Source organism: Gaoshiqia sediminis (assembly GCF_025907915.1).
GTDB lineage: Bacteria > Bacteroidota > Bacteroidia > Bacteroidales > Prolixibacteraceae > Gaoshiqia > Gaoshiqia sediminis.
In genome coordinates this window covers 1-52221 of record NZ_JAPAAF010000031.1, presented here as the reverse complement: position 1 = coordinate 52221, position 52221 = coordinate 1, and the positions used below count along the sequence as shown (strand labels likewise).

At 47.3% G+C, this 52221-nt stretch carries 39 protein-coding genes; 21 read left to right on the top strand and 18 right to left on the bottom strand.

Features of this window, described 5'->3' with window-relative positions:
• Nucleotides 1-553: 553 nt before the first annotated feature.
• The 6 genes from N2K84_RS15980 to nagB form a co-directional block, all read right to left on the bottom strand.
• Nucleotides 554-1933, bottom strand: coding sequence for a SpoIID/LytB domain-containing protein (locus N2K84_RS15980; protein ID WP_282592833.1), 1380 nt, complete (start codon nucleotides 1931-1933; stop codon nucleotides 554-556).
• Nucleotides 1926-2945 (bottom strand): DUF4922 domain-containing protein, encoded by a 1020-nt coding sequence (locus N2K84_RS15975; RefSeq protein WP_282592832.1) that lies wholly within the window; start codon nucleotides 2943-2945, stop codon nucleotides 1926-1928. The genes N2K84_RS15980 and N2K84_RS15975 overlap by 8 nt, the downstream gene beginning before the upstream one ends.
• Before the next feature lie 67 nt (nucleotides 2946-3012).
• Nucleotides 3013-4467 carry a glycosyltransferase family 2 protein gene (locus N2K84_RS15970; protein ID WP_282592831.1) on the bottom strand — a complete coding sequence of 485 codons (1455 nt, stop codon included), beginning with the start codon at nucleotides 4465-4467 and terminating at the stop codon, nucleotides 3013-3015.
• Nucleotides 4468-4471: 4 nt separating this feature from the next.
• Nucleotides 4472-5974, bottom strand: coding sequence for a glycoside hydrolase family 10-like protein (locus tag N2K84_RS15965; RefSeq protein ID WP_282592830.1), 1503 nt, complete (start codon nucleotides 5972-5974; stop codon nucleotides 4472-4474).
• Between the two features lie 2 nt (nucleotides 5975-5976).
• A complete protein-coding gene (locus N2K84_RS15960; RefSeq protein ID WP_282592829.1) occupies nucleotides 5977-7089 on the bottom strand; it encodes an acyltransferase family protein in 1113 nt (370 codons plus the stop codon).
• A gap of 74 nt (nucleotides 7090-7163) precedes the next feature.
• Nucleotides 7164-9149, bottom strand: a complete 1986-nt coding sequence (gene nagB / locus N2K84_RS15955; RefSeq protein WP_282592828.1) for a glucosamine-6-phosphate deaminase — start codon at nucleotides 9147-9149, stop codon at nucleotides 7164-7166.
• A 184-nt stretch (nucleotides 9150-9333) separates the two neighbouring features.
• On the opposite strand from nagB, the gene N2K84_RS15950 reads away from it, so the two are divergent.
• Together N2K84_RS15950 and murQ are read left to right on the top strand one after the other, a co-directional pair.
• A complete protein-coding gene (locus N2K84_RS15950) occupies nucleotides 9334-10167 on the top strand; it encodes a BadF/BadG/BcrA/BcrD ATPase family protein (protein ID WP_282592827.1) in 834 nt (277 codons plus the stop codon).
• 13 nt (nucleotides 10168-10180) lie between these two features.
• Nucleotides 10181-10990, top strand: a complete 810-nt coding sequence (gene murQ, locus N2K84_RS15945) for an N-acetylmuramic acid 6-phosphate etherase (RefSeq protein ID WP_282592826.1) — start codon at nucleotides 10181-10183, stop codon at nucleotides 10988-10990.
• Nucleotides 10991-11423: 433 nt separating this feature from the next.
• Here the strand turns inward: murQ and N2K84_RS15940 are convergent, their stop codons facing one another.
• Nucleotides 11424-12317 carry a sugar phosphate isomerase/epimerase family protein gene (locus N2K84_RS15940; protein ID WP_282592825.1) on the bottom strand — a complete coding sequence of 298 codons (894 nt, stop codon included), beginning with the start codon at nucleotides 12315-12317 and terminating at the stop codon, nucleotides 11424-11426.
• Between the two features lie 278 nt (nucleotides 12318-12595).
• Between N2K84_RS15940 and N2K84_RS15935 the strand changes: the two genes are divergently transcribed.
• Nucleotides 12596-15085, top strand: a complete 2490-nt coding sequence (locus tag N2K84_RS15935) for a TonB-dependent receptor (protein ID WP_282592824.1) — start codon at nucleotides 12596-12598, stop codon at nucleotides 15083-15085.
• A gap of 122 nt (nucleotides 15086-15207) precedes the next feature.
• Here N2K84_RS15935 and N2K84_RS15930 read toward each other — a convergent pair whose 3' ends face one another.
• Nucleotides 15208-15744, bottom strand: coding sequence for a peroxiredoxin (locus tag N2K84_RS15930; RefSeq protein ID WP_282592823.1), 537 nt, complete (start codon nucleotides 15742-15744; stop codon nucleotides 15208-15210).
• A 350-nt stretch (nucleotides 15745-16094) separates the two neighbouring features.
• On the opposite strand from N2K84_RS15930, the gene N2K84_RS15925 reads away from it, so the two are divergent.
• From N2K84_RS15925 to N2K84_RS15915, 3 genes are all read left to right on the top strand, one after another.
• Nucleotides 16095-17588, top strand: coding sequence for a Gfo/Idh/MocA family oxidoreductase (locus tag N2K84_RS15925; protein ID WP_282592822.1), 1494 nt, complete (start codon nucleotides 16095-16097; stop codon nucleotides 17586-17588).
• Between the two features lie 130 nt (nucleotides 17589-17718).
• On the top strand, nucleotides 17719-18000 hold the full coding sequence (gene ppnP, locus N2K84_RS15920) for a pyrimidine/purine nucleoside phosphorylase (RefSeq protein ID WP_282592821.1): 282 nt from the start codon (nucleotides 17719-17721) through the stop codon (nucleotides 17998-18000).
• Nucleotides 18001-18084: 84 nt separating this feature from the next.
• Nucleotides 18085-19572, top strand: a complete 1488-nt coding sequence (locus N2K84_RS15915; RefSeq protein ID WP_282592820.1) for a Gfo/Idh/MocA family protein — start codon at nucleotides 18085-18087, stop codon at nucleotides 19570-19572.
• Between the two features lie 60 nt (nucleotides 19573-19632).
• On the opposite strand, the gene N2K84_RS15910 is transcribed toward N2K84_RS15915, so the two are convergent.
• Nucleotides 19633-20370 (bottom strand): lysophospholipid acyltransferase family protein, encoded by a 738-nt coding sequence (locus N2K84_RS15910; RefSeq protein WP_282592819.1) that lies wholly within the window; start codon nucleotides 20368-20370, stop codon nucleotides 19633-19635.
• Nucleotides 20371-20603: 233 nt separating this feature from the next.
• Here N2K84_RS15910 and N2K84_RS15905 point away from each other — a divergent pair, with 233 nt between their 5' ends.
• The 3 genes from N2K84_RS15905 (at nucleotide 20604) to N2K84_RS15895 (ending at nucleotide 24545) form a co-directional block, all read left to right on the top strand.
• On the top strand, nucleotides 20604-23096 hold the full coding sequence (locus N2K84_RS15905) for a CoA-disulfide reductase (RefSeq protein WP_282592818.1): 2493 nt from the start codon (nucleotides 20604-20606) through the stop codon (nucleotides 23094-23096).
• Nucleotides 23097-23207: 111 nt separating this feature from the next.
• Nucleotides 23208-23915, top strand: coding sequence for a uracil-DNA glycosylase family protein (locus N2K84_RS15900; protein WP_282592817.1), 708 nt, complete (start codon nucleotides 23208-23210; stop codon nucleotides 23913-23915).
• A gap of 54 nt (nucleotides 23916-23969) precedes the next feature.
• Nucleotides 23970-24545 (top strand): PhnA domain-containing protein, encoded by a 576-nt coding sequence (locus tag N2K84_RS15895; protein ID WP_282592816.1) that lies wholly within the window; start codon nucleotides 23970-23972, stop codon nucleotides 24543-24545.
• Between the two features lie 100 nt (nucleotides 24546-24645).
• Here the strand turns inward: N2K84_RS15895 and N2K84_RS15890 are convergent, their stop codons facing one another.
• From N2K84_RS15890 to N2K84_RS15870, 5 genes are all read right to left on the bottom strand, one after another.
• Nucleotides 24646-26145 carry a RagB/SusD family nutrient uptake outer membrane protein gene (locus N2K84_RS15890; RefSeq protein ID WP_282592815.1) on the bottom strand — a complete coding sequence of 500 codons (1500 nt, stop codon included), beginning with the start codon at nucleotides 26143-26145 and terminating at the stop codon, nucleotides 24646-24648.
• A gap of 18 nt (nucleotides 26146-26163) precedes the next feature.
• Complete coding sequence (locus tag N2K84_RS15885) at nucleotides 26164-29592, bottom strand: SusC/RagA family TonB-linked outer membrane protein (protein WP_282592814.1); 3429 nt, start codon at nucleotides 29590-29592, stop codon at nucleotides 26164-26166.
• Nucleotides 29593-29794: 202 nt separating this feature from the next.
• Nucleotides 29795-30847 (bottom strand): FecR family protein, encoded by a 1053-nt coding sequence (locus tag N2K84_RS15880; protein WP_282592813.1) that lies wholly within the window; start codon nucleotides 30845-30847, stop codon nucleotides 29795-29797.
• 80 nt (nucleotides 30848-30927) lie between these two features.
• A complete protein-coding gene (locus N2K84_RS15875; RefSeq protein ID WP_282592812.1) occupies nucleotides 30928-31500 on the bottom strand; it encodes an RNA polymerase sigma-70 factor in 573 nt (190 codons plus the stop codon).
• Between the two features lie 175 nt (nucleotides 31501-31675).
• Nucleotides 31676-32977 carry a DUF2851 family protein gene (locus tag N2K84_RS15870; RefSeq protein WP_282592811.1) on the bottom strand — a complete coding sequence of 434 codons (1302 nt, stop codon included), beginning with the start codon at nucleotides 32975-32977 and terminating at the stop codon, nucleotides 31676-31678.
• 194 nt (nucleotides 32978-33171) lie between these two features.
• On the opposite strand from N2K84_RS15870, the gene N2K84_RS15865 reads away from it, so the two are divergent.
• Nucleotides 33172-33699 carry a DedA family protein gene (locus N2K84_RS15865; protein WP_282592810.1) on the top strand — a complete coding sequence of 176 codons (528 nt, stop codon included), beginning with the start codon at nucleotides 33172-33174 and terminating at the stop codon, nucleotides 33697-33699.
• Nucleotides 33700-33758: 59 nt separating this feature from the next.
• Here N2K84_RS15865 and pyrF read toward each other — a convergent pair whose 3' ends face one another.
• The 4 genes from pyrF to N2K84_RS15845 form a co-directional block, all read right to left on the bottom strand.
• On the bottom strand, nucleotides 33759-34592 hold the full coding sequence (gene pyrF, locus N2K84_RS15860) for an orotidine-5'-phosphate decarboxylase (RefSeq protein ID WP_282592809.1): 834 nt from the start codon (nucleotides 34590-34592) through the stop codon (nucleotides 33759-33761).
• A gap of 59 nt (nucleotides 34593-34651) precedes the next feature.
• Entirely contained in the window at nucleotides 34652-35737 is a 1086-nt protein-coding gene (gene prfA / locus N2K84_RS15855; RefSeq protein WP_282592808.1) for a peptide chain release factor 1, read from the bottom strand.
• Nucleotides 35738-35847: 110 nt separating this feature from the next.
• A complete protein-coding gene (locus N2K84_RS15850) occupies nucleotides 35848-37014 on the bottom strand; it encodes an AIR synthase related protein (protein WP_282592807.1) in 1167 nt (388 codons plus the stop codon).
• Nucleotides 37015-37133: 119 nt separating this feature from the next.
• Nucleotides 37134-38297, bottom strand: coding sequence for an AraC family transcriptional regulator (locus N2K84_RS15845; RefSeq protein WP_282592806.1), 1164 nt, complete (start codon nucleotides 38295-38297; stop codon nucleotides 37134-37136).
• Nucleotides 38298-38426: 129 nt separating this feature from the next.
• On the opposite strand from N2K84_RS15845, the gene N2K84_RS15840 reads away from it, so the two are divergent.
• The 11 genes from N2K84_RS15840 to N2K84_RS15790 all read left to right on the top strand — a co-directional run bounded on the left by N2K84_RS15840 (nucleotide 38427) and on the right by N2K84_RS15790 (nucleotide 51844).
• Entirely contained in the window at nucleotides 38427-39452 is a 1026-nt protein-coding gene (locus N2K84_RS15840; RefSeq protein WP_282592805.1) for a hypothetical protein, read from the top strand.
• 4 nt (nucleotides 39453-39456) lie between these two features.
• Nucleotides 39457-43161, top strand: a complete 3705-nt coding sequence (locus N2K84_RS15835; protein ID WP_282592804.1) for a T9SS type A sorting domain-containing protein — start codon at nucleotides 39457-39459, stop codon at nucleotides 43159-43161.
• A gap of 155 nt (nucleotides 43162-43316) precedes the next feature.
• Nucleotides 43317-44285: an FAD:protein FMN transferase gene (locus tag N2K84_RS15830; protein ID WP_282592803.1), complete on the top strand. Its 969-nt coding sequence runs from the start codon at nucleotides 43317-43319 to the stop codon at nucleotides 44283-44285.
• Between the two features lie 184 nt (nucleotides 44286-44469).
• Complete coding sequence (locus N2K84_RS15825) at nucleotides 44470-44811, top strand: ArsR/SmtB family transcription factor (RefSeq protein ID WP_282592802.1); 342 nt, start codon at nucleotides 44470-44472, stop codon at nucleotides 44809-44811.
• 83 nt (nucleotides 44812-44894) lie between these two features.
• A complete protein-coding gene (locus N2K84_RS15820; protein WP_282592801.1) occupies nucleotides 44895-45320 on the top strand; it encodes an arsenate reductase ArsC in 426 nt (141 codons plus the stop codon).
• Nucleotides 45317-46120 (top strand): arsenite methyltransferase, encoded by an 804-nt coding sequence (gene arsM / locus N2K84_RS15815; protein WP_282592800.1) that lies wholly within the window; start codon nucleotides 45317-45319, stop codon nucleotides 46118-46120. Before N2K84_RS15820 ends, arsM begins: the two co-directional genes overlap by 4 nt.
• 4 nt (nucleotides 46121-46124) lie before the next feature.
• Nucleotides 46125-47156 carry an ACR3 family arsenite efflux transporter gene (arsB, locus tag N2K84_RS15810; RefSeq protein ID WP_282592799.1) on the top strand — a complete coding sequence of 344 codons (1032 nt, stop codon included), beginning with the start codon at nucleotides 46125-46127 and terminating at the stop codon, nucleotides 47154-47156.
• Nucleotides 47157-47578: 422 nt separating this feature from the next.
• The gene (locus N2K84_RS15805) at nucleotides 47579-47992 is read left to right on the top strand and encodes a GxxExxY protein (protein ID WP_282592798.1); all 414 of its coding nucleotides are present in this window, start codon (nucleotides 47579-47581) and stop codon (nucleotides 47990-47992) included.
• A 487-nt stretch (nucleotides 47993-48479) separates the two neighbouring features.
• Entirely contained in the window at nucleotides 48480-49847 is a 1368-nt protein-coding gene (locus tag N2K84_RS15800; RefSeq protein ID WP_282592797.1) for a voltage-gated chloride channel family protein, read from the top strand.
• A gap of 463 nt (nucleotides 49848-50310) precedes the next feature.
• Nucleotides 50311-50958, top strand: a complete 648-nt coding sequence (locus N2K84_RS15795; RefSeq protein ID WP_282592796.1) for a SanA/YdcF family protein — start codon at nucleotides 50311-50313, stop codon at nucleotides 50956-50958.
• 85 nt (nucleotides 50959-51043) lie between these two features.
• Nucleotides 51044-51844 (top strand): undecaprenyl-diphosphate phosphatase, encoded by an 801-nt coding sequence (locus N2K84_RS15790; RefSeq protein WP_282592795.1) that lies wholly within the window; start codon nucleotides 51044-51046, stop codon nucleotides 51842-51844.
• Nucleotides 51845-52221: the final 377 nt, after the last annotated feature.

Below are 52221 nucleotides of genomic sequence, written 5' to 3'. Positions count from 1 at the left end.
GGGATTTAGGGGTCAGGAACTTGGGCTGGACTTACAATATGATAGTTCTGAAAAAACTCATAGGACTTTTTGGACAGCCTCTTACACGCCGGATAAAATCCGAAACGCCCTAAGCCGGGAAAGCCAAGTACGGTCACGACACGGCGTGACCGACATGCCATAGCCACGTGGAAAGCCCATATCAACTAATCCTGCACCTGCCGGGAATGCCTCAGGCATTGGAAGCTTTTGAGAACATGTGCATTGAAAGGGTGAACTATATCTAAAAGCGATTTCCCTTAGCTGGTCTGATGTCCTCGGGTAAATAAGCAAAACTCGGTGATGGAAATTTTTTAAGTTCCTGTTATGAATAATCGCCTTCCTGCTGGATTTGTGATTTTTCCTGTTAACGGAAAGGCTCTTCGAGTTCATCTTTTTCAAGCCCTGTTCGCTTTTTTTGCTTCCCTGTAGGCTTTCTCCTTCCCCTGTTCAACTCGGATGGGGTAAAACCCTACTCGGGAAGCTTCAACTGTTACTCGTCTTATGTTTCCGGTTACCCGGACAGCCTAAAAAGCTACTCGGCGTATCGTTTTTTCAACTCGGCGCCCCTGAAATAATGTTTCAAAATCTGTTCGTAGCTGTATCCTTTTTCGCCCATCATGGCCGCCCCAATCTGGCAGAGGCCAACACCATGCCCCCAACCGGCGCCGGTAAGCACAAACTGCTGCGGAATGCCCTCCTGTTCATCCAGCTGGTCCACCACAAAAGCAGAACTGTACAAATGCGATTCCGACAACGCCCGGCGTATTTCCAGTTCCTTGCCAATGATCATCGTTTTGAGGGTTCCGGTTATCTTCAGTCTGATCAGTCGGCCAGAATATCCTCGTTCCATTGGCTCCAGGCTAATGATCTGTCCGAAATCGATTCCGGTTTTTTTGCGGATCAACGCCGAAAGCTCTTTTTGGGTGTAGCTTACCTGCCAACGATAAAAATCGGATGTGGCCTGGTCGAAATCGGGCAACACCTGAGCCAACACCTGTTGGTCGGTGGTGTTGCAAAAGGCTGGCGGACTGGAGCGGATCCAAGCGTCGGCTTGGTTTTCCTGTCGCAAATCAATCCCGGCAGCGGTGTCTTGTTCCGCGTCGGCAACATGCGTAAGATAGCTGTGCAGAACCGGTTCCCACACATTCTCGAAATTTTCGGAAATGCCACCACAGCATTTAGAGAAACGAGTGTCGCAAATCTCGTGGCGGGACATTAATACTTCGCCAAAAGTAGCGTCAATTGCAGCATTGGCCTTGTCGCTGATTATTTTAGTGATGCCCTGGTAGCGCTGGCAGTGGTCGTCGGCACAAACGTCGAACAGCGCATGATCTTCGCGATCGTACCAACGGATCAGCTCACCTTCGCTTTGTTGGGTGGTTTGGTAAACAGGTTGCTCTTTTTTCAGCTTTTTGCTTTTTGCAAGTTGGGCCAGCAGCCAGCTGCGCGAAATCACGGCATGGGCTTTCAGCAATTCGGGCGAGCTGGTGGCGCTCATCTCCGACGAAATCACCGAGCGCAGGTATTCTTCCAGCGGAACAATATTAATGGCCCGGACCTTTCCGTCTTCAACCATCAACTTCAGGCTTCCCCGAAACTGCAGATCTTGCTTCTGTTCCCAATGAAAATCAATTCCTATGGTAACGCCCTTCAACAAAAATGAACAATCGGGAGCGGGCGTCAAAAACAGAAATTCCTCTCCCTCTGCAAATACATGTTGTCCGGAGCGAAGAACTATCCAATGATCAACGATGGAAGCCTCAAGATTCGCGGGCGGCTGAATTCCATCAACGGTGTACTTTCCCTGCAATTCGATGCTGATTTCGGTCCCGGCCATGATGCCGACCTGGATGTTGGGCTGTGTGAACTTTTCGGTTTCGTTCGTCCGTGTGTCGGAAATTTCGCTATTCATACCGATCGATTTTATTCGTAAATTTCTCCCTGCCAAACGCCTGTTGGTTCCCGGGGAAGCCGTTCTTTATCCTGACTTTCAACAGGTCAAATTCATGTTGGTTGATGGTCACCTGTTGATAGATATCAGCCAGATTTTCGTTGGTGAGTTTGTCAAAATCTTCTTTTCGGGGAAGAATAACCAGGCCCGCCATTTCCACCGAGGCGGGACTCATCAATATCCGGGCAGGGCCTTCGGCAAAGTACTGCCAAGGGCGTTGCTGGTCGCGTGGGAATAACAGCGCCTGCCAACGTCCATCTTCAAAATTCACCAACAAATTGAGCATCGGTTCGCCCTCCTGCCCCCGTTCTTTCAGCGCATCCAGCGCTACGTGCAGATGGTGGCACAGGCTGACCGGCGAAGTTGATGAATAAAGCAATACATTCCGCAGAAAATCTTTTCCCAATGCATGAATGACGGTGGTTTCGTCTTGAAAGAGCAATTCACCCAACCGGGGAACAATGGTTTCCAGATCGTGATAAACGGGCAGCAAACGCTTGTTCCCGGCCTGAAAGTGAAAGTGATCGGGGGCAGAGGCGCCGCATTTAGGGCCGTTGTAAAAAACGGTAAAACCGGGCAATGCCTGACTAAGTTTCAGCATGTCGGCCAGGTAGGGTTCAATTTCCTGCGGCAAGTGCTCCTTCAGCGCCACCGTCAAATGCTGTGGAAATATGGGGTACGGGTTGATCAGGATGATGTATTTTCCCAAAAAGTCGATGCCCCGCTGCACCGCCGGGCGGTTGTCAGCACACAGAAAGCAAGCCCGTGCCTGTATCGATTCCGCATCGGTTTTGGCTCCTGACGAGCGGATCCGTTCCGGATTGAACTGGGCCATGATGCAGAAGCCATCAAAATGGAAAGTTTTGGATTCAACCTTTTCCAAACCAGTATAATTGGCTTTTGCCAATTCCCATTCCTGCGTTTGCCGGTCGATTAATTCGTTTACTTTTCGTTCCAGGCTTCCTTCAATCATATTTTCAGTCCAACTTCTCAGGTTACTGTTTCCAACCAGTGCTTTACTCAGCGATCCGTTTTCAAAGCTACTGGATTCGTTTATTAAGGTTCATCCGTGCCTTTAATTCGAAGGTGCGCAGGCTGTCCTTATAAGCGTTATGCGCATTCTGTTTGGCAATATCGAGCGAGGCATCGGAGTTGTCTTCCCAACGGCGGCAGCGGTAAATAGCTTCGTAAATGCGCCCGATTTTCCAGGTGCGCGAAATAGCCAGGCCAACACCGTAATCTTCGCCGTAACTGGTATTCGGAAGCCGGATTTCGCGCAGCACCGGGGTATAAAAAGCCCGCGGCGCCCCCAGCCCATTGATGCGCAGCGCGTTGTTGGGCCCGTTATCGGGTGTCCATTCTTTATGGTCGATCAATCCGGGCGGAATTTCTTCCAGCTTGAAGTTACACATCTGGTACGAACCGATCACCATGGCACAGTGCTCTTCATGAAATTTATCCACGATCTTTTGCAAGGTATTTTCATCGAAATACAAATCATCGCTGTCCAGCTGCACGGCAAAGCGGCCACACTTTTCATGAAACACGGCTTCGTTCCAGCAACCGCCAATCCCCAGATCAGTCCGCTCAGGAATCAAATGAATGAGCCGTTCGTCGTGGTATTGTTGCAATGCTTCGGTGGTTCGGTCGGTAGAATAATTGTCCACCACAATCAGGTTAAAAGAGAAGTTCGTATGTTGCGAAAGCACCGAATCCACCGCATCGCGGATGGTTTTTATGCGGTTGCGCACCGGAATGACGACCGAAGCCTCGACCGGAAAACCGTTAGCAAATTCTACCGCCTCAAAGTCAGGCGAAAGAAAAGCGCCGATCTTCTGCAGGTGAATCGTGCAGGCTTGTTCCATTTCCACTTGTTTTTCGCGTGAATTGGCGCTCACGTAATCAAACTGCTTTTCGCCCGACTGGCGGGTATCCGTTTCGACCATGGAAAACAGAAACTCGGGAATACGGACAATCTCTCCCATCCGGGAAGCAAGCAGGCGCAGGGCATAATAGCCAGCATGTTGCCAGTCGGCATAAGCGGCCTTCGCAAAGGTTTGCAGAACGTCTTTCCTGAAAAGCTGCACCGGCCCAAAGTTGAAATCGTCGCGCAGACTGCCCTTCTGGTAATCAATCACCGGATGATTGCTACGAATGCCCTCTTTCAGTTCATAATAATCGCTGTATGTCATGGCAGCCCCGCTGTTTTCGGCCAGTTGAACCAGTCGCTCCAATGCAAACCGGCCAATGTCCAGTTGCGTTGGATTTAAGGCAATGAAAGCGAAATCATGTGCAATTTTCCCGGCAAGTTGTTTCATGCAGCCGGTTGAAAACGGGCGGTCGGCAACCAGCACTTCAGCCTGGTCAACCGCTACCGGATGGGGTGAAATAACAACAATGCTGCCTGTCAGCGGCGATTGGCGGAGCTGTTTGATCGTTTCACGGGTTTCGGCCTGGCCGCTCCAAGCCAGGAAGCAATCTATCTTTTTTTGCATGGGATTACCATTTTAGGGTCACCGGTTTAGTGAGCTTACTCTCGTTATTCAGCCGGTCGAGGGCCGAAACCCGAAACTCAAACTTTTCCTTTTTGCCCTGACCTTTTTCCAAACGAATGCTGGAAGATCTTGTTATCAGCAGAATAAACCGAGGGTCGTTCGGGTCGAATTTTTCGCCAACCTTGTTTCTATACAAGATAAACCGATCGGTTTTATCCGTTTCGCTGCTAGGTTCCCGGGTTTTCCATTTCAGCTTACGGCCACTTTTCTTGAATTTTTGCGGTTGGACAGGGGTCTTGTTATCTATCCAACTCATAGGGGGAACAATTGCCGGATATTTGTATAATCGTTGTTGCAGACTATCCTGAAAACCCATCAAATCGCGGTTAAAATGTTTGGCACTGTAGAAGGCACTTCCTTCAATCCCCTTAATCTGACGTGTAAGTTCAATTTGCCGGGGAAGTTGATCGGCCTGCCGCCAGGCTTCAATTGCCGAGTTGCTTTCGGATTTATAAAGGGCATGACCAATGTACAAGGCTCGGCCATTTCTATTTTCGTTCCACCAGTTGCAAAGCAGTTCGAAATCAACTGCCGGATGCCCTATTTGCCAGTAAAGTTGTGGTGTGGCATAATCAATCCATTCTTTTTCCTGCCATTTCAGAATGTCAGCATACAAATGGTCGAAGTTGGTATTTCCGGCCATGGTCATCGATCCGCGCGGATCGTCGGCCTGGTTCCGCCAAACCCCGAATGGGCTAATACCAAATTTCACCCAGGGCTTGGTTTCTTTGATGGTTTTGGAAAGCAGCTGGATGGTCTGGTCCACATTGTCGCGGCGCCAGTCGTTTAGCTGATCGGGCCCGAAGCCGCGCGGCGTTTGATTGAAAGTGATCAGATCGGGGAAAGGCTCCCCGGCAACCGGGTACGGATAAAAATAATCGTCGAAATGAATGGCGTCCACGTCGTACCGGATAACGACATCTTTCACAACTTCGGCAATATATTGGCGGGTCTCGGGCAAAGCAGGGTTGAAATACAACTTGCCGCCGTAAGCGATGATCCACTCCGGATGTTGAAACGCGATATGATTGGAGGCCAATGGTTCATCCACCCGCTGTGCCACCCTGAACGGGTTAAACCAAGCGTGAAGCTCCATGTTCCGTTTGTGACATTCGTCGATCCAAAATTGCAGCGGGTCGTAACCGGGATGCTTCCCCGGAGTACCGGTCAGGTAGCGCGACCACGGCTCCAATTTCGAGGCATAAATGGCATCCGAAGCGGGGCGGACCTGAAAAATGACTGCATTCATCCCATGTTTTTTCAACAGATCGAGCATATCGATAGCTTCCTGCTGCTGCTCGGCCGCGCTCAAACCGGGCTTCGAGGGCCAGTCGATATTGTTCACGGTAGCGACCCAGGCTGCCCTGAATTCAAACTTTGGCGGCACCTCCTGCGCTGAAAGACAGCCCATTAGAAACATCGACAATAGCATAAACAATGTACGCATAGTTATATTTTTATGAAGATCTTTCTCCGATACAAAATAAGGCCTATTATCCAAAATAAAACAGCCAAATGCAAGGCAAAAAACAACGAGCCGTTTAATTCTCCGGCCCAAGGCACCAATAGGTCATGATAGATAAATCCCTTCAGTGAAATTTTACCTCCTTCGCCGTTCGACACCTGAATAAGCGACAGCAGATTGGCCCACACACCGGCCAGCACATAAATGAAGAGCGGGTTCATGCCGTACACCAGCAAGGGATGCGCCCACTTTCTCCAACCTCTCAGGTCGATCATCCAAATTAACACGGCCAATAAGATGCTAGCCAATCCACAGGTGTACAGCACATACGAGCTGGACCAGATGGGTTTGTTGATCGAAAAAAACGGGTTCCACAACAAGGCCAGGACAATGCCAACTACACCAAATCCAATCAGTTTGTAAACAGCATTCCGATGATCATGTTCACGGTCGATCAGACGGCCGGCAAAGAATCCGAACAACACATTGACGACGGAAGGGAGTGTACTAAGTAGCCCTTCGGGATCAAACGGAATACCGTATCCGCCGTACAAATGGCTTTCACCCAGCAGAAACAGATCCAGGCTTTTAACCGCGTTTCCCTCAAGCGTAAGCGGGTCTTCATTCCCGAAGATCAGCAAGATGCCCCAGTAACCCAGCAGCAAAAAGGCAGCAATGAGGTAATTCCACCGGATGTTGGTTAAAAGAACAATAAAAGATGCAAGGCCGTATCCCAGGGCAATACGCTGCAACACGCCCATGATGCGCAGACTTGAGAACTGAAAGTCAACAAACGGAAAGGCATTCAGAAACAAACCCAAAACAAAAATAAGTACGGTGCGACGAATAATTTTGAGGGTTAGCGCCCGGTTAAGCTTGTGTCCGAACTTTTTGAAGGAGTACCACATGGCAGTTCCCACGATGAACATGAAAAACGGGAAAACCAAGTCGGTTGGCGTACAGCCATTCCATGCTGAGTGCCGTAGCGGGGCATAAACATGGCTCCAGCTGCCTGGGTTATTCACAATTATCATTAAAACAATGGTCAGTCCCCTAAGCACATCCAGGGACATCAGGCGTTTCGCAGGTTGAGTCATATCCGATCGGTCATTGGTAATTAGTTGGTTGATAAGGGCTATTATTTCTGGCACCGCTGAAATAGTGTCGGCAATTACGGAAAATACCGCACGAAAGCCTCCATGGCTTCGTATTCGGCCATGCCCAGTTTGTTGTACAGTTCAGCGGTGGCATGGTTCCGGTCTTCGGCTCGCTGCCAAAACTCACGGGCATCGTCGCCCATGTACATGGCTCCTTCCTTTTGAGATTGATGCCTGAAAATTGCTTCCCGCTTTTTGTACAATTCTTCCGGACTGATCGGAACAGCCATCTCAATCTGGTCAATGTCCCACTCGTGCCAGGCACCGCGGTACAACCAAAGCCAGCATTCCTGCATCCAACTGTCTTCTTTAATTTCTTCCATCGCGTACAAAATGGCATCCAAACAAACGCGGTGGGTACCATGCGGGTCCGACAGGTCACCGGCTGCAAATATCTGGTGGGGTTGTATTTCACGCAGAAAATCTTTGACCATCTCCACGTCTTCGCTGCCCAGTGGTTTTTTTTGTACTTCACCCGTTTCATAAAAAGGCAAGTCGAGAAAATGAACGTTCTCACTTTTTACCCCGGCAAACCGACAGGCCGCCTTAGCCTCCATCCGGCGGATCAATCCTTTTAACATCCGCACATCGGGCAGATCAATATCACCTTCTTTCTTATTTTTCAGGAAAGAAATTGTTTTCTCGTATTGCTCGGCCTGCCGCTTGTTACCCGGGTCGTAAAAGTTTGTGTACAGGTTATGGAACGAAATAAACCGGTTGGCATATTCGTCCGACACAGCAATGTTTCCCGACACCTGATAGGCCACATGCACCTCGTGCCCCTGCTCCACCAAACGGATGAGCGTTCCGCCCATCGATATCACATCATCGTCCGGGTGCGGGCTGAAAATGACGACCCGTTTCTGAGGTGGGTACTTTCGCTCGGGACGGTTGGAATCGTCAGCATTTGGTTTGCCACCGGGCCAACCGGTAATGGTATGCTGAAGATCGTTAAACACCCGGATATTGAGCGCATAGGCCGATCCTTTATCCGAGATCAGGTCACTCAGTCCGTTGTTGGTGTAATCGTTGTTGGTCAGCTTTAAGATCGATTTTCCGGTTTGCTGGCACAACCATACCACCGCTTTGCGCACCAGCTGTTTCGAGCTCCAGTCGCAGGTGTCAACCAACCAGGGGGTTTTCACACGAGTAAGCTGCATGGCAGCTGCCATGTCGAGGTATATTTTGGCATTGGGGTGCTGTTGCAAATAGCTGGCTGGTACCTGTTCGGTCACCGGGCCTTCAATCGTTTTTTGCAGAATGCTGGTTTTCGCTTCGCCAAATCCCAGCAAAATCACTTTCCGGGCTTTCATGATGTTGTCGATCCCCATGGTGATGGCCCGTTGCGGAACTTTGGTCATTCCACCAAACCCACGGGCGGCATCCTGCTTGGTGATCGTATCGAGCACAATCATACGGGTTTTCGAGTTCAATTGCGAACCGGGCTCATTAAACCCGATATGGCCGGTGCGCCCAATGCCCAACAGCTGAATGTCAATTCCACCGGCATCAACGATTTTTTTGTCGAAGTCGCGGCAAAACTGATATACTTCGTTCAGCGATAAATCGCCGCGGGGAATGTACACGTTCTCCGGCAAAATATCGATTTGGTTGAAAAAGTGTTTGTACATGTATTGGTGATACGAATGGACAGACGCCTGCCCCATCGGGTAGAATTCATCCAGGTTGAAGGTGATCACCTGCCTAAAACTCAGTCCTTCCTCCCGGTGCATACGGATCAGTTCGGCATACACCCCGATGGGCGATGAGCCTGTAGGCAAGCCAAGCACACACATTTCCCCCTGGTTCACCTTCTCACGGATCTCGCTGGCAATTTCCCGGGCAGCAACCCGTGAAGCCTCGTCCGAATCATCAAAAATAACCGTTGGTATCTTTTCATATTTTGTCAACACATCCTGGTGGGCCATGTTTTTCGGTTTGTGATAAGTGGTACCGAAAAACAACGGGTTGTTTGAGGGGAGCTTTTTTCGTAAGTTCATAGCATTTAGTATTTTATTTACGAACCCAAAAACAAATCTAACGATATTTAAGTGAAAGAACAAGGCGTGCCGCATAGGTTTCCGGACGATCTTCGAGCCTGTAATTATTTCCATATATTTGTACCCCAAAACAAGCTATGACCATTCATTTCGCACACGATTCATCCCCCAAAAGCAAAACAAGATGAAGTTAATTGCCGACAGTGGTTCTACCAAAACTGACTGGATATTTTTCAATCCGTCAGGAGAAAGCGTCCGGGTTCAAACCTCCGGCATCAATCCGTTTTTCCGGTCGGGTGAAGACATTGAGCGTGAACTCCGTCAGGCGCTTCTCCCGATAGCCACCAAGGTGGAGACCATTTATTATTACGGTGCCGGTATTGTAAATGCCGAAAAAGCCTCGGTAATTGAACAGGCGCTCAACCAACTTTTCGGGCAGGCGCCCTGCCATGTTTACAGCGACCTTATGGGAGCAGCCCGCGCAGCCTGCCAGCACGCAGCAGGTATTGCCTGTATTTTGGGCACCGGCTCAAACGCTTGTTATTACGATGGTAAAAATGTGATTGACAATATTCCTCCATTAGGCTTTATTTTAGGCGATGAAGGTAGTGGCGCCGTGATGGGCCGCAACCTGCTGGGCGATTTTTTTAAGAAGGTGATGCCCCCTGATGTGCGGAAGAAATTCGAAGGGCGCTTTCAGTTAACCAAAGATGAGGTATTGAACCGCGTGTACCGGCAGGAGCGGCCAAACAAGTATCTGGCTGAATTTGCCGTTTTCCTTTCCGAAGAAATAAATCACCCCTGGTGCCGGGAGTTTGTGCATACGAACCTCACCGCTTTTATCCGCAGAAATGTATTGATGTTGCCACTGGCAAAAGAATTGCCCGTTAATTTTGTAGGTTCAGTGGCTTTCCATTTTCAGGAAGTACTGAAAACGGTACTGGAACAGGATGGCTTGACACCGGGCCGAATTTTAAAAGAACCAATTGACGGATTATTAGCCTATCACAGGCATTAAAAAATCTGACGCGATGATCAACATTACCGAATCAAGTTCCCTTTATGACAACCTCGAAAACCGATCGGTAAACGAGTTATTGAATGGCATTCATGAAGAAGACCGGAAGGTTTTGCCTGCCGTTAAACAGGTAATCCCGCAAATTGAGAAGCTGGTATTGAGTTTGGTGGAACGGATGCAAAAGGGAGGACGACTGTTTTATATTGGGGCCGGCACCAGCGGCCGGCTGGGCATTTTAGATGCCTCGGAAATTCCGCCAACCTTTGGCGTAGAAGATGGATTGGTGATCGGGATTATTGCCGGAGGTGACCGTGCCATCCGTAAAGCTGTGGAATCGGCCGAAGACGACGAAACGCTGGGATGGAAAGAATTGCAGGCGTGGAAGATCAATGAACTGGACACTGTGGTGGGTATTGCCGCATCGGGCCGCACCCCATTTGTGATTGGCGCCGTAAAAACGGCCCGCGAACAAGGAATCCTGACCGCTTGCATCACCAACAACCCGGGTTCGCAACTGGCTGCCAGCGTGGACATTCCCATTGAAGCCATTGTGGGGCCCGAATTTGTAACCGGTAGCACACGCATGAAAGCCGGCACAGCCCAAAAACTCATCCTCAACATGATTACCACCACCCTGATGATCAAATTGGGACGCGTAAAGGGCAATAAAATGGTAAACATGCAGCTGACCAACCAGAAACTGGTACTCCGCGGCACACGCATGATTATGGACGAACTGGGCTACGATCAGGATCGCGCCCGCCGCTTATTGCTGATGCACGGATCGGTCAGCAAAGTACTGGAAGCCGAAAAGCGACGATAAAAACCTGCCTTCCCACAATCGAAAATACAAAGCCTCCATCTCTTCAGTCTGAGGATCACGCCAATTCGTTTCTACATGGCTGACTGGACTTTACGTTAAAAGTAAAACATACTTTATTTATTCAAAAAAATACGTGCAGGTGTATTGATTTTTTGATATCTTTGCCACGAAATCGAAAGTATTTGTTTGGTAACACCCGTTACCGGCAAGTACTGAATCAAGTGGCAAACCGGAAAGCAATTTCCGGCAAGCTCATGGTTTAATAGGTTTAGTTGGTTTAGGTTAGTTCCCGGGAGACCGGGGCGGAAAAGGCAGTCAGAGGACTGCCTTTCTTTTTTCGAATGAATCATCCGAAGACTTAAATGCATCATATATCATTCCAATAAAAAAGCCCGGCTCAAACGAACCGGGCTTAAAATATTTGCAAATATCGCTACTTGGCATATTCGGCATTGTTCAGGAACTCGAAACTTTTCTCCACGCTTACAATTGGCTCGAAATTGTAGCGTTCCACTTCCACAATATAATCTTTCATGCCTGCTTTTTCGGCAGCCTCGAATGCCGGCTGAAAGTCCATTGTGCCGCTGGCTCCAAGCTCTTCCACATCTTTCACATGGTACAGTTCAAAACGCCCGGGATACTGATTGAAATAGTCCACCGCGTTCTTGCCGCCTTCCTGTATCCAATAAAGGTCGAGCTCGAACATGACTTTTTCGGGATCGGTATTTTGCAGCAGGTAATCATAAAAAATCACCCCATCAAACTCGGTAGTGAATTCGCGATCGTGGTTGTGGTAGCCAAAACGGATGCCGGCAACATTACATTTCTCACCAATCGCATTGTAATAATCACAATATAATTGCAAGGTATCCAGGCTACGGTACGAATCGGCTCCCATGGATGGTTTTACAATCCATTCGGCGCCAACCGCTTTGTGGGCTGCAATGCAGTCGTCCCACCATTGCATGGCTTGTTCCCATTCGCCTTCTTTCGGCAGGTTGATACCGGTGTGCGAACCACGCATGCTCATGCCGTTTTGTTCCAGCAAGCCCTTAAATTCGGCAGGTTCCATGCCGTAAAACTTACCATCGGCATAGCCGGCTGCTTCCACATAGGTGTAGCCAATTTCACCCAAACGGGCAATTGTGGCAGCGGCATCCGCATTCATGGCATCGCGAACCGACCATAGTTGAATACCAATGTTCTTTTTAGCTGGCGACTCTGTTTGCTGGCTTTTGGCATTTCCACAGGATTGAACAAACAGGGCTGAAACCGAGACTGTCATTAACAATAAAAAGACCCGGAGAGATGTGTTTACTCTTTTCATTTTACAGGTTTTAATAAATATTAGTTGATAAAAATTAGTTTTAGGAAGGAACAAATATACATATTCTGAAAAGAAATGTGCCATGCCCTGTCCTAATGACGAAGTCCTTGAAAACAGTTTATTAACTTGTTTAGACCCGAAAAAACCAGAGATTGAGCGGAAGATCCATTCACAAACGTTAACAAGATTCATGTTGCAATCATTAAACTGTTCGCCCGATTTTGTGTCATAAAACATGCGAAACAAAACCAAATTAGTAGAACAAGCAAGATTATACGATGAAAGATTTTTTGAAGAGAAAAGGAAAAGTACTGTTCATGTTCTTATTTCTGGCAGGCTTACAAGCAATGGGCCAAACCAGTGGTCCAAAGGTAACTGAAACGGCAAGCCTTCCGGTACAATCTGTTATTAAAGGGAAAGTAGTTGAAAACGGCACCAACCAGGCTATGGAATATGCCAATATTTCTATTTTCAGTAGCCGCGACTCGTCGCTGATTACCGGCGGCATCACCGATGTCAATGGCGAATTCCGGATTGGCAATCTAGTCCCGGGAACATTTTATGTAGAGGCCAATTTCATCGGTTTCAATAAAACACGTATCAACAATGTACGCATCACCCCCAACAACCGCCAAATTGAGCTGGGTGTGATTGAGTTGGAACCGGCCACCGAGGAAATCGGCGCCGTGGAAGTTGTGGCCGACCGTGCCCGGGTGGAGTATAAAATCGATAAAAAAATCATCAACGTTGCCCAGGATATCAACGCAGCTGGCGGAACTGCCGTTGATGTGCTCGAAAACACGCCTTCGATCCAGGTGGATATCGAAGGGAATGTCACCCTGCGCGGATCGTCGAGCTTTACCGTATTTATCGACGGACGTCCCAGTGTACTCTCCGGAAGCGATGCACTGCAACAAATTCCCGCTTCAGCCCTCGAAACCATCGAAATTATCACCAACCCTTCTGTAAAATACGACCCCGACGGAAACGCGGGCATCATCAACCTGGTGATGAAGAAGAACATTCTTTCCGGGTTTAACGGCGTGGTAAATACCATGATCGGCACAGGCGACAAACGACGTATTGATCTGACTGTTAACCACAAAACCAAGAAACGAAACCTTTCATTTGGCATCGACAACAATCACCAGCAGTTTTCCGGCGAAAACGAATCGACCCGCGAAACATTCCTGAACGACAACACCGAATATCTAATTATGAAAGGCGATCGCAGCTTTACCCGTAAGGGGTTCGGGGTAAAAGGAGGGGTGGACTTTTACCTGAGCGACAAAACTACGCTGGGCTTTATGGCCAATGCGGGACAGTATAATTCCAGCTCGCTCAGTAATGGCTTAACCCATCATTACACGGTTCCGCTGACGCTTGACGAGTACACAGTCAATACAGAAAGCTCCGAACGAAAAAATGACTACGTTAGCGGGAACATAAACTTCCTGCACAAATACAACGAAGATGGCTCCCACAAACTGGAAGGTTTGTTTAACTACCGCTACCGCAATGGAGATGATGTAGAATTTCAATCGGAAATTGTGGCTGATGCCAATTTCCAGCCCACGGACATCTACGACCTGCAAATCCGAACCACCGAAGGAGAAGAATCGAACGATTACCGGATGAAATTGGATTATACGCGCTCGGTTGGCCCGGATGGCAAACTGGAAGCCGGATGGCAAAGCCGCCTCGACCGTGAAACGGAAGATTACCTTTTCGAGGATTTCGACCCGGAAACCCAGCAATGGGTGAACAACTCCAACTTTTCAAGCAGGATGGACTTTAAACGCGATATCCACTCGGTGTATTCCACCTTCTCGAACAAAATGGGGCCTGTTGAATACATGGCGGGCCTGCGCGGCGAATATACCGACCGTGAGATTCAACATGCCATGGCAACCGAATCGTACAAACTCGACCGCTTCGACCTGTTTCCCTCGTTGCACCTGTCGTACGAATTATTCGACAAAAGCCAGCTGATGACTAGTTACAGCCGTCGTATAAACCGCCCCGGGGGCCGCGACCTGGACCCGTTCCCCAGCTACATGAACCAATACAGCATCCGTATCGGTAATCCCGCACTTGAACCAGAGTACACCGATTCGTTCGATCTGAGTTACATGAAACGCTTTGGCCGTTCCTTCATTTCGCTGGAGGGTTTTTACCGGGTAACCAACAACCTGATTACCCGCCTAAACCAACTGGGAGACGATGGCATTTTGTATATGACTTCGGATAATTTAAATAGCGACTCCTCGTTAGGGGGCGAACTGATGGCCAACCTAAATCTGACCGAATGGTTGTTGCTGAATACCTCGGTTTCGGTGTACAACTACAAACTGGATGGTGAGGTGTTGGGGCAATCGGTTAACCGCGAAAGCACCAATGTGGACGGCAGACTGAACGGGACCATCAAATTTTCGGACAACAGCCGGATGCAACTCATGGGCATGTACCGCGGACCTTCAGTTTCGGCACAAGGCGACAATAAAGGCATGTTTTTCTCCAATATCTCGTACCGGCAAGATTTCATGAACAAGAAACTGACGGCTACCCTGAGCCTGCGCGATGCCTTTGGCTCGGCCAAACACGAAGGCAGCTCCAGCGGAACCAACTTCAACTCAACCTACAAATTCAAACGCGAACCACGCGTATTCACACTGACACTCAGTTACAAAATCAACAACTACAAAATGGATCGATCTGACTCATCCTCCGACACCAACGAAATGGATTTTGAAGAGGGCGGTTTTTAGATAGCTGTTTAACGAATCTATTGTTGAAGGTCCTTCGGGGCCTTTTTTTTTGCCCCGACTTTGCAGGCACAAAAAAGGGGAACTCAAACGAGCCCCCCAAATTCATACTATTTGCTATAGACTTATGATAAAGTCGCTTGTCCCGGATTCCAGTCGCAAGGTGTCAGCTTTCCGGTTTGCAAAGCTTCCAGTACACGAACAACCTCCGGCACATTGCGGCCAATGGCCAGGTCGTTTGCCGATACCCAGCGGATTGTTCCTTCCGGATCAACAATAAACGTTGCACGGTAAGCAATTTTCTCTTCTGCTTCCAAAATACCGAGGTCTTCGGCCAGCGATTTGGATGTGTCGGCCAACATCGGGAATTTCAGTTGCTTCAGTCCCGGATGGTCATTTCGCCAGGCCAGGTGTACAAATTCGGAGTCAGTGGAAGCCCCGATCAAGTTGGCATCCAGTTTTTCAAATGAATCAAAATGATCATTAAAACCCGTAATCTCGGTAGGGCACACAAAGGTAAAATCCTTTGGCCACCAAAAAATTACACTCCATTTTCCTTGAATATTATCGTTGGTTAACGTTTCAAACTCGTTACCGGCTTCAAGTGAAACCACTGCTGTCTTTTTGAATGCCGGAAATTTATCTCCAATTGTTTTCATCATGTAAAATTTAAATGTTATTGTTCTTTTTGATTGTTTTTGAGGGAACTTCTACTTGTCTTATTAAGACTTGATAAAAATTACTCCCGCAAATATAAACCGCCCCCCTGCACCAATCAAATTGATTTTTTTTATTCAGAATAGACAAAAGCTATAGTCAGCAAACAAAATAAATCCCAACCTACAGATTAATTTTCAATCCCTTAAGCCAAGCTACAGGTTTCTGGAGTGGCCATTATGATCGAAAACAGTTTTGCCAATCATCCGGATAGTTTTATCTTTAGAAGGTTTTTTAAAAATGAGCCATCATTATTCAAAAACACACACCTAAATCAATTTCATTTTATTGAACTATGAAGAATAAGTCAAACGAAAAAAGTCAGGTTTCCAGAAGATCGTTTTTGGGAACTGCCGCAGCTGCTGCGGCCGGATTCACCATCCTTCCCAGTTATGTTGTGGCAGGTTTGGGACACAAAGCCCCGAGTGACAAACTAAACCTCGTGGGTATTGGTGTTGGCGGTATGGGTTTTGCCAACCTGAAAAACCTGGAATCAGAAAACATTATCGGCCTGTGTGATGTTGACTGGAAATATGCCAAGCGCGTTTTCGATTATTTCCCCAAAGCTGAGAAATTTAAAGACTGGCGGGAAATGTATGATAAGCTTGGTAAATCCATAGACGGCGTGGTAATTGCCACAGCAGACCACACCCACGCCATTACAGCGGCTCACGCCATGACCATGGGCAAACACGTTTACCTGCAAAAACCATTGACCCACACGGTTTACGAGTCGCGTTTGCTAACCAAACTGGCCGCGAAACATAACGTAGCTACCTCCATGGGAAACCAAGGTTCATCGGGCGAAGGCGTAAACCTGACCACTGAATGGATCGCCAACGGAGAGATTGGTGAAATTACCAAAGTAGAAGCGTTCACCGACCGTCCGATCTGGCCGCAAGGACTAAATACACCGGAGGTTGGACATTGGGTTCCTGACACGCTTGATTGGGACTTGTTTGTTGGCCCGGCAAAAATGCGCCCGTACAACGAAGTTTATCATCCCTGGAACTGGCGCGGCTGGTGGGACTACGGTACAGGCGCCCTGGGCGATATGGCCTGCCACATCCTGCACCCGGTATTTGTTGGCCTCGAATTGGGCTACCCAACCAAAGCACAGGGCAACTCTACCCTCTTACTGCAAGATTGCGCCCCTACTGCTCAATCGGTAAAACTGACCTTCCCGGCACGTACCCCGAAGAAGAAAATGAAAATTAAACTTCCCGAAGTTGAAGTTTTCTGGTACGATGGCGGCATCAAACAAATGCTTCCCGAAGGATGGCCTGCCGGTAAAAACCCGAACGATGCCGGTGGTGGCGTTATCTTCCACGGCACCAAAGACAAACTCATTTGCGGTTGCTACGGAGTTAATCCATGGCTGTTGTCAGGACGTGTACCCAATGCACCCAAATTCCGTCGCCGCATTGAAACCAGCCACGAAATGGATTGGGTCCGCGCATGTAAAGAAAGCCCCGAAAACCGCGTTGCTACCGCTTCCGACTTCAGCGAGGCCGGACCATTCAACGAAATGGTAGTAATGGGCGTATTGGCTGTCCGCCTGCAAAACCTGAACAAAGAACTGGAATGGAATGGTGAAAAAATGGAATTCACCAACCTGAAAGATGATGAAACCATTCGTACCGTTATTAAAGACGGTTTCAAAATCCACGACGGACACCCGACATTCGACAAAACATGGACCGATCCGGTTCCGGCTAAAGAATTTGCTGCCGAACTGATCAAGCACACCTACCGTGCTCCCTGGAGCTTGCCTGATATGCCGGCCTAATTTTGTATTCTTTTCAAACCACTATAAAAACGGGGTAAGATTTTCTTATCCCGTTTTTCATTCTCCCCGCACCAAGCCGGCATTATTCTGCTATTTTTGCTTCAAACTTTAACCCAAAAAATCAAATTTTATGTTGAAAGTGAATGAATATTTCGGAGGAACAGTTAAATCCGTTGCTCTTGAAAATGCTGAGGGAACTGCCACTGTTGGCGTGATGGAAGCCGGCGAATACGACTTCGGCACTGCCACCATCGAACTGATGACCGTCACCAGCGGCTTGCTTGACGTGATGCTTCCCGGCGAAACCAATTGGAAAACCTATAGCAAAGGAGAAACCTTCCGGGTTGAAAAAGATGTTCGTTTCAAGGTGAAAGCCAACGGCCAAGTCGCCTACTACTGTTTGTATTTATAAGAAGTTTTGCCGCCCGCCTCGCGGATTTTTTTGTTCGTCGGCATTTCTTGCTAAATTGCCACGAGCATTCCCAAAACACAACCTATGAACCCTGAGAAACCAACCCTCAACCGCCGAAAATTTCTTGGCACCACTGCCGGGGCCGTTGCCGCCTTTAGCATCCTGCCCAGTCAGGTGATTGCCGGACTCGGACACCGGCCCCCCAGCGATAAACTGAACATTGCCGGGATTGGTGTTGGTGGCATGGGCTACCGCAACCTGAAACACATGGACACCGAAAATATCGTTGCCCTCTGTGATGTGGACGAAGCCTATGCCGGACGGAATTCCTTCCGTGAATGGCCGCTGGCAGCCCGTTACAAGGATTTTCGGGAAATGTTCGACAAACAAAAGAATATCGACGCGGTGATGATTGCCACGCCAGACCACACCCACGCCCTTCCGGCACTGATGGCTATGCGGCAGGGAATTCATGTTTTTCTGCAAAAACCACTAACCCATTCTGTCTTCGAGTCGCGCGTGCTTACCGAAACCGCCCGCAAGTACGGAGTGGCCACCCAAATGGGCAACCAGGGCAATTCGGGAGAAGGAATCAGGCAAATTTGCGAATGGATCTGGGCAGGTAAAATAGGCGAGATCACCCGGGTAGATGCATGGACCAACCGTCCCATCTGGCCGCAAGGCCTGGAGCGGCCCGCCAGGGATATGCGCATTCCAAAAACCCTCGATTGGGACTTATTCATCGGCCCGGCAAAATACCGCCCGTACCACGAAGTTTATACCCCCTGGAACTGGCGCGGCTGGTGGGACTTTGGTACCGGTGCCCTGGGCGACATGGCCTGCCACATCCTCGACCCCGTTTTTAAAGCGCTGAAATTGGAATACCCGTCGGCGGTACAGGCAAGTTCAACGCCGGTAAACACCGAGTCGGCCCCCAATGCTGAAATAGTGGTTTATGATTTTCCGGCACGAGACAACCTGCCCAAAGTTGCCATGCCCCCGGTAACCGTGAGCTGGTACGATGGCGGGTTAATGCCTCCCCGGCCTGATGAGCTGGAGATTGGTGAGCAAATGGGCGATGCCGATGGCGGCTGCATTTTTCACGGCACAAAAGGGAGGATCATGTGCGGGACATATGCAAAAAACCCCACACTGCTGCCAACCCGGGAGATGGCACATTTTGAACAACCTGTCAAATCAATCCGGCGTATTGCCAATGCCATGAAAGGCGGACACGAGCAAGACTGGATCAGGGCCTGCAAAGAAATGCCGCAAAACCGGGTGGAAGCCTCTTCCAACTTCGACTATGCCGGCCCCCTAAACGAAATGGTGGTGATGGGTGTGCTGGCCGTCCGGCTGCAAAGCTTGCAGCGTAAATTAGTATGGGATGGTGCTGCCATGCGCTTTACCAACATCAGCGACCGCGACCAGTTAAAAGTGCTGACCAAAGACCGGTTTGAAGTGATCAACGGTGATCCTCGCTTCAACAAGGATTTTACCAGCTTGCCAGCCAAACAAATGGCAGAAGACTGGATCCGCCACAACCACCGGCAAGGGTGGGAACAAATTTGAGAAAGATCAGGCCGGCAGAGTAGCGTCGCTGGAGTCTCAAATTGCAGTCAGAACCCGAAACTACGCCTGCCCGAGATGCTGTTTGATTTTTCGTTCAATCTCTTCGGTCAGCTCCTTCGGATCGCGCCCGGCAGGATCAATAGGCTCCAAAGCAGTATAGGTCAGGCGGGTGCCAAATTGCATCGGGAAATAACCCTTTTCCATCAACTTACTATTGCCGTCAATCACAAAAGGAACAATCCACGCGGAAGGGGCCGCACGCAACAACGAAGCCACTCCTGCAGGTTGGAAAGTCTTCACCTTTCCGTTTTTACTGCGCGTACCTTCTGGGAAAATACTGGCGCAATAAGTTTCCTTCTCGATGTGTTTGCCCAGTTTGGTGATCTCAACAATTGACTGACGCCCATTTTTCCGGTCGATCAGGGCCGAACCGCCATGCCGCAGGTTATACGAAATGCTCGGGATGCCTTTCCCAAGCTCCATCTTGGAAACAAATTTCGGATGGTGTTTGCGAAATCCCCAAACGATAGGTGGAATATCCAACGTACTTTGGTGATTGGAAACAATCAGAAACGGACGTCCCTGCGGCAGTTTTTCAAACCCGCGAAAACGGATGCGCGCCCCCAAAATCACCAAGCTGTATATCAATAAGAAATTCAACACATCCACCGATTTTTTTCGTAGCGGATAACCTCCAATCAGGCGGCAAATTACCTGCACAGGATGAAAAATCAACAGCAATAATCCAAATACCAACAGATAAACCGGTGTCAACAAGTATCCTAAAAATTTCTTCATGCCCTACTTCTTTTAAAACCCTGCAAAAGAACAAAAAATAAGGCAACCGCCCAAAGCAACAAGACACAGAAGAAATCCCAACGCAAACCAACCATCAGCTCACCTCACGTTAAGAATATATTAATCCCCGCTGATAGATTTCCGTTACAGTTTGCCATTCACTTAAATATATAGACATTTGCATATTTATTTTACTCAATATAATTCATCGCAACTAATTTAATTTCAACAAAATGGCAAAATATGTGATTATAGGTGGCGTTGCCGGAGGTGCAACTGCTGCTGCCCGCTTACGAAGATTGGATGAACATGCAGAGATCATCATGTTTGAGCGTGGGCCCAACATTTCCTACGCCAATTGTGGATTGCCGTATTACATTGGCGGCACCATTACCGAGCGTGAAAAACTATTGGTTCAAACCCCGGAAAGTTTCCGGGCCCGGCTGAATGTGGATGTACGCATAATGCAGGAAGTTACCAGGATCAACCGCGAAGAAAAGACGGTGGAGGTCTTGAACCATCAAACCAAAGCCACCTACACCGAAAGTTACGACAAGTTAGTCGTTTCGCCGGGTGCCGAGCCGGTGAAACCTCCCATCGCCGGAATTAACGATCCGGCTATCTTCACCCTTCGAAACGTGTTGGATACAGATAAAATCAAATCGTTTTGCGACACCCGCAAGCCCAGTCATGCCGTGGTAATTGGTGCCGGTTTTATTGGCTTGGAGATGGCCGAGAACCTCCATAAACTGGGCATGAACGTTACCATTGTTGAAATGGCCAGCCAAGTGATGGCACCACTCGACTACGAAATGGCTGCCGAAGTTCACCAACACCTGAAGACCAAGCAGGTTGAGTTCTACCTGAAAGATGGAGTAAGCGCTTTTGCCCGAAAAGATGAGCGTTTAAGCGTGCAATTGCAGTCAGGTCGCGAAATTGAAACCGACTTGGTCATCCTGTCGATTGGTGTGCGCCCCGAGACCACGCTTGTGAAAGAAGCCGGATTGGAGCTGGCCGAAAACGGCGGGATCAAAGTTAACAGCTACCTGCAAACCAACGATCCCGACATTTACGCGTTGGGCGATGCCATTGCGTTCCCCCATCCAATTACCGGGAAGTACGTCAACACCTACCTGGCAGGACCTGCCAACAAACAGGGCCGCATTGTTGCCGACAATATCGTGTTGGGAAACACCCGCCAATACAAAGGCGCTATTGCCACGGCCATTGCCAAGGTATTCGACATCACGGTGGCATCAACCGGTCTTTCTGCCAAAGCGTTGAAACGCGAAGGAATCGAGTATATTTCCAATATTATTCACGGATCGTCACACGCCGGTTATTACCCGGGCGCTTTACCCTATACGCTGAAGATCCTCTTTCAGCCCAAAACAGGGAAACTGTATGGCGCCCAAATGATTGGCTACCAAGGTATCGACAAACGCATCGACCTGATTGCCACCGTCTTGCTAAATAACGGCAGCATTTACGATCTGCAGGACATTGAACACGCCTACGCCCCACCGTATTCATCGGCAAAAGACCCCGTGAACCAGGCCGGTTACGTAGCTGAAAACATCATTACCGGAAGGCTAAAAAACATCAACTGGAAGGATGTCAGCCAATTGCACGCAGCTAACATTTGCCTGCTGGATGTGCGCACGCCCGAAGAACATGCCTTGGGCCACATTGAAGGATCCCTGAACATTGAGGTGGACAAAATCCGGGAACAGTTGGATGAAATCCCGCGCGACAAGAAAATTATCGTCTATTGCGGGGTAGGCATTCGGGGCTATTTTGCCTGCCGCATCCTGATGCAACACGGTTTTGAAGAAGTTTACAACCTGAGCGGCGGCTACAAAACGTACGAGCACACCACTTGCAAACAAAGCAACGAAGACATCTTCGAATCAAGCTACATTGCCAAGGACGATCACATTTACCGCGGAAAACCTGCGGATAACGCCAGCATTGACAATCTGGTAAAAACCTTCGAGGTGGATGCCTGCGGACTGCAATGTCCCGGCCCTATCCTGAAGTTAAAGACCGAAATCGGTAAGCTACAGCCTGGCGAGCGTCTGCTCCAAAAGGCAAGCGACCCCGGTTTTATGAAGGATGTGCAATCGTGGTGCAACATTACCGGAAACAAACTGGTTTCGGTGGATTCCAACGAAGGCATCATCACGGCGGTCATTGAGAAAGCAGCACCAAAACAAGTGGCAAACATGCAAGGCATTCCGGTGGCAGCACAACTTCCACAGAATAAAACCATGGTGGTTTTCAGCGATGATATGGATCGCGCCCTGGCTTCCCTGGTCATTGCCAACGGCGCTGCCTCGATGGGCAAAGAGGTGACCTTATTCTACACGTTCTGGGGGTTGAACATCATTAAAAAGACACATAAACCCAAAGTAGAAAAAGACCTGATGGGCAAGATGTTTGGTAAAATGATGCCGGGCGATGCCGGAAAACTCAAGCTTTCGAAAATGAATATGCTGGGCATGGGCTCGCTGATGATGAAAAAAAGGATGCTTTCCAAAAACGTCGATTCGATTGAAGATATGATCCGCACGGCTATCGACAACGGAGTTCGGATGATTGCCTGCCAGATGTCGATGGACGTGATGGGCGTTAGTGCCGAAGAACTGATTGACGGCGTTGAAATCGGCGGGGTTGCCACCTATTTGGAGGAAGCCGAAAAATCGAACCTCAACCTGTTCATCTAAAAGAAATTATTCTGTTGAAAACGCTGCTTTGTATTGACAAAGTGGCGTTTTTATTTTCCCGATTTCCAAAAAAACTATTGATATTTGCACCAATAACCAGAAGGATTTAAAATGACCTTTGCCGAAAAAGTTATCCGGTTCAACCAAGAGTTGCAGTTTGATGGTCTTCTTCCGGAAAACATCAGCGTCATGAATCCGTTTGCTGCAAATCCGGCAGCACTGCAAGCTTCATCACGCTTTTACCGCAAATATTACAGCGACGATCATCCGCGGAAATTGATCCTGGGAATAAACCCAGGCCGGTTTGGAGCAGGTGTAACGGGTATTCCGTTTACCGATACCCAACGGTTAAAGCATGATTGTGGGTTGGAAATCGCGGGTGTAGAAACGCACGAACTTTCCTCGGTTTTCATCTATGAAATGATTGCGGCCTATGGCGGCCCCGAATCGTTTTACCGGGACTATTACATCAGCGCCGTTTCTCCGCTTGGCTTTTTAATCAAGAAAAACGGAAGGGAGCTAAACTACAATTACTACGACAGCAAAGAATTGCTCCGGGCAGCCGAACCTTTCATCATCCAGTCGCTGGAGAAACAACTCTCCTTTGGTATCAACCGGGACGCGTGTTTCTGCCTGGGTAACAACAAAAACTACAAATACCTGACAGCCCTGAATAAAAAAATGAACTGGTTCAACCAGGTTATCCCGCTCGAACATCCCCGCTATATCATGCAATACAAGCTGAAACAAAAGGAGTTGTTTATCCGAAAGTACATCAATTTATTACAAAACAACTTGATCGACGAAAGCGAAAAATGAGAATTTTCATTCCCGCAATTTCAGTTATCTTTGCCGACTTAAAAAAGATAAACCATGAGTATTGAAAAAGCATTGCTGGCACGAAGCGGATCGACCTGTGAATTGTGCGGCGCCACCGACGGCTTGACTGTTTACGCCCTCCCGCCGGTTACAGAAAACAACAGCGACAAGTGCGTCCTACTGTGTGCTACCTGCCTCGATCAGGTGACAAATCCGGACAAGATAGATCCGAACCATTTCCGCTGCTTGAACGACAGCATGTGGAGTACGGTGCCCGCCATACAGGTTTTGGCTTGGCGTCTGCTCAACCGGATGCGCGCCGAAGGCTGGCCACAGGACCTGCTGGATATGCTTTACCTGGACGATGAAAACCTGGCCTGGGCCAAAGCTGATGGCGCCGGACAAGATGACGCTATCAAACACATGGACAGCAACGGAGTACAACTACAAGCAGGCGACACTGTGGTACTGATTAAAGACCTGAACGTGAAAGGCGGCGGTTTTACTGCGAAAAGAGGAACTGCCGTTCGCAACATCTCGCTGGTACACGACAACCCCGAACAAATAGAAGGCAAAGTAAACGGCCAGCAAATCGTCATCCTCACCCAGTATGTAAAGAAGTCGAATTGATACATATATCCCTGATACTGATCGATAAAATCCTGTATCAAAAAAAATCCCGATCTGCAAACAGACCGGGATTTTTAGTAAACAACGCTAAATATTACATCTATTCGTAACCTTCGTTTTGTTCATACAGACCTTTTTTTACATCGATCTGGGATTGAGGTATCGGATAAATGATATGCTTATAATCAATCGAGCTTCGCATCTGGCCAGACTCATCTTCAACCTGAATCCAGGCATTCATCACATCCAGCACTTTTCCGGTACGTACCAAGTCGTGCCAACGTAATCCTTCGCCTAAAAATTCTTTACGGCGTTCTTCCAATAAATCATCCATCGTAACATTCGAAACAGCCGATAAACCACCTCGAGCCCGAACGTCACTAACTATTTTATCGACTTCGGTTTGAGTACCGCTTGCACCTTGCAAAATACATTCAGCTTTCATCAACAGCACATCGGCAAAGCGAAGCACCGGAAAGTTGATGCCAAAGTCGAATCGATCGGCCCCCCAGGTTTCCGGGTCTATTCTTGAGAATTTTGTACACACAGGATCTTCCACATACTGGCCGTTCGTGGGATCGATATAGCCAATCTGAACGTTGAAATCCAAACGTGAATCATTTTCACCATACGAATTGATCAAGTCGTACGAGACATCTTTAGTTTCCAGCCCGATTGCATACGGGTAACCGGCAGCTTTCCAAAAAGCAGATCCAGCCAGCTCTCCCGGATAACTGGCTCCAACGCCAAGACCGCCACTGGCAAACTGAATATCAAACACAATATCCGAATTGTTTTCGTTGAACAAATCGAAAGTGGCCGCATAATCAGTCAACATGCTGTATGGGCCGGCAATAACCTCATTCAATAGACTTAATGCCTGGCTGTATTCATTCACACCCAGACATGGACCGTCGGGATGAAGCACAGGTCCGGAACGTGTCAGGTGTACGCGGGCCAACAACCCTTTTGCAGCGTATGATGTAGCCCGGCCAATATTAATTCCGCTATAAGAAGAAGGCAATTTCTGGGCTGCATCCTGCAAGTCAGAAATAATCAACGTATAGATATCAGCCACAGGACTTCTGGGTATTTCCAGCGCTTCGTTCGGCGAAACCAGGCGATCAACTAAAGGCACCGGGCCAAAATAACGGATCAAGTCAAAATAAAAGAGGGCACGCAAGAATTTGGCCTCTCCTTCCAAACGATTTCGCATAGCCTCATCCGGAACTAAATCGGCCGAAAGGTTCTCCAAAACTGTATTGGCGCGCATAATTCCTTTGAAGTTATTATCCCAAGCCTCGGTCATATATTCGTTCACAGCCAAGGTGAATGCAAAATTATTAACAGGTTCGTGAGAACGAACCCCCATGGAACCTACACCATAAATATTGTCAGAACGAACATCGGAAAGGTGAAACTGTCTTTCAGGATAAGTACTGAGTGCTTCATATGTTCCATTAATGGCTTGTTCAAATCCTTTTTCATCCTGAAAGAAGCCATCGGCGCTCATTTCAGAGATTGGTACCTGGTTTAACTCATCTTCGCAAGCTGCCAAACCAAATACAATGATTGATAATAGGATAAATATTTTTTTCATTGCTAATCAGTTTATTTGTTAAAATGTAACATTCAGACCAAAAATCATCGATTTTGGAAGCGGAGCGCCACCATAGTCATCACCACTGTTGTTTACAGCTTCCGGGTTAAATCCGCCGAAGTATTTGTCGTCTCCAAACCAGTTTTCGGCCGTTACATACAAACGGGCGCCACTAATTACATTACTTCGGATCAGTTTTCCCAAATCATACCCCAGGGTAATATTGCGGATTCTCCAATAATCGTTTGAATACATCCAATCGGTATTTTTGATACGCCCGAATGTTGAATAAGCTTTACCTTTCAAGCCCGCGCCCGGATCTTCAGGAGATCTCCAACGGTCGCGCCAAGCACCAATTGCCTGATCCAGCCAGCCCATACCTGTACGGTCCATGGCCCGTCCAAAAGTAGAATAAAGAACCCCGCCTTGTTGTCCCTGAATCAATATACTCAAATCAAAACCTTTATATTTAAATGAGTTGGTAATCCCCCAGACATAGTCCGGGTTCGGATGCCCTGAAATCACCCGATCATCCGGAGTAATCACGCCATCAGCCTGATCAGGGATACCATCGCTATTGGTATCAACAGTTAACTGATCAACATATTTTGGGTCGCCTTCAACCTGATTTCCGTACCTGGCTGCACCGGCTGCAATATCTGCTGCACTCAGGATGCCGTCTTGCTGAACCACATAAATACTGTACATCGGCTGACCAACCTGAAGGATATTGTGCTGAATATCCCAGGCTCCACCAAGAATAGGGGCATTATCCGGTCCCAGCTGACGAACCTCATTTTTATTGAAACTTAGGTTAAAGGTCGTGTTCCACACAAATTCCCCGGTAAAATTCCGGCTGTTCAGTTCAAGCTCCCACCCACTGTTAAATACCTCACCAATGTTAGTCAGCGCAGTTGAAAAACCGGTTGCGGTTGGAACCGGAATGCTCAGCAACAAGTTTGTATTGGTTTTTGTGTAATACTCAAGCGAACCGAAAAGCCGGTTTTCCAAAACTCCAAAATCTAAACCATAGTTAAACGTTTCTGATTCTTCCCAACCCAAGTCTTTATTGGGGAAATTACCCGAAGCCTGACCTACTACTTTCGATCCGTTAAAAGAATAATCGGCACCCGTCAGCAGGGCAATATGTGCATAATCCTGACTAAAGCCATTATTTCCTGCTTTACCCCAGCTCACGCGAGCTTTCAAATTGCTCAACCAGTCAATATTGTCCATAAAATCTTCTTCGGAAATACGCCAACCAATAGATGCCGATGGAAATACCCCCCACTTTGTATCTCGTCCAAAACGCGACGATCCGTCCCGACGGATACTGGCCGTTAACAGGTAACGATCCATAAAGCTATAGTTGATCCTACCAAAATATGACATGAGCGTATTCTTTGACTCATAGGTATCCGTGGCATTTGCGTTGATGTCGACTGCGTCATTCAAGGTGGTTATATAATCCGTTCCAAATCCACCGGTTGATGCCAATCGGTAACTCTCGAACTTGTTGGTACTAAAAGACAAACCTGCTACAGCGGAAATGTTGTGGTTTTCTTTTATGATCTTATCATACGAAACTGTATTCTCGTTTACAAATGTTTGCCGATTGTACCCGCTATAACGTCCGCTGGCAACACGGGCAGAAGGCCCACTCCCGCTAACAAAAGCCGGACGGTAAAATTTGTACCGTTGATCTGTATTATCCAGGTTAACCGTTGATTTCAGCTTCAAACCGTCAATTAACTCATATTGCCCATAAATAGTAGCTAAGGTTCTGAATATTTTCGTCAAACCTGTTGTATTTTCCAGCACACGCACCGGGCTGTTACGCGAGTTTCCGTATGTTAATGTTGTATTGTCACCAATGTTCATGTCCAGTCCAACAGCTTCTTCCGTCAGCGGGGGCATTCCCACGGCTACGTGCAGAATGTTATCTTTCCCTTCTACGCCCGGATCGTTACCAATGGAGTAAGATGGCGCAATATTGATCCCGGCAGTAACTTTCTTGTTTGGTGTGACTTCTACATTGGCACGCACCGAAAATCGTTCGTAATCTACGTTTATGAAATAAGCCTCCTGATTTAAATAGTCGCCTGAAACGAAATATTTCACCCCTTCGTTACCTCCGTTCGCCGACAACTGGTAGCTTTGAACAAGCCCCTTACGGAAGATTTCATCCTGCCAGTCAACAGGCATATACTTTCCGTAACCAGGCAAATCCCATTCAGGATCAGGCATTTGATTGCGGTCAAAACTACCAATATTGGCCAGACGCGTTGCGTAGTCATCCGTAGCCTGGCGATTCTGGGTTCCCGGATCTTTAGCCAGGTAAGTATAATTCATCACTTCTTTGGCCCTGTCAATCCACTCATCTGTATTTAATAAGTCCATCTTACGGTTGGGTTCGCTCCAGCCGGTATACATATTCAACGAAATGGTTGATTTCCCAGCCTTCCCTTTTTTGGTGGTAATCAGAACTACCCCGTTTGATGCTCGAGAGCCATAAATAGCAGCGGCGGCAGCATCTTTCAGCACCTGTATTGATTCAATATCATTCGGGTTGATGTTATCCAGTGGGTTACCGGTTGAAAAACCGCCCGATGTACTTTGCTGTGACGTTTCCAGCGGGAATCCGTCAATTACATACAACGGCTCGTTGTTGGCAGTGATAGATCCTGTTCCCCGCACCTGAATACTAAATCCCTTTCCGGGCATACCGCTGGTTTGTTTAACACGCACACCTGCCATCTGACCAACTAAGGCCTGATCAATACGTTGAACTGGTCGCTCATCCAATTGCTCGGCATCGAATTGCGCGATTGCCCCGGTGATAGAACCTTTCTTTTGAGTACCATAACCCACCACAACAACTTCATCGATGTCCAGCATTTCTTCCTCCAGGACAACATTAATGGTTGCCTGACCAGCAACCGCAATTTCCTGCACTTGCATACCAACAAAGCTGAAAAGCAACATAGCATCAGCAGGTACCTCAAGGGAATAGTATCCATCAAAATCGGTAATGGTTCCGTTGGTTGTTCCTTTCTCCAAAACGGTTACACCGGGCAATGGCATGCCTTGCTTATCTTTCACAACTCCTTTAACAACTTTGGACTGAACCGCCAGATTATTCACGCCGGACGGAGTCAAAACAATCAAGTTGTTTTTCATTACTTTGTAGGTAACCGAAGAATTAGAAAAAATCTGATCTAATACTTCCTCTACATTCGCCTCTTCTGTATTGACTGTAACAATTCGATCAAGATCAGCAAATTCATCATTGTACAAAAAATGAAATTTACTTTGCTCTTCAATCTCAACCAATACATCTTTTACTGTTTTTCCGGAAAGGTTAATGTTAAGCTTAGTATTCTGGGAATAAATACTTGCGCTAACATGAAAAACCGACAGAAAAATAATCAAGGTCGTTAGTTTCATAGTTAAGAATAAGGTTTTTAGCCTGCCCGTTCTGAGAACGGCAGGACAATCTTGTTTTTTTTTCATAATTTCGCTTAGTTAATTAGTTAAACAACTTTTTTGGGGCTGACTGGCAGGAAAACCCCAATTGGTTTAATTAAAACGGATGAATGGGAGAGCCAATCTCCCATTTTTCTTTTTAGAAAGTTCTCAAATCATATTTTCACTTTTTCATTAATAATTCATAATCCTTTTTCAGCCGTTCATCCAGGCTAAGCAATACATCCCGGTCAGTAATCCGGTAGCTTAAGGGGACCGTTAAACGCAAAGCATTTAACAGTTGATCCAGTGTTTGCTGCTCGATGGAACCTGTCAGTTTATAATCCGCCAACCGCGAATCAGAAATGGTGATATGTACGTCATATCGACGTTCAAGTTTCCGGGCGAAATCACCCATGCTTTCGCCGGCAAAAATCCATCGTTTACCTCTCCAGGAGGTGTGCAGGTTTGTATTGATGTTTTTAAGTATTTCGTCTGAAATATTTCCTGCATCATGGTTTCGATACAATGAAATCTGTTGTTTTGGATCAAGTACATATTCTTTTCGTCCCTGACTTACAGCAACCTTACCTTCCACCAGCGTAGTTTCGACTAAATCTTCGTCAGGATAGGCTTTCACATTAAATGCTGTACCAATTGCTTTTATTTCAACCCCGTCAGCCTCAACATAAAACGGCATTCGTCGGTTTTTTGCCACTTCAAAGTAGCCTTCACCGGAAAGCGAAACTCTGCGTGACTTTTCGTTGTAAGCATCCGAATAGGTAAGTCTGCTGCCGGCATTGAGCCAAACCTTTGTGCCATCAGCAAGGCTCATGTTTATCTTTGCCCCAAAAGGCGCTTCAACAACATATTGAGGTGATTGGTTTGCTGATTTCGATGTGCCGTAATATAACTCCAGCAAAACAGCTCCCAGCAGAAAAGCAAAAATAAATACAGCGGCATATTTGAGCCATTCCGGGAGTTGCCGAATTGGAACAACTGTGTAAAAACTCTTTTTCCCTTTTTTTCCAGCGCCAATTCTATTTCGAACCCGTTCAAATCTTCTGTCAATTTCGCTTTCGGAAAGATTACGAACCATTCCCGAAGCGATCCAAACATCCCGCATTTGTTCATAGTGCCTGAAATTCTCTGAACTACTCTTCAGCCATTCCCACACCTGCTCATTCTCCCCGGAAGTACCTTCACCTTGCAAACATTTTAAAATCAATTCATCCATTCAAACAAAAAACTTTACGTGCGTTTGTATAAAAAGACAACCATGCCCGCCAAACGGGTGACAAGAAATTTTAAAATTTTTCAAAAAAATGTAGCGATAAATTGTCTTAGATCCTTTCGAATACGACCTAATGCCCTCATTAATTGCGTTTTTACTGTATTCACCGAAATATCCAACATTTCAGCAATTTCTTGATTTCTCTTATTTTCAAAGCGGCTTAAGATAAAAATCCGACGACATTGTTCAGGTAACTTCCCAATTGACAATTCAAGTTTTTCTTCAAATTCCTTTTCGGCAAGCGTCGAAAGCGGATAGCTATTGGATGAGTCTGTGATTTCCTGAGAAGGCATATGGTGCATAAAAAAAGACCGATACTTGTCTTCAACCTTCTGATGTTTCAAATGATTTAGACACTGGTTATAAACAGATTTCAACAAATAAGAGAGGAATGATCCTTTTAGCGCTATTTCTTTCCGCTTTTCCCAAATAATCAGATATGTATCTTCAACAATTTCTTCTGCAATATATTGGTCTCTGACAATTTGAAATGCGTAATTGAAAAGCAACTGATAGTACTTTTTGAAAAAATATTCAAAAGCCTTTTCATCACCTTCCTGAAGTTTCTTAAATATTTCATTCTCGCCAGTACTCATTTGTCCAAATTTTATGAAGGAACAAAACAGATTTACACTTAAATAATATACATGGCAAACAGGACTATGATTTCTTCGAGGTTCAGGTAAAGGCTAAAATAAGAATCCAGATCGAAAGTTCACGCATTTTTCCCAACAAAGCTACAATTGGAAGACCCTAACAAAAATTGAAAAATCAACATGAATTGTTTTCGCTGGTAGAAACGCCTGCCAGGCTAAGGAGCCTTGTTCCAATCCTGCAATCCAAGCACTTCCTTGGAATGCAATAAGCATTTTTAAGCTGAATCAAAGCCTGGCTTTCGAAAGCCGAACGAGCTTCTACTCCCAGCTTGTTCCAATTTTCAGTGATAGAATTCTTTTCGGGCGGTAATTGTTCCAGGTAATCCAGTGCCAGGTCTTTTAAGGCTGGTTTGTGATGATAGTCGCCGTAAACAAACAGAAAGGGAACCAAAGTATTAATGATCAGGTTTCGAACTGAATCATCGCCCAAATGCTTGGTGCTTTGCCGGGTAGATTTGTTAAAGCGATAGTGGGTATCCCAATAACCGGAAGCTTGCACCTGAAAAAGCATTCGTATGTCGGCGAGTGTCTCCTGCTCGACCAGTTTGGAAAACAAAGCAGTTGACTGATGAATGAGCTGGGCAAACTGGGCTAAACGTACCGTAGGAAAATTGACCGGGCGCAACCGCAGAAATTTCCATAAATGACCTTCGAGAGGTTTCAGTGTGTACTTTTTATACAGCACCGAAAATTCTTTCCGCAAAGCCAGAAAATAATCATCGCCAATCAATTCTTCGTTCAGCAAGCCGGCCGTACCAAACAGCAAGGCTTCGATCTGGAACAAATCGTATTTGTGCTTTCCCAGCACCTGCAAAGGCAGGGCTTTGGCCAGCAGTTCAAAAGGTAGTGCATTGGTTTTGAACCCGAAATTACGCGCCAAAAACTGGTAAAAGGTTTCGTTCCAATCATTCTTATTCTGCTCCAGCCGCTGAATAATCTCCCCGGTCTTTTGCTGAAGGCGCTCCACCATCAGACTGTGAAACCAGATTTGCAGGTTCATCCGGTCAACCAGGTGAAACCTGTCGGAACAAGGGATCCAGCCTTTCGATTTCAACAAATCGGCATAATCTGTTTCCAATTGCGGAGGATAAACCAACGACAGGGTTTCAACCGGCAATCCCTTTGAATTAATTACAGGCTGGTCGTCTAGTTTCACCAAGTGCAGGATTACGTTGTCATAGGCGGCGTCCTGCTCGTGTTTGTGCCGGTACCAATCAGAGGCTTTCTGGTGGATTTCCACATTGCCGGCCCACACCGTACCGTCGATCCGGATGCGGGCGTTGAAAAAATCCGGGCCTGCATCGGTGTTCTGCAAACCCGGCGACAAAACGTCAACCAGCTGACCATCTTGTGTTTTTAGTTCCCCGGCCGTAAATAACCTGTGTTTCCAGATAAACTGCAAAAAGAATTCATTCATATCCAATTGATTGAAATTCTGCTTAACTAAAATTACAAAAATTAGCGATTGAAAAACAAACTGAAGACAGAATAAAGTTTGGCGGATAAATTGATCAAAAATGCAGAAACAGGAATTACCAAATATTTCCGGCAAGGCGCAAGGTGAATTTGCTAAAAAGCTGCTATTTTTAACGCAAGCCTAAAATTACGTTTGTGACTCATCCGCATATCAACCTCAAAAGACTGATCCCGGTCGTATTGTTGGCCATCCTTGCCATCGTTATTGCTTCGGCTACCGTGGGCAAAGACATCTACTCAGGAACTGCCGGTAACAACCTGCTTTCCTTTGCCATCGTTAATTTGTCGGGCTACCTGTTTTTCCTGGTCATGCCGGTGGAGCTTGCTTTTATTTATTACTTGCATGTTGGGGTCGATATCTATTTGCTCAATGCCCTGGCCATCGGAACCGCCATGTGCTCGCAATTAATCGACTACATTATTGGCCGTTCGTTCAGTACGCGCATCATCGACCGGCTTATTGGCCGCCGCCGTTACGAAAAAGCCGAAGCCGAAATACGCAAATACGGCAACATTGCGATCCTGCTGTTCAACCTCCTGCCACTATCCTCACCGGTAATTCTGCTGGCCGCCGGCATGTTGAAACATCCGTTAAAGGAAGCTGTCTTCTACAGTTTTCTGGGATTGCTGTTGAAGTATTTGCTGATGACCCTGATCTTCTGACAAAAAAAAGCCCGAAGCTCAATCAGAACTCCGGGCCTCAATTTATAGATTACAAACATTTACAATAAGTCGGCTTCGAGCAGCAGTTCCTCCATGTCAACCTGAACGTTCATGGCTTCCTCGCGTGCTTTCTCCGCAAAGTCCTCACCGTTGGACGCATAAATAATGGCACGTGACGAGTTTACCAGCAAGCCGCACTGATCGTTCATTCCATATTTCGCCACTTCTTCCAGGCTGCCACCCTGAGCACCAACACCTGGCACCAACAGGAAATGATCGGGCACCAGCTCACGGATTTCTTCCAGCTTTTCGGCCTTGGTAGCGCCCACCACGTACATCATATTATCGGAAGTTCCCCACTGCTGCGAAGTTTTCAACACCGATTCGTACAACAAATCGCCGGTTTCATCATTCTTGATAAACTGAAAATCGAAAGCTCCTTTGTTGGAGGTAAGCGCCAGCAAAATCACCCACTTGTCCAGGTAAGTCATGAATGGCTTCACCGAATCCTCGCCCATATACGGGGCAACGGTTACCGCATCAAAATCCATGTGGTCGAAAAAAGCGCGGGCATACAAATTGGAGGTATTGCCAATATCGCCGCGCTTGGCGTCAGCAATGATAAACTGCTCGGGGTATTTTTCGCGGATATAGTGGACCGTTTTTTCCAGGCTTTCCCAACCAGACACACCCAGGCTTTCATAAAAAGCCAGGTTGGGCTTGTAGGCCACACACAAATCCTGGGTGGCATCAATGATTTCTTTGTTGAAGGCAAATATCGGGTCGGAAGTTTCTTTCAGGTGCGCGGGTATTTTCAGGATATCCGTATCCAGCCCGATGCACAAAAAGCTCCGCTTAGCTTTAATCTGTTCAAATAATTGTTCTTTGTTCATGGTTGTATTTTTTAGTGAGCGGGTGACTTGAAGTCACCCGCTCACTCTCGAATTGACAATTAAATTTCAGCTTCTTTCAATTTTTCTGAGTTTTCCTCGATCTGCAGTTTCTCGATAATTTCATCGATATCGCCACCAATGATAGCTTGCAGATTGTACAAAGTCAGGTTGATCCGGTGATCGGTCACCCGTCCTTGCGGCCAGTTGTAAGTGCGGATTTTTGCCGAACGGTCGCCGGTCGACACCATCGTCTTCCGTTTCGAGGCTATCTCGTCGATATATTTCTGGTACTCCATATTATAAATGCGGGTACGAAGTTCGACCATCGCCTTGGCCAGGTTTTTCAACTGCGATTTTTCATCCTGGCAGGTAACTACAATACCGGTTGGAATGTGCGTCAAACGGATGGCCGAGTAGGTGGTGTTCACCGACTGTCCGCCAGGGCCCGACGAACAATACGTATCCTTGCGGATGTCGCTTTCCCGCAAGTCCACATCAAATTCTTCGGCTTCGGGCAACACGGCTACTGATGCTGCCGATGTGTGAACGCGTCCCTGTGTTTCGGTTTGCGGTACGCGTTGCACGCGGTGTACACCCGATTCGTACTTCAGGATTCCGTAAACGCCCTCGCCGCTCACCTTGGCCACAATTTCCTTATATCCGCCCGAAGTTCCTTCGCTGATGTTGGTCACTTCCATGCGCCAGCCCTTGCGTTCGCAAAACTTAGAGTACATGCGGAACAGGTCGCCCGCAAAGATACTGGCCTCGTCGCCACCGGTACCGGCACGAATTTCGAGAATAGCATTCTTACCATCTTCCGGATCGGCAGGTACCAGCAACAGTTTGATTTCCTTTTCCTTATCGGGGATCAACTCCTCGCTTTGCTCAATCTCTTCCTTGGCCATTTCACGGATATCCGGATCGCTCTCTTCAGCCAGCATTTGCTTGCCCGACTCGATGTTATCCATCAAGGCCTTGTATTCCTTAAATGCCTGCACCAAAGCTTCCAGACGACGATATTCCTGGTTCAGCTTCACATACCGCTTCATGTCGCTCATTACCGAGGGATCGGCAATTTGCTGCCCCACTTCTTCGAACCGGTATTTTATGCTTTCGTATTTACTTAATAATGAATGTTCTGACATATAATGTGTTTCAAGTTTCAAATTCCAAGTCTTCACTCCGGCGATTACCGGATTCAAGTTTGAGTTTCAAATTTCAATCGCTTTCCGGACTTGACGGATTCACTCGACTTCTAATATTCAAAAGTGCCGAATTCAGATGCAATAGTCAGCTTTTTACCTTCAAAAGCCTCAACATGCCCAACAATTTGAGCATCGATATTGAACGATCTGGAAATTTCGATGATGGCCTCTGCCCATTCCGGCTTCACATAAATTTCCATGCGGTGTCCCATGTTGAACACTTTGTACATTTCCTGCCACCCGGTTTTCGATTCTTCCTGAATCATGCGGAACAGCGGCGGAACCGGGAACATGTTGTTTTTGATAACATGCACGCCATCCACAAAATGAAGCACTTTGGTTTGTGCGCCACCCGAGCAGTGGACCATACCATGAATCTCTTTCCGGTGTTGGTCGAGTATTTTTTTGATGACCGGCGCATAGGTACGGGTGGGCGAAAGCACCAGTTTCCCCGCATCAATCCCAAGGTCAGCGATTTCATCGGTCAATTTTTTACTGCCCGAGTACACCAATTCGGCAGGAACTTCCGGATCAAAACTTTCCGGGTACTTTTTCGCCAGATAGTTGGCAAACACATCGTGGCGCGCCGACGTAAGTCCGTTGCTGCCCATGCCACCGTTGTACGAAGTTTCGTAAGTTGCTTGTCCGAATGAGGCCAGACCTACGATCACATCGCCCGGCTGAATATGGTCGGCAGAGATGACTTCCGAACGTTTCATGCGACAAGTCACCGTCGAGTCAACAATGATGGTACGCACCACATCGCCCACATCGGCTGTTTCGCCACCGGTTGGGTAAACGCCGACACCCATTTCCTGCAATTCGCGGCACAGTTCGTCGGTTCCGTTGATAATGGCGGCAATCACTTCGCCGGGAATTTTGTTTTTATTGCGGCCAATGGTTGACGACAGCAGGATATTATCCGTTGCGCCCACACAAAGCAGGTCGTCAATATTCATGATCAGCGCGTCCTGGGCTATTCCTTTCCACACGGAAAGGTCGCCGGTTTCTTTCCAGTACAGGTAAGCCAGAGATGATTTTGTGCCGGCCCCATCGGCGTGCATGATGTTGCACCAGTCGGGATCGCCGCCCAAAACATCGGGTATAATTTTGCAAAACGCTTTGGGGAACAATCCTTTGTCGATATTTTTAATTGCCTGATGGACATCTTCTTTGGATGCCGAAACGCCACGGGCCATGTACCTGCTGTCACTCATAAAATCAGTCTCTAATTTTGCGGCACAAAGTTAATATTTTTAGGGGATTATCCTTTCATAAAAAGCGATGCCCATTATTCTACAGCCAGTTTTGTCCGAACCGGAGGAAGCAACCACCATCAAAATTGCTCCTTGAGTGATTTCCGGTATTCGCCCGGGGTACGGCCAAGCTCTTTTCGGAACGCCCGGTTAAATGAGCTTAGAGAACCAAAACCCGATTGCTCGGCAATATGTGTGTGAGAAAACCGCTCTTCCTTATCCTGCATCAGCAGTTCCCGGGCATAAGCTACCCGGTATTGGTTGATAAAATCACTAAAACTCAGACCAAATTCTTCATTGATGAGCCTGGAAAGATAGGTTCGGTTTGTATTTAATTTTTTGCACAACTCGGTTACCCGGATCTCGGGGTTTAGGTACAGCTTATTTTCCTGCAGAAGTTTTAATAATTCCCGTTTCAGGTTTGCCATTTTTGTCTCCGTAAAAACAGGTACGACAACTTCGGTTTCCTCAGCCTCTTCTTCCAGGTTCCGGATGATTTGATTTTGCCTATTTCCCTGAAGCCCGATAATGAAAAACAACGCACTGAACAAACCGGAAGGAACAGCGAGCAACAGCTCATTTTCCATAAACAGTCCGCGGCCCAACAGATTGGCAACAAAACTTATAATTGATGCCACAAAAAAGGAAATAGTCAGCAGTTTCACCCAAAGAAGCTCCTTTCCTTCCAGATTGGAATAAAAATTGGCAATTCGCGTATCATATTTTCGCACAAGCTGGTACCCCATCCCCAGGTAAACCAACACCTGAACGGCAAAAATAAACCGACTGGCAAAGAAAACGACAGCCATCCATCGCGCTAAAACCGGAGCTTGCTGCCCCGGCCAGCTATTTTCTACCAAAACAGACTGGTAGTATATGCTCCGGGCCTCATGATCCGAAATAAGGCTCAGCGAAAGCAACATGAAGGACAGCACAACGGCCGGTAAAAAATGCCGGACATAAAATTTTCGGGGCGAAACATCACAGGTGAGTAAGCGAATATAGAAATAATACATCGGGTAAACCGAAAGCCCCGCAAACAAATAAACACTGTCCAATTGAAGATACACCTCTTTGAAATTCAAGAAAAAGGCTGCATGACAAACATATAACACGGCCACCAGCAGCATGAAAAGCCCCAGCCAAAATCGGGCCCGGTTTGCCCCAAACCTGTTGGTCAAAAAAACAATCGACCAAAACAATGTGATGCTCAATGGAGTGAAAACAATCAAATACCTCAGCATGTACCTCTAAATTGAGAATATGACAAAAACAAATGTACGAAATGGAATAACATTCTGCGCATATGAGCTATTTGAAAATACAGATTCGTTTAGCTTTGGTAACTATCTAAAAACTCTAAAATCAACACCATGAAAAAACTTTACCTTCTTGTTCTATCCTTTCTTGTCATTGCTATTTCAGCACATGCACAAACCGTAGCTTTACACCAGACTGATGGTCCGCAACTTTTTTACGGCACCAACGCTTTTACAGACGCTTGTAATGCCTCCGTAACCGGCGACACCATCTACCTCTCCGGTCATGGATTCAACACCAGCAACATTTCGCTCGACAAGAAACTTTTTGTTTACGGAGCCGGGCACTATCCGGATTCTACCACCGTAACAGGCAAAACAACGCTTACCGGAAGTATCAACCTCTCGGAAAATGCTGATGGTTTCTACATTGAAGGAGTGGATCTGACCGGGGGAATTACCACCACGTCAAACCATGCCGTCGATCAAATTACCATCAAATACTGCCGTCTTCAGGGAGAATTGAATATTCGCGGCGACCGGTCCAACCCGTCCTTAAACCTCATGCTGGTAAACTGCGCCATGAAAGCAGCTGTAAGGTTGACCAATGCGCAAAATGCAGGGATTTTCAACTCTATATTCAACGCCGACCTTGTAGACACCTACGGCAACCTGTTCCAGAATAATATCTTTCTCCTGAACAACTGGTCAAGCACGACTTATCGCTACACCTTGGTTGGCGACAACAACACCCTGGAAAACAATATCTTTATCCGCACAGCAGATCGTGAAGTAGCCGGAAACAACAACATCATCAAGAATAACATCACACCAAAGACGGATCCGTTTTGGGGAAACACTCCAACCGCAACCGGAAACTACACGGGTGTTGCCATTGAAACAATTTTCGTAAATCAGACAGGAAACGTTTTTGATTACACGCATGATTATCATCTGCAAGCACCTGCAACTTACTTGGGCGTGGACGGCACTCAAGTTGGCATTTACGGCAATGCCTATCCTTATAAAGAAGGAGCAGTCCCCTCAAACCCGCATTTCGTTACCGGAACCGTTGCTCCGCAAACGGATGCTGACGGAAAACTGAACATTGTAATTAAAGTAACCGCCCAAGACCGTTAATACCATGAAAAGCATACATTCAATTCTTGGATGCCTTCTGCTTTCATGGTTTTGGTTTTCGGCACCGGCGCAAAACAAGCTCAGTGGATATGAATATTGGTTCAATAATAACTATGCTGCCAGGGAAATTGTCAGCATAGTACCATCAAGCGAGCACCTGCTCAGCCAGGACATGGATGTTGCCACGTTGCCCGATGGAGTAAACCTGTTTACTATCCGTTACAAAAACGAAGAAGGCTTCTACAGCACCACGCTGAGCAAATTGTTTTATAAAGCACCATCCGTGCCTGCAGAAGGCAAGAAACTGATTAGCTACGAATACTGGTTTAATAACGACTTTAGCAACCGGCAACAAGTGGGCATCGCTCCCACTACGGAACACCTGCTTAACGAAAGCTTGGATGTAACAAACTTGCCCGATGGTGTAAACCTGTTTAATGTCCGTTATAAAGATTCCGGAGGACAGTTTAGCTCAACGCTGAGTAAATTGTTCTATAAAGCACCTGCGATATCCGATGCGAATAATAAACTGGTTAGCTACGAATATTGGTTTAACAAAGACTTCGTAAACCGGCAACAGGTCAGCATCACGTCTGCGAACGAACACCTGCTCATCCAAAGCCTTGATGCTTCAACCCTGCCAGATGGTGTAAACATACTCAACATCAGACACAAAGACTCAAGAAGTCAATACAGCGCCATTTTGAGCCGGATGTTTTTAAAAAAAGCGGCCTCCCCGGTAACCGACAACAAACTGGTTGCCTACAAATACTGGATCGACGGAAATGCGGATGAAGCAGACACAACCATATTACCTGCTGCCACCGATCTGGTCTTTGTGGATACTTCCATCACGTTGAGCGATCAGCTAGCCGGAGGAGACCATACGATTGCGTTCCAGTTCAAAGACCTGAACAATACCTGGAGCGTACCGTACGAAACCAGTTTTTTTAAGGAATATGAACCGCGCGGAAGCATATTGGCATCTGATTCTTATTCATGCCCCGGAACATCCGTCAGCTTCACCTCCGAAACCATCGATGTAGATGCAATTTCCTGGGACTTTGGTGATGGCGAAAGCTCTTCCGACTTCAACCCCACGCATGCATATGCCACTCCGGGAGAATACACGGTAACTGCCACCATCAGTCATATCGCCTCGGGAAAAAGCGATGAAATTAGCCTCGGCCATACCATCGTGGTACATCCAACTTACAGCACAACCGACGAGCTAACCCTCTGCGCGGGCGAGCTGCCTTACCAGTTTGGCACACAAAGCCTAATGGCAACCGGAGAATACACCGAAACATTCAGCTCGCAATTCGGTTGTGACAGTACCGTGACGCTGAACCTTACCGTTCATCCGGAATATGATGTCATGTACTCAGGCAACGATCTGACCCTGAACTACCTCGTTGACGATTCTTTTGAAGAAGATGTGCTCGGCGTTTTGCCCGAAGGATGGACTATCCGATATAATGGAACGGGCGATGCCGACCAAAAGGTGGTAAACAGCCCGGTCAAAAACGGAAGTCAATCTTTTCAGGTATCCGGTTCAAGCTGGGCCGCCAACCTCAGCAAAAATGTCGCATCCTTCCCCGACAAAGTCACCCTCGAAGGATGGATGCTGGCTGAAAATGTGGCAACCGGCGGAAGGTCGGGGCTGGCAATTGGAAACCCAACCGTCGGCACCTGGGGTTCTTTTCTCGCCCGGGTTGAGTTCTACAACGGGAACCTGATTACTTACTACTACAGTGGAGGATATGGAACGCAATATATTCTGCAACCCGCGACAGCAAACTCGTGGTACCACATCAAAATAGACCTTGACTTTTCGACACGAACTTACAAGGTCTATATAAACGGGCATTTAAGCAGCGGAACAGCAAACGAAGAAACCTACACCGAGTTTCCGATACTGCCAACCGTAAATCCCACATCGATTGAATTATACGGCAATAGCATGATTTATTTCGATGATATAAAACTGTATGCAACAGACCAGGCTCAAGTAACCATCTGCGAATCGGAAACACCTTATGTTTTTGGATCACAGTCACTGACCGAGAGTGGCGAATACACCGAAACCTTCCAAACGGTTGCTGGCTGCGACAGCATTGTCCACTTAACCCTTCAGGTTAACCCGGTGTATGACGAAGCAGTGGAAAAAACCGTTTTCGACAATGAGTTGCCCTACCTTTTCGGTACCCTCAGTTTGGAACAGGCCGGCGAATATTCGCAAACATTCAACTCGGCAGCCGGATGCGACAGTACGGTAAACCTGACGCTGATCGTAAAATCAAGCGATTTCACCGCACCGGAAGTTGTCTGCAACCCGATAGAAGTGATTCTAAACAACTCAGGTGAATACGCTCTCACGACAACCGATATCCAGGCGCTGAGCAACGGTACCACCGACAATCGCGACAGCTACGAAGATTTAGTTATCTCGGTTGAGCCGAATACCTTCAACTGTCAACACGCCGGTCAGCAAGTAACGGTAACCATCACCGCAACCGACCAAAACAACAATACCGGGAGTTGCCAAACAACTGTTACGGTTACCGATAACCTGGCGCCGGAATTCACACCGGTGTCTGCCATTTCAGTAACAGCCGAAGAAGGGAGCTGCTATGGACTATCTAATTATCCGATAATTGAGGCCTCTGATGTGTGCGGAACTCCAGTCCTTGCACAAACAGAAGGATTGGGACCAAACGGCCTTTTCCCGGTAGGCACTACCACAGAACGCTGGACGGCAACCGACGCTTCCGGTAACGTGGCCACGCTAAGCTTCGATGTGGTGGTGAACCCTAATCCGGCTGCTCCTTCATTCAACGGACTGGCAGATCAAACCATTGATGAAGATACCGCACCCATCCAGATTTCGCTGTCCGGACTAGCAGATGGCAATGGCTGCGCGAACGATCCGATGCTTTTCACTCTTTCGTCCACTAACGAACAGCTCATTCAATCCTGGGAGGTTGCCCATACATCTGGTGAAACCACCGGAACCCTCAGCATGGTGCTGTCACCGAATGCCAATGGCGAATCAGCCCTTACGCTGACGGTAACGAATGGAGCAAGCAATAAACAAAGCAGCCAAACTTTCAGCCTGCAGGTAAACGCCGTAAACGATGCACCTGCATTGGTTCAAACCCTCAGCAACCTGGACAAAACTACTAAGGATAAATTCCTGGCCAAGTTCAGTTCAGAAATCGGAACGGTCTTTAATGATGCTGATGAAGGAGACCGGCTAACCCTGAGCATCAAAAAATCGGATGGAGGCAACCTGCCCGCCTGGTTGATTTTCCGGAACGACTCGCTGATCTCGAATACCGACCTCGTTCAAACCGGTTGTCTGGAACTAACCTTGAAAGCAGTCGATCAGGCCGGGGCCGAAACCACAGCTACCTTCAACCTGTGCATCACCTTCCCGGTGGGCGTTGACGACCTGACAGACAAAAATGCGGTGAAAGTCTATCCCAACCCAACGCGCGGAGAAGTATTTATTGAGTTACCGGGCCACCCACAAGCAGGAACCATCATAACCGTGGTGGATATTACCGGAAAAACCATCAAGCAACAAAAAGCCAACGATGGCGGAAAAATTCCTATCGATCTTACGCAGGTGAAGAATGGAATCTATTTCATCCGCACCGATACGAACGGGGAACAAACTATCCATAAAATCGTAGTGAGCCATTAACAGCCACTACCTTACCCGTAAAAGAGGGAACGACCTACAAAGTCTTCCCTCTTTTTTTTTCACTACATTCCTGAACCATTTTCGTAAGTTTGCAGCATACACAAAATCGTCCTCCGATAATGAAACATTCTTTCAGATCTATCACATGGCTGGTCATGCTGAGCATTTTACTGCTGAGTGGCTGTCAACATGAAAAACAATATTTTGAAGTGAGCGGGATGACACACACGCCCTATCACGTTAAATACGAATACTCGCAATCACTTGAGAAAGAAATAAAAGCAGAATTTGCCAACTACTATCATTCGTTAAATCCCTTCGATTCGCTGTCCATCATTTCGCAAATAAATCGGAATGAAGAGGTAGAGGTGGACTCGCTTTTTGCTTTCACCTTTCGCAAAGTCATGCAAGTTTCGGAACAGACAAACGGCCTGTTTGATGTTACCTGCGCCCCGCTGATCAACCTGTGGGGTTTTGGGTTCAGCAAGCGCGACAGTATCACTCAACAGGTGATCGACAGCATCCGTTCGTTCGTAGGCTATCAAAAGATCCGCCTCGAGGGAAGCCGCGTGGTGAAGGACGACCCGCGAATGTTGCTCAACTTTTCGGCGGTGGGCGATGGCGGAATCTGCGACCTGGTGGCACGCCTTTTTGATCGCCACAATATTCAAAACTACATGGTGGAAGTAGGCGGCGAAGTGGTTGCCAAAGGCGTGAACGCCAAAGGACAACACTGGCGGATCGGCATCAGCAAACCCGTGGACGACCCGGCTGGCATGAGCCAGGAGCTGGAACAAATCCTTCATTTAAAGCAACGCGTGGGCGTGGCCACATCGGGCGACTACCGCAATTTCTATGTGAAGGACGGAAAAAAATACGCTCACACCATCAACCCAACGACCGGCTATCCGGCAGACCAGGATATCCTCAGTGCCACCATTATCGCCCCCGATTGCCTCACTGCCGATGCCTATGCCACAGCATTTATGGTGATGGGCTCAGCTGCGGCCCGTCAACTGAAAGAGCAAGTTCCCGAAATTGAGTACTTCATCATTTTTACCGATGAACACGGCAACTATGCCACCGAACATTCGCCGGGCATGGAGCCGTATCTTTCGGAGTAAACATGGAAGAATAACCCGATCCGAAAAGCAGAAAGAATTTCACGGGCAACAAAGGGCCTTTCATCCAACCAGGCCTCATCCTGATAATAATAAGCACCCAAAAAATTAACAATTTCTTTAGACGTAAATATACGTCATATTAAATTATGACGTATATTTACGTCGTAATTAAAAGCAAGAAATCATGGTAGCACCGAAAACCGAATTGTTTGACGATGTTTTGCAGGAACAGGCCAATCTGTTCAAAGCCCTGGCACACCCCGCCCGACTGCAAATCCTGCGTTATTTAGCCGAAGCAAAAACCTGTATTTCAGGCGATATTTCAGATGTGTTGCCGTTGGGGCGGACCACCGTGGCCCAGCATCTGAAAGAACTCAAACAAGCCGGACTGATCCAGGGGCACGTGGAAGGCGTGAAAACCAACTACTGCCTCAACTATTCAAAAATCGAAGAAATGAAACAGGTGCTGGGTAACTTCCTGTCCGGATTTGAAATGCCTGAGAAATTCAGCTGCCAAAGTCAATAGCAGGTTTTACCGCATCGATAAGTCATCACTCAGTGACCAGTTATCCAATGTCTAATGTCTTATAATCTAATATATAATTAAAAATGAAAGTATTAATTCTATGTACCGGGAACAGTTGCCGCAGCCAAATGGCACACGGCTTTTTGCAGTCATTTGACCCGAACATCACCGTTTGCTCGGCCGGCACCGAAGCGTCGGGCAAGCTGAACGCGAAAGCCGTGCAGGCCATGAAAGAAATCGGAATCGACATCAGCCACCACACCTCCGACTCGGTTGAAAAATACCTGGGCGATGAGTGGGACTACGTCATCACCGTTTGTGGTGGCGCCAACGAAGCCTGCCCTTCCTTTCTGGGCAACGTGAAAAACCGCCTGCACATCGGGTTCGACGATCCGTCGCACGCCGTTGGCACCGACGAGTTTATCTGGAGTGAATTCATCCGGGTACGCGATGAAATCAAAGCCGGATTTTGGAAATTTTACATCGAAGAAATCAAACCCCAAGTATGAAGGCCGACGAGTTAAAACTGATCGTTCAGGAAAAGTACGGGGAAATCGCCAACCAAGGCGTGCTGACTTCCAATTCATCGTGCTGCGGACCTTCGTCCTGCTGCGGCGAATTTGGCTTTAGCATGATTGGCGATGATTACCAACAAGTTGCAGGTTACGCACCCGAAGCCGATCTGGGATTGGGCTGCGGGTTGCCCACCGAATATGCCGGTATTGAAAAAGGACACCGCGTGCTCGACCTGGGTTGCGGCGCCGGTAACGATTGCTTTGTGGCCCGTGCGTTGGTGGGCGCCGAAGGCCAGGTCACCGGTCTCGACTTCACCGAAGCCATGCTGAAAAAGGCCCGCCAAAACAACGAAAAGTTGGGCTACAAAAATGTGGTATTCGTGCAAGGCGACATTGAAAAGATGCCGCTCCCGTCCGATTCATTCGATGTGGTCATCAGCAATTGTGTGCTGAACCTGGTGCCCGACAAGCAAAAAGCGTTCGGCGAAATCTTTCGCATACTGGTGCCGGGCGGTCATTTCTGCATCTCGGATGTCGTTTTGGATGGCGAACTGCCTGCCGGATTGAAAGAAGCCGCCGTGATGTATGCCGGTTGCGTATCGGGCGCCCTTCAAAAAGAAGAATACCTGAACCTAATCGAACAGCAGGGTTTCTCAACCATCGCCATCCACAAACAAAAACAAATCATCCTGCCTGAGGAAATCTTGAAAAATTACCTTTCACCTGAGGAAGTCCAGGTATTCATTCAATCGGGAACAGGGATTTACAGCATTACCGTCACAGCGAAAAAATAACCCCATGAACAAACAAAAAAAGCATATCGGATTTTTTGAGAAGTATCTGACCCTTTGGGTGGCCCTGTGCATTGTTGCCGGAATCGGCCTCGGCCATTTTGCAGGCGACACGGTACAGGTATTAAGCACACTGGAAGTATTCCGGGTAAACATTCCGGTGGCCATCCTGGTTTGGCTTATGATTTATCCCATGATGTTGCAGGTTGACTTTTCGAGCATTAAAAAGGTGGGCAACCGGCCCAAAGGCCTGATACTGACCGTTGTCGTCAACTGGTTGATCAAACCGTTCACCATGGCCTTCTTTGCCTGGATTTTCTTCACGAAATTGTATGCCGCCTTTATTTCGCCTGAGATGGCCGGCGAATACATTGCCGGAGCCATTCTGCTGGGCGCGGCTCCCTGTACGGCCATGGTTTTTGTGTGGAGCTACCTCACCGACGGCGATCCGAACTATACGCTGGTGCAGGTTTCGGTAAACGACCTGATCATCCTGGTAGCCTTTGTGCCCATCGTCGGGTTCCTGCTCGGAATCACCAACATCCAAATCCCTTACGACACCCTGGTGGCCAGTGTATTGATTTTTGTGGTAGTGCCCCTGGTGGCGGGTTACTTTACCCATAAAATTCTGATCCGTTTGCATGGTGAGGATTGGTTCCGTAATCAGTTTCTTCCTCGTTTCAAACCAGTTTCCATTGTGGCATTACTTACGACACTGGTCTTGTTGTTTGCCTTTCAGGGAACAACCATCCTCAATCGGCCACTGATCATTTTGCTGGTGGCCATTCCCCTGGTCATTCAAACGTATTTCATCTTCTTCATTGCCTGGTTTGGCGGGCGCTGGCTGAAACTGCCCCACGCCATCTGCTCCCCGGCAGCCATGATCGGTGCCAGCAACTTCTTCGAATTGGCGGTGGCTGTGGCTATTGCCCTGTTCGGACTGCAATCGCCTGCCGCACTGGTTACCGTTGTTGGCGTGCTGGTTGAAGTGCCCGTGATGCTGTCGCTGGTAGCCTTGGCCAACAAATGGCGTTTCTGATCATTCTTCGGGAAAATTTTTAACCACATAAGACAAATAAGTGCATATAATCCTAAGAATGAAATTTTTATGTGTTCTTATGTGACTTATATGGTTCAAAATAAATTCTACCACATAAGACACATAAGGACATATAATCCTAAGAAGGAACTTTTTATGTGTTTTTATGTGGCTTATATGGTTCAAAAGAAATTCTACCACATAAGACATACAAGGACATATAATCCTAAGAATGAATTTTTTATGTGTTCTTACGTGGCTTATATGGTTTAAAAAAAGTTTAACCACATAAGACAAATAAGGACATATAATCCTACGAAAGAACTCTTTATGTGTTTTTATGTGGCTTATCTGGTTTAAAAAACTTGTTTTGTGTTGACCGAAAAGATTATATTGCACGATATAATCCTAAAAACCAGCACATGACAATCACTAAAACCTATTTAAAAGACCTTGTTTATCGTGTTAATGGAGCAGCAATCGAAGTACACAAACTTCTTGGTCCTGGTTTACTGGAAAGTGTTTACCACAAGTGTCTTAAAAAAGAGTTTGAGTTGCGTGGAATTCATTTTCAATCGGAACTGCTGGTGCCAGTTAGTTACAAAGGAATTGAAATTGACACCGAATTAAGATGCGATTTCTTTATCGAAAATATTTTGCCGGTCGAGTTAAAAGCAGTCGAGTCAGTTCTACCGGTTCATGAAGCACAAATCCTTACCTACATGAAATTACTCCAGGTACCTAAAGGATTATTAATCAATTTCAATTGCACAAATTTGTATAGCGAAGGACAGCGAACCTTTGTCAATGAGCAATACCGAATGCTAACGGACTGACAATATTATTCAGCCCTTCATGTTTTATATATTTCAAAAGAAATTTAACCACATAAGGGATATATGGATTTATAATTCTAAGAATGAGATTTTTATGTGTTCTTACGTGACTTATATGGTTCAAAAAAAGTTTAACTACATAAGACATATAAGGACATATAATTCTAAGAATGAATTTTTTATGTGTTCTCATGTGACTTATATGGTTTAAAAGAAATTTTAACCACATAAGACATATAAGGATTTATAATTCTAAGAATGAATTTTTTATGTGTTCTTATGTGACTTATATGGTTCAAAAGAAATTCTACCACATAAGACATACAAGGACATATAATCCTAAGACTGAATTTTTATGTGTTCTTATGTGACTTATATGGTTTAAAAAAAATCATCAATCACGCGCATGGTTCAAAAAAACTAAAAACACCTGCCTTACTTGCCGTTTTCTCCGTAAGTTTGTCTTTCCGCATTTTTCAGAAAGGCTATGATCAAAAAAATACAGCAAACCTTCGACCAGTTTGCAATCCTGAAGTATGTCCTCCGTTGGTTTTTGTTGACCATCCCGGTAGCCATCGTCTCCGGATCAATGGTGGCCTTGTTCCTGTTTCTGCTCGATCAGGCCACGCTGCTGCGGTGGGACAACGAATGGTTGCTTTACTTCTTGCCGGTTGCCGGCGTGGTAATCGTTGCCCTCTATCGTTTTAAAGGAAAAAATGCCGAAGCCGGCAACAACCTGGTGATGGACGAAATTCACAAACCAGGCGGGGGCGTTCCTGTGCGGATGGCTCCTTTTGTGCTGTTTACCACTGTGGCCACCCACCTGTTTGGCGGCTCGGCCGGACGAGAAGGAACAGCCGTGCAAATTGGCGGTAGCATGGCCCACTATATTGGCAAAAAACTGAAGTTGAAAAAAGAAGACCTCCGCATCCTGCTCATTTCGGGTGTGGCTGCAGGTTTCGGGGCCGTATTTGGCACCCCCGTGGCCGGAGCCATCTTTGCCCTCGAAGTCATGGCAATTGGCCGTATAAAATACGATGCGCTGCTGCCGTCCTTCCTGGCTTCAGTAATGGCCGACATCGTTTGCTCGGCCTATGGCATACAACATACACATTACCACATCGATTTTCACAAACCGCTGTTTGACAGCTCCTCCTTTCTTCAGTTCGACCCAACACTGCTGCTGTCGGTCATTCTTGCCGGTGTATTATTCGGCCTGGCCAGCTTCGCTTTTTCCGAACTCTCACACACCATCAAAAGCCTGTCGAACAAATACATCCGCCGCAAACTGCTGATTCCCGTTCTTGGCGGCCTGACCGTGATTGGCTTATCGTTGGTGCTCGGCACAAAAGATTACCTGGGCCTGGGCGTGACCACTGCCGATGGAAGCGGCGTCAGCATTGTCAACGCCTTTAAAGCGGGAGGCGCCGACACGTTCAGTTGGTTTTGGAAACTGCTGTTTACGGCCATCACCCTCAGCACCGGCTTTAAAGGAGGCGAAGTGACCCCCTTGTTTTTCATTGGCGCCACCCTTGGCAATACCCTGGCCACGCTAACCGGCAATCCGGTGGAACTGTTTGCCGGACTGGGATTCATTGCCGTTTTTGCCGGCGCCACCAACACGCCGCTGGCCTGCACCATCATGGGCGTTGAACTGTTTGGCGGCGAACATGTGCTGTATTATGCTGTGGCCTGTTTTATTGCCTACTATTTCAGCGGGCACTCGGGCATCTATGCCTCGCAACGCGTGGGTGTTTCCAAGGCAAACTTCAGCTACCACCTGGATGCCGAAAATACGCTCAAGCACATCCGCGAGGCTAAAAAGAAGAAAGACAACCAGGGAGAACAGGAATAAGCAAAGGAAACCGGGAAATCGCTTTTAAAATATAGTTCACCCTTTCCATGCACATGTGCCTCAAAAGCTTCCAATACCTGAGGCATTTCCGGTAGGTGCAGGATAAGTTAATATGGGCTTTCCACGTGGCTATGGCATGTTGGTCACGAGGTTACGACGTGTCGTGACCGTGCGTGGCTTTCCCGTTTTAGGACGTTTCGGATTTTATCCGGCGTGTAAAGCCACGGTATGCAGTGGCCGAACGGATGGTGACAACCTTAAATGAGCAGTTTAACATCTTCTAATAGAACGTATGCCATTTAATTCCTAAAAGCGATTTCCCTGCCAAAGGAAAGTCTGGAGGAAAAACAAAAAGAAAATACAGGGCATCATTTTTTGTAAGATTTTTGTTCAGGAGCAATTCAAACAGTCAATATTCTCGGGATTTTTCCGTTTCTTTAAGCAGTTTTTCAGATATCCATACATGCTGAAATTTCTGAAATATACCGGAATGTTGTTGCTATTGGCAGCAATCACGGTTTTGTTCTGCAATGTTTACATCAACCGTTCGGCTGCAGCCTTTTTGTTTGATGACAAAGAGAAATTGCCGGAAAATGAATACGGACTGGTGTTGGGGACAAGCAAATATTTGGTGGCCGGTGGCATCAACGATTTTTTTTCGGGAAGGACCCAAACAGCAGCCGAGTTGTTTCATGCAAAAAAAATCAAAAAACTGATTGTCAGCGGGTATGTTGACAGTCCGTATTACGACGAGCCGGCACAAATCCAAAAAGAACTGCTGAAACTGGGTGTTCCGGATACGGTCATTCTGCTCGACACGGCGGGTTACCGCACCTTCAGCTCGGTACAAAACCTGCTGAACCAACCCTGGGATGGCCAGTTTACCATCATCAGCCAGAAATTTCACAACCAGCGGGCGGTGTTTTTGGCGCGCAAGGCCGGTATCGATGCCATAGGCTTCAATGTGCCCGACAAGCATTCGGGAAGGGTGATAAAACCGTACCTCCGCGAAATGCTGGCCAAGGTGCTCGCCTTTTGGGAAGCCTTGCCAATCCGCGAAAAACGTCTGAACGATGAAAAAACAACAACTGTCCCGATACAGGACAATTAACAGAGCCAATAACTGACAAACCGAATACAGTCCGGAAGCTGACTTTCGGAAGGAACCGATTTGTTAAACGATAAAATATAACGTCATGCTGTGGGAACTTATTAAAGCGATTATTCTGGGAATTGTAGAAGGGCTGACCGAATTTCTGCCTGTATCCTCCACAGGGCACCTGATCCTGGTCAACCAGTGGCTGTCCTATTCCGACGAGTTTACGGTGCTGTTTGATGTTTTCATTCAGCTGGGGGCCATCCTGGCCGTCATTATTTATTTCCGGAATGAGATTTTCCCACCCAACCCGGCACACATGATTAAAAAAGAGTTTCTGCTTTTTTGGTCCAAGATCCTCACAGCCTTTGTGCCCGCTGTGATTTGCGGATTGCTATTTGCCAGCTTTATCGAAGAGCGCCTCTTCAATGTACTTACAGTTAGCATCAGCCTGTTTGCCGGAGGGGTCCTGCTGATCCTGCTCGACCGGAAGGAGCGCACCGGGAAAGTATTTTCCGTGCAGGAAATGTCGTATCAAACGGCGTTGTACATCGGTCTTTTTCAGTGTCTGGCCATGGTTCCCGGCACCTCGCGCTCGGCAGCAACCATCATCGGTGCGCTGGTGCTGGGCTGTTCACGCAAGCTGGCCGCCGAGTTCTCCTTTTACCTGGCCATCCCCACCATTTTGGCAGCATCGGTCTATTCGCTGGCCAAAAGCCAGGCCCACTTCAACCTCAACAATTTTCTGATTCTGGCAACAGGCTTTATCGTCACCTTTTTTGTGGCCATGGCGGTAATCAAGTTCCTGATGAGCTTTATCAAGAAACACAGTTTTGTGGCTTTCGGGTACTATCGTATCGCGCTGGCCATCATCTTTTTTGTGTGGCTTTACCACCAGTGATACAGGGAGTTATTTAAAAAGTCACCACCCCAAGGCCAGGAGACCCATCTGATTTTACAAGTCCTTGTCGTCTGGTAAAATATCAAGAAAATCACCTTTCAATAAAGTTCACCCTTTCAATGCGCAATACATCAAAAGCGCCTAACGGCTGAGGCATTTCCGGCAGATACAGGACTGAATAATATGGGCTTTCCGCTGGGCTATGGCAGGTTGGTCACGACGTTTCGTGACCGTACCGGGCTTTCCCTTTTTGGAGTCTTTCGGATTTAATCCGGCGTGCATGAGGCTATCCAAAAAGTCCTATGAGTTTTTTCAGAACTATCATATTGTAAGTCCAGCCCAAGTTCCTGACCCCTAAATCCCCTAAAGGGGACTTT

What these genes read in the sequence shown, in the direction of transcription:
- N2K84_RS15800 (WP_282592797.1), top strand. Translation starts at nt 48,480, where the DNA reads ATGATCAAAAAAATACAGCAAACCTTCGACCAGTTTGCAATCCTGAAG.
- prfA (WP_282592808.1), bottom strand. Translation starts at nt 35,737, where the DNA reads ATGTCAGAACATTCATTATTAAGTAAATACGAAAGCATAAAATACCGG.
- N2K84_RS15885 (WP_282592814.1), bottom strand. Translation starts at nt 29,592, where the DNA reads ATGAAACTAACGACCTTGATTATTTTTCTGTCGGTTTTTCATGTTAGC.
- N2K84_RS15895 (WP_282592816.1), top strand. Translation starts at nt 23,970, where the DNA reads ATGAGTATTGAAAAAGCATTGCTGGCACGAAGCGGATCGACCTGTGAA.
- N2K84_RS15890 (WP_282592815.1), bottom strand. Translation starts at nt 26,145, where the DNA reads ATGAAAAAAATATTTATCCTATTATCAATCATTGTATTTGGTTTGGCA.
- N2K84_RS15850 (WP_282592807.1), bottom strand. Translation starts at nt 37,014, where the DNA reads ATGAGTGACAGCAGGTACATGGCCCGTGGCGTTTCGGCATCCAAAGAA.
- pyrF (WP_282592809.1), bottom strand. Translation starts at nt 34,592, where the DNA reads ATGAACAAAGAACAATTATTTGAACAGATTAAAGCTAAGCGGAGCTTT.
- N2K84_RS15925 (WP_282592822.1), top strand. Translation starts at nt 16,095, where the DNA reads ATGAAGAATAAGTCAAACGAAAAAAGTCAGGTTTCCAGAAGATCGTTT.
- arsB (WP_282592799.1), top strand. Translation starts at nt 46,125, where the DNA reads ATGAACAAACAAAAAAAGCATATCGGATTTTTTGAGAAGTATCTGACC.
- N2K84_RS15960 (WP_282592829.1), bottom strand. Translation starts at nt 7,089, where the DNA reads ATGACTCAACCTGCGAAACGCCTGATGTCCCTGGATGTGCTTAGGGGA.
- N2K84_RS15825 (WP_282592802.1), top strand. Translation starts at nt 44,470, where the DNA reads ATGGTAGCACCGAAAACCGAATTGTTTGACGATGTTTTGCAGGAACAG.
- N2K84_RS15980 (WP_282592833.1), bottom strand. Translation starts at nt 1,933, where the DNA reads ATGAATAGCGAAATTTCCGACACACGGACGAACGAAACCGAAAAGTTC.
- murQ (WP_282592826.1), top strand. Translation starts at nt 10,181, where the DNA reads ATGATCAACATTACCGAATCAAGTTCCCTTTATGACAACCTCGAAAAC.
- N2K84_RS15930 (WP_282592823.1), bottom strand. Translation starts at nt 15,744, where the DNA reads ATGATGAAAACAATTGGAGATAAATTTCCGGCATTCAAAAAGACAGCA.
- N2K84_RS15970 (WP_282592831.1), bottom strand. Translation starts at nt 4,467, where the DNA reads ATGCAAAAAAAGATAGATTGCTTCCTGGCTTGGAGCGGCCAGGCCGAA.
- N2K84_RS15880 (WP_282592813.1), bottom strand. Translation starts at nt 30,847, where the DNA reads ATGGATGAATTGATTTTAAAATGTTTGCAAGGTGAAGGTACTTCCGGG.
- N2K84_RS15820 (WP_282592801.1), top strand. Translation starts at nt 44,895, where the DNA reads ATGAAAGTATTAATTCTATGTACCGGGAACAGTTGCCGCAGCCAAATG.
- N2K84_RS15805 (WP_282592798.1), top strand. Translation starts at nt 47,579, where the DNA reads ATGACAATCACTAAAACCTATTTAAAAGACCTTGTTTATCGTGTTAAT.
- N2K84_RS15790 (WP_282592795.1), top strand. Translation starts at nt 51,044, where the DNA reads ATGCTGTGGGAACTTATTAAAGCGATTATTCTGGGAATTGTAGAAGGG.
- N2K84_RS15875 (WP_282592812.1), bottom strand. Translation starts at nt 31,500, where the DNA reads ATGAGTACTGGCGAGAATGAAATATTTAAGAAACTTCAGGAAGGTGAT.
- N2K84_RS15915 (WP_282592820.1), top strand. Translation starts at nt 18,085, where the DNA reads ATGAACCCTGAGAAACCAACCCTCAACCGCCGAAAATTTCTTGGCACC.
- N2K84_RS15900 (WP_282592817.1), top strand. Translation starts at nt 23,208, where the DNA reads ATGACCTTTGCCGAAAAAGTTATCCGGTTCAACCAAGAGTTGCAGTTT.
- N2K84_RS15840 (WP_282592805.1), top strand. Translation starts at nt 38,427, where the DNA reads ATGAAAAAACTTTACCTTCTTGTTCTATCCTTTCTTGTCATTGCTATT.
- N2K84_RS15965 (WP_282592830.1), bottom strand. Translation starts at nt 5,974, where the DNA reads ATGCGTACATTGTTTATGCTATTGTCGATGTTTCTAATGGGCTGTCTT.
- nagB (WP_282592828.1), bottom strand. Translation starts at nt 9,149, where the DNA reads ATGAACTTACGAAAAAAGCTCCCCTCAAACAACCCGTTGTTTTTCGGT.
- N2K84_RS15940 (WP_282592825.1), bottom strand. Translation starts at nt 12,317, where the DNA reads ATGAAAAGAGTAAACACATCTCTCCGGGTCTTTTTATTGTTAATGACA.
- arsM (WP_282592800.1), top strand. Translation starts at nt 45,317, where the DNA reads ATGAAGGCCGACGAGTTAAAACTGATCGTTCAGGAAAAGTACGGGGAA.
- N2K84_RS15835 (WP_282592804.1), top strand. Translation starts at nt 39,457, where the DNA reads ATGAAAAGCATACATTCAATTCTTGGATGCCTTCTGCTTTCATGGTTT.
- N2K84_RS15935 (WP_282592824.1), top strand. Translation starts at nt 12,596, where the DNA reads ATGAAAGATTTTTTGAAGAGAAAAGGAAAAGTACTGTTCATGTTCTTA.
- N2K84_RS15975 (WP_282592832.1), bottom strand. Translation starts at nt 2,945, where the DNA reads ATGATTGAAGGAAGCCTGGAACGAAAAGTAAACGAATTAATCGACCGG.
- N2K84_RS15950 (WP_282592827.1), top strand. Translation starts at nt 9,334, where the DNA reads ATGAAGTTAATTGCCGACAGTGGTTCTACCAAAACTGACTGGATATTT.
- N2K84_RS15905 (WP_282592818.1), top strand. Translation starts at nt 20,604, where the DNA reads ATGGCAAAATATGTGATTATAGGTGGCGTTGCCGGAGGTGCAACTGCT.
- N2K84_RS15910 (WP_282592819.1), bottom strand. Translation starts at nt 20,370, where the DNA reads ATGAAGAAATTTTTAGGATACTTGTTGACACCGGTTTATCTGTTGGTA.
- N2K84_RS15870 (WP_282592811.1), bottom strand. Translation starts at nt 32,977, where the DNA reads ATGAATGAATTCTTTTTGCAGTTTATCTGGAAACACAGGTTATTTACG.
- ppnP (WP_282592821.1), top strand. Translation starts at nt 17,719, where the DNA reads ATGTTGAAAGTGAATGAATATTTCGGAGGAACAGTTAAATCCGTTGCT.
- N2K84_RS15830 (WP_282592803.1), top strand. Translation starts at nt 43,317, where the DNA reads ATGCTGAGCATTTTACTGCTGAGTGGCTGTCAACATGAAAAACAATAT.
- N2K84_RS15795 (WP_282592796.1), top strand. Translation starts at nt 50,311, where the DNA reads ATGCTGAAATTTCTGAAATATACCGGAATGTTGTTGCTATTGGCAGCA.
- N2K84_RS15845 (WP_282592806.1), bottom strand. Translation starts at nt 38,297, where the DNA reads ATGCTGAGGTATTTGATTGTTTTCACTCCATTGAGCATCACATTGTTT.